This window comes from Halorubrum sp. CGM4_25_10-8A (assembly GCF_005435025.1).
GTDB classification, from domain to species: Archaea; Halobacteriota; Halobacteria; order Halobacteriales; family Haloferacaceae; genus Halorubrum; species Halorubrum ezzemoulense.
In genome coordinates this window covers 1-54,659 of record NZ_SGTX01000009.1, presented here as the reverse complement: position 1 = coordinate 54,659, position 54,659 = coordinate 1, and the positions used below count along the sequence as shown (strand labels likewise).

Below are 54,659 nucleotides of genomic sequence, written 5' to 3'. Positions count from 1 at the left end.
CCGCGCCCGCGGCGGCGAGATCGAGCGCACGACCGACGAGACCTGGATCCGCTTCGCCGACGACATGAGCGGCGGGAAGGCGGCCTTCGCCGGTGCCGGGTCCCCGCGACGGTTCAGCATGCGCGCGTACGTCGAGGGGTCGTACGCGGTGACGCTGCCGCCGCAGTTCAGCACGGAGGTGCCGATCGTCGGCCACGTGTCGCCGCGCGATCACGCGGTCGAGACGGTCGGCGACCGCGACCGGATCGTCTGGGAGGAGGTGACGAGCGGCTCGATCGTCGTCCAGTCGTACCGCGAGGGCGACCTCGTGGTGTTCGGCGTCATCCTCGTCATCGGCGCGGTCGCCGCGGTCGCCGGGACGCTCTACTTCCGGCGACAGCTGGAGGCGCTCCGCCAGCGCCGCCGCGACCTCGGACTGGGCGTCTACGAGGACGACGACGACGATGACGGCCTGCTCTAACGGGCGCGACCGGCCGCCGTCGTCGGGGCGTCAGCCCGCGCCGCGGTCCTTTTCTACCACGCGCCGCTTGAGACTGGTATGAACGCCGCCGTCGTCACCGTCGGGGACGAGCTCCTCGTCGGCGACACCGAGAACACGAACGCCACCTGGCTCTGCGACCGCCTCGACGCCCGGGGCGTCGCGGTCCGGCGGGTGACCGTCGTCCCGGACGAGGTCGCCGAGATCGCGCGCGTCGTCAACGAGTACCACGCCGAGTACGACGCGGTGATCGTCACCGGCGGCCTCGGGCCGACGCACGACGACGTGACGATGGAGGCGGTCGCGGCCGCGTTCGGGCGCGGCCTCGAAGCGAACGCGGAGGCGACCGCGTGGCTCGCCGACCGCGGGTACAGCGGCGACGACCTCGCCGCCGAGACGACGCACCTCCCGGCCGACTGCCGACCGCTGCCGAACGAGGCCGGGGTGGCGCCGGGCGCCGTCGTCGAGTCCGTCTACGTCCTTCCGGGAGTCCCGGACGAGATGAAAGCGATGTTCGATCTGGTCGAAGACGAGTTCGCGGGGACGCCGACCCACGTGCTCACGGTCGACGTCGACGAGCCGGAGAGCGATCTGCTCGACCGGTTCGCGTCGCTGCGCGAGCGGTTCGACGTGCGGGTCGGCTCGTATCCGGGCGAGGTCGTGACCGTGAAGATCACGGCCGAGAGCGAGGCGGAGGCCGAGCGCGCGGCGGCGTGGATCCGCGAGCGGACCGACGCGGTCGAGGAGCGGTCCGCCTGAGCGTGTAGGGAGGGCAGACGGTCGGCGGCCGAGGCGGGGCTACCGGTAGAGGTACGCGATCCACACGACGACGAGGGCGAGGCTCGCGAGCAGGATCGCGCCCGCGGTCGCGCTGATCGGCAGCGGCTCCGTCACGGCGGCTTCGAGGATCATATCTCGGCGTTGTTCTGGGGGCGTCTTAAGTATTGATTCTCGGACGAGAGGGGGCAGACCGACGGACGAGCACCGCGGCAGGGGTACGAAAACGGGACCGGGAGACGTGGGCGTGTGGCAGCTACCGCGGGAGGGATCCAGTCCCGATGAGACGAGCAGGTTACCGATGGCGGGCTCGTTCCACCGGCGGTGACAGCTACGAGCGGACACGTGTTGAGTGCCGTGTCCCGGTGTTGAGGGCCTTTATGTGCCGGTCCGACCGACGGTTCCGGGCGCCCGCGCGCTCCGGCCCGGACGCGTCTCGCTTAAGGGGCCGGCGCGGCGAACTATTTGTCATGCACGTGGGGATCGCGGTGAACCCGGTCGCCGGGATGGGCGGCCGCGTCGGACTGAAGGGGACCGACGGGAAGGTGACCGAGGCGGTCGAGCGCGGCGCGGAGCCGCGGGCGCCGGACCGGGCGCGGCGGATGCTGGAGCGACTGGCCGCGGTGGAACCCGACGCCGCCGTCTCCGTAGCCGCGGACCCAATGGGCGAGTCGGTCGTCCGCGGGGCGGGCTTCGACCCGGCCCGCGTCGTCGACCCGTTCGACGGCGAGCCGCCGGCGTCGACGGCGACGACCGCGGCGCACACCGCGGCGGTCGTCCGGGCGTTCGCGGGGATCGACGGAGGCGGAGGGACCGGGGCTCGGGGCGACGCGACCGCCCCCGCCGACCCCGTCGACCTCGTCCTGTTCGTCGGCGGCGACGGCACCGCGGCAGACGTCGCGGCGGCGCTGGAGGGGACCGACGTGCCGATGCTCGGCGTCCCCGCCGGCGTGAAGGTGTACTCGTCGGTGTTCGCGGTGTCGCCGGAGGACGCCGCCGAGGTCGCCGCCTCGTTCTCGCGGACCGAGCGCCGCGAGGTGATGGACATCGACGAGGACGCCTACCGCGAGGGCGAGGTCCACCCGGAGCTGCGGGGTGTCGCGCACGTGCCGGTCGCCGACGACCTCCAGTCCTCCAAGCAGACGGCGAGCGGGACCGTCGAGTCGCTGGCGGAGGGGGTCGCGGCCGACATCCGCGAGCGCGACGGCGAGGGCGTCGCGTTCGTCCTCGGCCCGGGGTCGACCGTCGGCGCGATCAAGGACGAGCTCGGCTTCGAGCCCTCCCCGATCGGCGTCGACGTCTGGCGCGACGGCGAGGTGGTGGTGCGGGACGCCACGGAGGCGGAGATCCTCGGCGCGCTCGGCGAGGAGAACGTGATCGTCGTCTCGCCGATCGGCGGGCAGGGGTTCGTCTTCGGCCGCGGCAACCCGCAGGTATCGCCGGCCGTGATCCGGCGCTGCGACCTCCGGATCGTCGCCTCGCGCGCGAAGCTCGACGACGTGCGCGCGCTCCGCGTCGACACCGACGACCCCGACCTCGACGAGGAACTGGCGGGGTGGGTTCGCGTCCGCGTCGGGAAGTTCGAGACGCGGATGATGAAGATCGTCTGAACTCCACCCGGAGGGTCGCCGAACGCCGGCCGCGCTCGACTCCGCGGAGACGGACAGCCCTTTGTCGGTGGCTGCGCCGGAGGCCGTATGGGACGCGAGAAGGAACGGATGTTGGCCGGCGAGGCGTACGACCCCTCGGCTCCCGAGCTGGTCGCCGATCGTAAGCGCGCGCGGGACCGCTGTCGCCGGTACAACGCCACCGCGCCGACGGAGGCCGACCGCCGCGACCGCCTGCTCTCCGAGCTGTTCGGAGCCGTCGAGGGCGACGCGACCGTCGTGCCGCCGTTCCGCTGCGACTACGGCTACAACGTCGGGGTCGGCGACGGCTTCTTCGCGAACTACGGCTGCGTCGTCCTAGACGTCGCGCCGGTCGCGTTCGGCAAGAACTGCCTGCTCGGGCCGGGGGTCCACGTGTACACCGCGACGCACCCGATCGACCCCGCGGAGCGCGCCGCGGGCCGCGAGTTCGGCGACCCCGTGACCGTCGGCGACGACGCCTGGATCGGGGGACGGGCGGTGATCACGCCCGGGGTCGAGATCGGGGACGGCGCGGTCGTCGCCGCGGGAGCCGTCGTCGTCGACGACGTGCCGGCGCGGACGGTGGTCGGCGGCAACCCGGCCGAGGAGATCCGAGAAATCGACGACGAGTGACCGTTACGCGGCGTCAGTCCAGCGCGTCGGCCAGCGCCGGCGCGACGCTGACGACGCTACAGCCGCGCTCGACGGTGTCGCTGCCGAGGATCCGGTCGACGCCGGCGGCGCGGAGCTTCGTCACCGCGTTGGCGGCGAGCACCGGGTGGACGCAGGCGGTCAGCACCCGCGCCGCACCGCGGTCGGTGAGGACGGCGACCGACTCGCTCATCGTCGACCCGGTCGCGATGATGTCGTCGACGACGACCACGTCGCGGTCGGCGACGCTCGCGTCGGAGGGCGACACCGCGACGGCACCGGTCTCGCGGTCGCGGTGCTTCTCGAAGTAGTCCGTCTCGCCGGCACCGTACGCGTCGCGGACGGCCGCGGCCACGTCGGTGGCGCCCTCGTCGGGCGCGAGGAAGAGCGGGTCGTCGAGGTCGGCGGGGAGCGGGTCGGCGAGGACGCCGGCCGCGTCGACCGCCTCGACAGGGACGTCGAAGAAGTCGGCGACGGTCGACTCGTGGGGGTTGACGAGGCGGACGCGGTCGGTCCCGGTCGAGATCGCCTTCGCCATCGCGCGGGCGGAGACGGGTTCTCCGTCGCCGAAGGAGTCGTCCTGGCGGGCGTACCCCATATAGGGGACAACGGTGGTCACGTCCGTCGCGCCGGCCTCGCGGACGGCGTCCTGGAGCTGGAGCAGTTCGACCCACGCCTCGTCGGAGTCGGTCGCGGCGACGATCACGGCCTCGTCGGCGTCGAAGTCGGGCACCGCGGCGAGCCCCTCCCCATCCGGGAACCGGTCGTAGGTCGGGGTCGCGAGCGCCCGGCCCGTCTCCGCGGCGAGCGCCGCCGCGAGCTGCTGCGAGCTGGACCCGGGTACGATCATGGGCGACCGTTCCGCGGACTCCGGTAAACCAGTTTCCTTACCGCGCGACGCCGCGCGCCACGCGAGCGCGACCCACACCGCCCCCACAGGGGCGGATATTTACGGGCGCGGCGGGTACGAGCGCCCAATGACTGACACCGAAGCCGGCGCGCGCGTCGGGCTCCCCTGCCCGTCGTGTTCGCCCGCCGAGCCGACCGTCCACGAGGTCCTCAGCCCGGGCGGGCAGGCCACCGTGCGCTGTACCGAGTGCGACCACACCCACAAGACCGAGATCCCCGAGGACGAGACCGTCGCCGTGACGGTCGTCGTCTCGCAGGACGGCGACTCGTTCACCACGACGATGGACGTGCCCGCCGAAGGCGACGTGGGCACCGGCGAGGAGTTCGTCGTCGACACCGACGAGGCGCTGATGCAGGTGCGGATCACGGGGATCGAACTCGGCCCCGAGAACCGCGTCGAGGAAGCGGACATCACGGACGTGGAGACGCTGTGGACCCGCGCGGTCGACAACGTCGCGGTCCCGGTCACGCTCCACCCGAAGGACGGGGACGCGGACCAGACCCGGTCGCTGCGCGTGAACGTCCCCGGCGACTACGAGTTCACCGTCGACGAGACGGTGGAGTTCGGCGAGGAGGAGTTCACCGTCGAGGGGCTCCACATCCGCGAGGACGCGCCCGAGTACCGCCACGAGAAACTCGACCACCCCGGCGACCTCGCTTACGCGAAGGACCTCAAGCGGATCTACGCCCGCGACGAGACGCTCGCCGCGTGGTCGGCCTGGTAGGAGACGATCACCGTACCGTCGGCCCGGTAGGAGGCGATCACCGTACCGTCGGCTCGGCGAGACTGATCGCCGATCGCTGAGTCGCCGACGGCCGCGACCACTCCCCGCGGCGATCCTCATACTAACATAAACAATTATGAAGGATACGCACGTTGCCTGTGACGTGCCACCCGTAGTACACGACTGACGCACGCTCGACGGCGGGGACGACGACCGGTCCCGGCGGTCCGAGCACGCGCGAGGCGACGCCGACCGAACAGCCCACCGACCGATCGGGTCCATCCGCTGACTCGGCCGCAACCGACGCTCCGGACGACCTTCCGACCGCCGCGGAGGCTGTCGCGCAGGCGGCGGGGACGTTCGACCCGTCGGACACCCGGCGGATCGCGAACGGGACCGACCGCTGGAACGAGTACGCCGGGTCGTCGCACTGACGGCGCGGCCGGATCCTTTTATTCAACGGCGCGACTACCGACGAGCGGCCGATGACGAATCACCGCTCCGAGCCGGACTCGGCACCCGGCGACGACGAGCCCTATGAGTGCCGAGGCCAGCCTTTCCGTCCGTACAGTTCGACTGGAGACGACCGCGAGTGAACCACGCTCACAGTCGCCGAGAGTGCGGCGCCGCGATGACGACGGGAGTAGCCTGACGACCGACTACGGCGGCGTCGCGTCGTCGACGGCGTCCGCGAATAGTCCGAGGAAGCCGCCGTCGTACTGTTCGTCGGCGTGATCCACGTTCCAGAGTCCCGACTCGCGGATCGCACGGCTCCGGCTGTGTCGCCCGATCCAGTCGGTCCGCCGGGGATCGACCGGCTCCCGATCGAAGTTGCTCAGGAGGGCGATAGAGTTCCGTTCGAGAACGCGCCGGTCGCTATCCGCGCCGGGTTCGTCGTCGAGGGGCACCCAGAGGAACGGCTGTTCGCGGACGAACGCGCTCACGCGCCGTTCGAGGGCGTACTCCTCGTCGCGGACCGCCGCTCGCTCGCGGTCGACGCCCGACCACCGCTCGTCCCAGTCGGGGTAGTCCTCGCGGAGGCCGTACTTCTCGATGATCGCTTCACCGACGCGCTTGCGATATACGGACGCGCGGTGAGCGCCGCCGTGAGGATGGTTTGAGCTTCCGCTGCCCGTGCCGTAGTGCTGTTTCAGTCTGTCCCAGAGGGTCGTGCTGCTCCCCGCGGACACCGCGTGCGTCCCCACGCGGGTGACGCGTGACTAGTCGGTCGAAGCGCGCGTTTCGCCCGGGGCGAGGAAGAAGTAGATGCCCCGGTCGGGCCAGTCCATGTACCCGGTACACTCCTTGAGCTTCCGCGGTCCGCCGACCCGGCGCGCGAGGTCGTCGAGCAGGTCGTAGAAGCGATCGAGGTCGGCCCGGCGAGTCATCCCTACGGCCCGATCGCCCCGGCGTCGAAAGAGTCTGATCACTCGACCCGGGTGGCTCGGCGCCCGGGGAACAGCGTCGCTCGGCCGCCGAGCGGACGAACCGTTTTCAGGTCGCCGCGCGAGTCGACCCCCATGGACCACCGCTGTCCGGACTGCGGCGTCACGATGGAGGAGGTCGAGTTCAGCATGGGCGACGCGTGGAACGCGCACGTCAGGACCGGCGAGAAACGGTCAGGGCTCCTCGGGAAGCTCGGCATGAACGAGCGCAAGGAGCTGACGACCGTGATGTGTCCGGAGTGCGGGCTTGTGCGTCACTACGCCGAGTTCGAGGAGTGACGCGGGGTCGGCGGGCGCCGCCGCGGACTCGCCCGTTCCGAAGCCGTCATGCCGCTCGCTCGTGAACGGCGGGTATGGACGAGCAATCGACCGACGAGTACACGCGGCTCGTGGCGGAGAACGGGCTCGCGCTCCTGTTCACGAACCGAGTGCGGGCGCGGGTCGTCGCGGCGCTATTTTACGCGTCCGAGCCGCTGCCGGTCGATCGGATCGCCGAGGGCGCGGGCGTCGACCGGACTGTCGTCCACGAGGCGCTCGACGGACTCGAACGGTTCGGAATCCTGGAGATCGATCGGACCGAGGGGCGCGACCCCGACCGATACGCGCTCGACGAATCGGACGATCTCACCGAGGCGCTCCGGGCGGTCGCGGAGCTCGCGACCGAGCGTTACCATCAGGAAGAGATCGACATCCCGAGCGACGACGAGTGAGGCCCTGCGGCGCCCCGGACGCGGGTCACTCGATCCGGACGGTCGTCTCGTCGTAGACGCCTTTTCCGGCGGGGTCGTCCACGGCGAGCCCGGCGCCGATCGTGTGTTCCCCGCGGTCGGCGGGCCGCCACTCCGTCTCCGAGACCTGGAAGCTCTGCTGCCACCGCCGGGTGAACCGTCGCCGCTCCCCGCGGTCGAGCGTGAACCGCGCTTCCGACTCCGGGAGCGGTTCGGACACCTGTGACGCGTCGCGGTGCCCGTCGACGTGCCACGTCCACGGGACCGGGGACCGCGTCCGAACGGTTACCGGGACCGGAAGCGGGTTCCGGAGCTCGATCGCCACCGGGATCGGCTCGCCCGCTTCGTACACGGTCGCCGGCGTGTCGACGCTGACGGAGACGGCCCAGCGGTGAAGCCGCGCCGGGAGCAGCCACCGTGCGAGCGTCGCCGCCGGGAGCGTCTTGGCGGCCCGAGGGCGGTGGCGTTCGACGGACTCGTTCGGCCGGAACGGGTCGTCGTCGGAGCGGTCGACGCCGTCCCGCCGACGTGAGCGAGGCATGCGTGGAGGTTCCCGCCGGGAGGAATAAGCGTGTCGTCGGGGCCGCTCCCGGGCGGGAGGGACGACGGACCGGGGTCAGTCGTCGCCGCTCGCGGCCGAGCCGGGGGCGGTACCGTCGTCGGGCGCCGCCCCCTCGGTCGGCCCGGCTTCGTAAGCCGGGTCGAAGAGGTGACACGCGACGCGCCCCGCGTCGGTCTGGCGGAGCACCGGTTCGTCCGTCGAGCAGGGCGTGTCGAACGTCTCGTCGAGCACCCGCTCGGCGTGCTCGAACTCTTCGTCGGCGACCAGCCGGAGCGCCTCTTGGACCACTTCCTCTGCCTCCGGGTCCGACAGCGTCGATGGGAGGTCGAGCTCCTCGCGGAGCGCCTCCATCAGCGCGCTCTCGCCGGCGTCGAACGTCTCGACGGCGATGTCCTCCTCGCGGGCGCGGTGGCGGAGCGACATGACCGCGCGCCACTCCGCCTGCTCGAACTCGTAGTCCGAGGGCGGGATGACGCGGGGACACCGCGTGTGGAACTTACAGCCGGACGGGGGATCGATCGGGGAGGGAACCGACCCCTCCAGCAGGATCCGGTCCCCCTCCCACAGCGGGTCCGGCTCCGGGATCGCCGACAGCAGCGCCTCGGTGTACGGGTGTTGCGGCGGCGCGAACAGCTCCTCTGGCGTGCCGATCTCGGCCATCTTGCCGAGGTACATGACGGCGATCTCGTCGGCGATGTGCTCGACGACGGAGAGGTCGTGCGCGATGAACAGGTACGCGATCCCAAGCTCGTCTTGGAGGTCCTCCAACAGGTTGAGGATCTGGGCCTGGACCGACACGTCGAGCGCCGAGACGGGCTCGTCGCAGACGATGAAGTCGGGGTCCACGGCGAGCGCGCGGGCGATCCCGATCCGCTGGAGCTGTCCGCCGGAGAACTCGTGCGGGTACCGGTTGGCGTGGCTCGCGTTGAGCCCGACGCGGTCGAGCAGTTCCTTGATCCGGGCGTCGCGGGAGACGCCCCCCTCGATCCCGTGGATGTCGAGCGCCTCTCCGATGATGTCGTTCACCGTCAGCCGCGGGTTGAGGCTCGACTGCGGGTTCTGGAAGATTATCTGCATCTCTTTTCGCAGATCCCGGAGCTCCCTGTCGGAGAACGTCGTGATGTCCTCGCCCTTAAAGTACACCGAGCCGGCGGTCGGCTCGCGGAGCTGGAGGATCGACCGGCCGATGCTGCTCTTCCCGCAGCCGCTCTCGCCGACCAGCCCCAGCGTCTCTCCCGCTTCGATCTCGAAGGAGACCCCGTCGACCGCCTTCACCTTCTTCTGCCGGCCGAGGAGGCGGTCGATGAAGTCGCTCTCGGACTCGTAGTACTTCTCGAGCCCCTCGACGCGGAGGAGCGGCTCGGAGCCGCTCATCGGTCGCTCACCCCCGCTGAGCTCGCCGCGTCGCCCGACCCGACCGGGTCGTCCTCGCCGCGGACGGTCACCTCGTAGTCGAGTTCGCCGGTGAGTTCGCCGGTGTGTGCGAGACACGCGGCGCTCTGCGCGTCGCTGTTGATCGGGTCCGCGGGCTCTCCCGTCTCGACGTCGACGAGCTGGGGCTCCATGCGGGTACACGACTCCTCGGCGTACGGACACCGGGGGTGGAAGTTACAGCCCGGCGGCATCTCGATCAGGTCCGGCATCCGGCCCGGGATCGTCTGGAGCCGGTCGCGCTCGTCGCCGATACGCGGGATGGAGCTCATCAGCCCGACGGTGTACGGGTGTTGCGGGTCGTAGTACACGTCCTCGACCGGCGCCATCTCCACCGGGTGGCCGGCGTACATCACCATGACCCGGTCACAGAACTCGGCGACGACGCCGAGGTCGTGGGTGATGAGCTGGATGGCGGTGTCGAACTCGGTCGCGACCTCCTCCAGCAGTTCGAGGATCTGCGCCTCGATGGTGACGTCGAGCGCGGTGGTCGGCTCGTCGGCGATGATCAGGTCGGGGTCGCACGACAGCGCGATCGCGATCACGACGCGCTGTTGCATCCCGCCGGAGAACTCGTGCGGGTAGTCGCTGTACCGCTCGGCGGCCGAGGGGATCCCGACCGACTCCAGCGTCTCGATGGCGCGCTCGCGCGCCGCTTCCTCGTCGAGCCCGATGTGGTACCGGATCGCCTCCGAGATCTGCTCGCCCACCGTGTACGACGGGTTCAGCGCGGTCCCGGCGTCCTGGAAGATCATCGCGATCTCGTTGCCGCGGAGTTCGCGCATCTCCTCTTCGTCCATCTCCAAGATGTTCTGGCCCTTGAACCGGATCTCGCCGCTCTCGATGACGCCCGGCTCGTCGATGAGGCGCATCAGCGCGAGGCTCGTGACGCTCTTCCCGGCCCCGCTCTCGCCGACGACGCCGAACCGCTCGCCGGCCTCGATCCGGTACGAGAGGTCGTTCGTCGCCTTGACGACCCCGTCGTCGGTGTAGAACCGCACGTTGAGGTCCTCGACTTCGAGCATCGCCATCAGCGGAGCCCCCCGGTGTCGGTGTCGGTCTGGTCGCCCTGCGGGTCGAACGCGTCGCGGACGCCGTCGCCGACGAGGTTGATCGCCATCACGAAGACGAAGATGGCGAGGCCCGGGAACAGCCCGGCCCACCAGCGGCCGCGGGCGATCGCGTCCTGCTCGACGTTGAGCATGACGCCCCACTCCGCGCTCGCCGGGGACAGGCCGAGCCCGATGAACCCGAGCGCCGCGGCGACGAGCACCGTGGTGCCGATGCTGAGCGTCGCCTGAACGATCACCGGCGCCATGGCGTTCGGGAGGATGTGCCGCGCGATGATCGAGCGGTCGCGGGAGCCGAGCGCCTTCGCCGCGGTGACGTACTCGTTCTCCTTCACGCTCAGGATCTCGCCGCGGATGATGCGGGCGTACGGGAGCCACCCGACGACGACCAGGGCGAGGATCATCTCCCAGTAGCCGCGACCGAGGACGGCGATGACCGCGATCGCGAGCACGATAAACGGGAACGCGTACAGCAGGTCGACGAGGCGCATGATGATCTCGTCGATCTTGCCGCCGTAGTACCCCGCGATCGAGCCGAGCGGGATCCCGACGAGGAGGGCCATGGCGACGGCGATGAAGCCGATCGAGAGGCTCCAGCGCCCGCCGTACATCACCCGCGAGAGGATGTCGCGGCCGGCCCAGTCGGCGCCGAACAGGTAGAGTCCGGTGGGCGGCCAAGTGAGGAGGTTCTCCAGGGTGGGCTCCCGGTACCCGGTGATCACGTCCTGGTTCGCGGGGTCGGCCGGCGCGAGCGAGAACGGCTGGACCGTCTCTCCGGCCAGCACCGGGAAGCTAGTCGGGAGCTGGATCGGACGGGAGAACACCGCGAGCAGCACCATGAAGACGATGGTGGCCGCGCCGAACAGCGCGAGGCGGTTCCGTTTGAACCGCATCCACGCGTACTCGAGGCGACCACGCCCCTCCTCCGACTGGAGGTCGGGCTGCCACGAGGAGAGCGGGTCCCGGGAGTCGACGCGCTCGACGTCGAAGCCGGAGACCCGTATTCGTCCGCGTTCCGTCGTCCGCTGTGAGGTTTCGCTTGACATTATCTAGTATCGGATTCTGGGATCGAGGTACGCGTAGAGCACGTCGGCGACGAAGTTCGCGAGTATCACGGCGACGCCGATCAGGAGGACGATCGCCTGGATGACCGGGAAGTCGCGGTTACCCACCCGATCGACGAGCAGCCGTCCGATACCCGGATACGAGAAGACGATCTCGACGACGACGGAGCCGCTGATGATGAACGCGACCTGGATCGCCGCCACGGTGACGACAGAGATCAGCGAGTTCCGCAGGACGTGTTTCCGGACGACCGTCCGCTCCGGGAGCCCCTTCGCGCGCGCCGTCCGGACGTAGTCTTTGTCGAGTTCCTCCACCATCGAGGACCGCATCAGTCGCATCAGCAGAGCCGTGGAACCGGTCCCGATGGTGATCGCCGGCAACAGGGTGTACACCAGCATGTCGTAGCTGAGGATCCCCTTACTGGTGGGCGGCAGGATGGGGAACAGGTCGAGCCAGCTCGCGAAGATCAAGAGCAGCAGCAGGCCGAGCAGGAAGTTCGGGATCGCGATCCCGAGCAGCGCGAACACGCGGCTGGCCTGATCGATCTTGGTGTTGCGGTAGTACGCCGCGATCACGCCGGTCGGGATCGCCGTGGCGAGCGTGACGCCGAACGCCATGATCCCCATCACGAGCGTGTACGGGAGCCGCTCCATGATCTCGTTTATCACCGGGTCGCGGGTGATGATCGACCGGCCGAAGTCGCCGGTCGCCGCGCTGGTGACCCAGTCGATGTACTGGATGTACACCGGCTGGTCGAGGCCGTACTCGGCCCGGATCTCCATCTCCGTCTGCGGATCGAGCTCCGTGAACAGCGTGATGAAGTCGATCGGGTCGCCGGGAATGGCGTGGACCATCCCGAAGGTGAGCAGGGATATCCCGAGCAGCAGCGGGATGGTTATCAGGCTGCGTTTAATGACAAATCGTTGGAGACTCATCGGGGTGAATTGAGGGCGCTATCGGATGTTTGAGACCGTTACTCCGCCGGGTACACGATCTCGTCGAGGTGCGGCTTGTACAGCGTGTTGTACCGGTTGCTCGCGTTCGGGTGCGGGCTCCACTGGTCGACAGACTCGACGTTGGCCGGGTTGAGCACGTCGATCACGTCGCCGGTCCACATGTTCGCCATCGGGACCTCCTGCGCGACGAGCTCTTGGATGTCCTGGTAGATCGGGAGTCGCTCCTCGGCGCCGAGGGTCGTCTGCCCCTCGGTGATCAGCGAGTCCATCTCCTCGTTCTCGTAGAGGTTCCAGTTGAATCCGTCGGGGACGTGCTGGCTGGAGTGGAGCAGCTGGTTGATGTGGCCGTCCGGGTCGGAGCCGCCCGTCCAGCCGATGCCGACGACGTCGGTGCTGGCCGCGGCGCCCTCGGGGTCGAGCAGGAACGGGACGAGGTCGTCGAAGGCGCGGACGTCGAGCTCCGCGTTGAAGTACTCGGTCTCGTCCATCGTCTGCTGGATGATCTCCATCCACCGCTCGCGGGTCCGGTTGACGTTGGTGATGAAGGAGACGTCGAACGGCGCCTCGATGCCCTCCTCCTCGAACGCCTCGCCGATGAGCCGGAGGCCCTCCTCCTCGTCCTGGCCGACGTACTCGTCGAGGAGGTTCTGCTCGTGCTCGGGGTCCCAGAACGCTCCGAGACCGGGGCTGATCGGGCCGGCGAGCTCCGTCGCATAGCCGCCGAAGACGGCCTCGATGACGTCGGACTTCGGGAGTAGCCGGGTCATCCCGCGGCGGAGCTTCTCGTTGGTGAACGGGCTCTGGTTGACCGGATAGGTGATGAAGTCGAACCCGACGGCGCTGCCGGTGACGACCTCGCCGGTCTGGTTCTCCCACTGGTCGAGCTCGAAGGGCGCCGCGTTGTCGATCATGTCGAGCTCGCCGGCGGCCATCGCCTCCTCCTGCGAGACCTGCTCCGGGATGACCCGGATCGTGACCCGGTCCCACGGCGCCGTGCCGGGGTAGTCGTCGCCGTCGTACCAGTAGTCGTCGTAGGGGACGAGGACGGCTCGGTCCTCAGCCGAGAACTCCTCCAGCTCCCACGGTCCGGTACCGAGGGTCTGCTCGGTGAACGAGTGGTCGTCCTGTTCCGGGCTTTCGCTGATCGCGTCGGTCTTGCTCGTGAGGATCGGGACCGCGGCGAGGTCGTTCAAGAACGGCGCGTGCGGGTCGGTCGAGGTGATTTCGACCTCGTAGTCGCCGAGTATCTCGACGTTCTCGATGAAGGAGACGTCGGCGTCGTTCGTCGTGCCGCTCGTCCGGTTGATGGAGAACTGGACGTCCTCGGCGGTGAACTCGTCGCCGTTATGGAACGTGACCCCCTCGCGGAGCTGGAACCGGAACGTGGTGTCGTCGACCTGCTCGTAGCTGGAGGCGAGTTCGCCCCGGAACTCGGAGTAGTCGAACGTCAGCGCGACCAACCGCTCGTAGGCCATGGTGCCGACGACGGAGTTGGAGGTCGCGTCCGTGATGATCGTCGGGTCGAACGTGCCCGGGTTCGCGGCCGCCGACGCGACGAACTCGTTCGTGCCGTCGCCGCCGTCGGACCCGTCGCCGCCGTCGCCGCCGACACAACCTGCGAGGCCGACGACGCTCGCACCGCCCATTGCGGCGAGAACCCGTCGGCGAGTCGCTGCCGATTTCGTCTGTCCGTTGTCAGAGTGAGACATACCAACACGTACACGTCGGTCGTTAAAAACTATTCTATTCAGTACATCAGGTCGTCATCCGTACAGTAATTGACCGATTCGGTGACAATTGGACGTATTGACATGATCGTTCACTATTGTCTGGCGAAGCGCGACCGAGCCCCGCCTTCCGGTGGCAGATCGTTCGGTCGGGAGCGAACAGACCGGATAGATCCGGATCGATGTTTATGTGCCGGGCGACCGGATCGAGAGTATGGATCCGGACTTAGACCGATTCACCTCGCGGCGGTCGACCGTGTACGGCGAGCGCGGCGTGGTGGCGACAAGCCAGCCGCTCGCGAGCCAGGCGGGGATCGAGGTGTTACGCGAGGGGGGCAACGCGTTCGACGCGGCGGTCGCGACCGCCGCCGCGCTCAACGTCGTCGAGCCGACCTCGACCGGGCTCGGCGGCGACGTGTTCGCGCTGTACCGGACCGCCGACGGCGAGGTCGGCGCGATGCGCTCCTGCGGCGGCGCGCCCGCCGACGCGACGATCGAAAGTGTGCGGGCGGCGCTCGCCGAGGACGACGACGCCGACTCCTACTACCCGGACGACGGCGGCTACGCGGTCGACGACGCCGGCGAGGCCGAGATGCCGTTCTACGGGCCGCACGCGGTCACCGTCCCGGGAACGGCCCGCGGCTGGGAGGCGACCGTCGAGAAGCTGGGTCGGCTCACGCTCGCCGACGCGCTCGCGCCGGCGATCCGGTACGCGACCGAGGGGTACCCGGTGTCCGAGGTGATCGCCTCCTACTGGGCGAGCGCCGACGCGCTGTTCACCGACGACCACGCCCGCGAGGCGTTCCTGTTCGACGGCGAGCCGCCGGCCGTCGGCCAGACGGTGACGCTCCCGCGGCTCGGCGAGTCGATGGAGACGATCGCAGAGGAGGGCGCGGACGCCGTCTACGAGGGCGAGATCGCCGAGGCGATCGCCGACGAGGTCCAGTCGCAGGGCGGGTTCATGACCGTCGACGACCTCGCCGAGTTCGAGGTCGAGTGGCCGGAGCCGGTGTCGACGACGTACAACGGCGCCGAGGTGTACGAGCTACCGCCGAACAATCAGGGGCTCATCGCGCTGGAGGCGCTCAACGTCGCCGCCGAACTGGGCGCGGGCGAGCACGACTACGACTCCCCCGAGCGCGTCCACTACTTCGCCGAGGCATTGAAGCGAGCCTTCCACGACGGCCACCGTTACATCACCGACCCGGAGTACGAGGAGATCCCCCCGCTCGCGTCGGCCGACTGGGCCGCCGAGCGCGCCGCCCGCGTCGGCGAGACCGCCTCGCACGACGTCTCCTTCGGGGTGCCGAACGCGAACGCGGAGGACGCCGACACCGTGCTGCTCACTGTCGCCGACGACGCCGGGAACGTCGTCTCCTACATCAACTCGCGGTTCGCCGGCTTCGGCTCCGGGCTCGTCGCGGGCGACACCGGCATCGCGCTCCAGAACCGCGGCGCGTCCTTCTCGCTCGACCCGGACCACCCGAACAGCCTCGAACCAGGCAAGCGCCCCTTCCACACCCTCATCCCTGGCGTGGTCCGGTTCGACGAGGACGACTGGGCGGCGTTCGGCGTGATGGGCGGGTACATGCAGCCGCAGGGCCACGTCCAGGTGATCTCGAATCTGGTCGACTACGATATGCCCCTCCAGCGCGCGCTCGACGAGCCGCGGTGGCGCTACCGCGAGGGCGGCGAACTCGCGCTCGAACCTCACTTCGACGACGACGCCGCAGCCAAACTGGTCCGGAAGGATCACGACGTGCGGACGCTCTCGCCGGTCATGTTCGGCGGCGCGCAGATCGCTCGCAACCGCGACGGGGTCCTCTCGGCCGCCACCGAACCCCGGAAGGACGGGAACGCGCAGGGGTACTGAGCCGACGGGTGGCGGCGAGGTGCGGTCGAGTCCCCGTCGCCACGGCGGCCGATCCCGGTTCGACGGGGCGTCCCGTTCGCGTTCCGTCACGCGCCCCCGACCACCTATCAGCGAGCGGGAACGACCCGCGTTTCCGGTCGCCGCCGGTCCGGCCCGAGACGCACCGTAAGCCTCCCAGACCGCGAGAGGAGCCGTCTGAATCCGGGGAGTTCGCGGGTGTGGTATTTGTGGTCGTGGATACACTTATAATGGCTCGCATGGTATTCGCTCACAGGATGAAGCGAAGAATCCAGCGACGCGACGTACTCAAGGGCGCCGGCGCGGTCGGCATCGCGGGGCTCGCCGGCTGCTCGACGGAGAGCGGCGACGGGTCCGACGGCGGCGACGGGTCCGACGGAGACGACGGCGGCGACGGGATGGACGGGGACGACGGCTCCGACGGGTCCGACGGCGGCGACCAGAGCAACGTCCCGGACGCCGTGATGGTCGTCGGGTTCCCGCAGTCCGGTATCCAGCTGTTCCGCGACTTCTACTCGGACTTCGCCGACAGCGCGCCCGACCTCGACATCATCGTCCCCGACGGGCTGATCGACAGCGACCTGCCCGGCGAGGTCGACAACGACATGAACAACGTCATCGGCACCGCGCCCTCGGCCGGCGGTCCCGGCGCGGAGTTCTTCACCGAGTCGTATCAGGAGGAGTACGGCGAGGAGCCGGGCGTGTTCACGGCGCAGGCGTACGACGCGATGGCGGTCGAGATCCTCGCGGCGACCGCCGCGGGCGAGAACAGCGGCGAGGCGATCCGCGACCGCGTCCGGACCGTCGCTAATCCCGGCGGCGACGAGTTCGGCCCCGCGGACCTCCCCGAGGCCGTCGAGACGGTCGCCGCCGGCGATCCGGTCCACTACGTGGGCGCGTCCTCGGGCGTCAACTTCGACGTCAACGGCGATATCGCCACCGCCGCGTACGACATCGTCGACTTCCAAGACGGCGAACTCGTCACCCTCGACACCGTCGAGTTCGGCAACGAACTCTCCGAGGAGGACCGGAACGCGACCGCCGCGGACCCGGTCGGCGTCGACTCGTTCACCGCGCGAATCGGCGTGTTGATGCCGGAGACGGGTGACCTCGGTCCGCTCGGCGTCCCGATCCGCGACGGCGCCCTGCTCGCGGCGACGCAGGTCAACGACGCGGGGATCAACGTCGACGTCGAGACCCGAGTTGAGGACACGCAGACGGACCCGCAGGCCGGTATCTCGGGCGCGAACGCCATCGTCAACGCGGGCTACGGCGCCGTCGTGGGCCCGGCGTCGTCGAACGTTAACCTCCAGGTCTCGGACCAGGTGTTCATCCCGAACGGCGTCGTCGGCATCTCGCCGTCCTCGACCGACCCGAACGTGACCGATCTGGAGGACAACGACTACATCTTCCGGACCGCGCCCTCCGACCTGCTTCAGGGGCCCGCGATGGCCGACCTCGCCGTCAGCGACACGGTCGGCGCGGCGAGTTCGGGGACGCTGTACCTCAACGACGCCTACGGCCAGTCGCTGGAGGAGTCGTACGTGAACGCCTTCGAGGAGCGCGACGGGACGATTACCGAGCGCGTCTCGTTCGAGCCGAACCAGGCGACGTACACCAGCCAGTGGTCGAGCGTGCTGAACCAGTAGGAACCTCGACGGAGACCCGTTCCGGTTTTTCGCACGTGAACCGCGCCGGCCGGTTCTGAGAGAGTTGAACCGCAACTGATAGCATTCAAATCTCTCTCGGTAGTTTCCTCGCTTCGCTCAGAAAATACACCGGCCGGGACTCCCGCGAGTGAAGCGAGCGGGAGTCAGGCCGGGGCACGATCGCAGGAAGTGCACCGGCCGAGATTTGAACTCGGGTTGCAACCATGGCAAGGTTGCGTGATACCACTACACTACCGGTGCGTGCTTCGCACTCGTCTCTTGTTTAGAGACTCACTTAAGTCTTTGAGATCGAGACTGCCGGGCGACGTGGACGGTGCGGTGACGCCGCGGCGGCCACCTCACCGCTCGCGCTGTCGCGCGATCTCGTCGGCGTGGGCGTCGTGAAGGTCGGCGAACGCCGCGGCCTCCGCGCGCTCCTGCGCCCCGTCGTCCCGACGGTCGCGGAGCCGGCGCTTGATCGCCGCCAGCGCGTCGGCCTCGCCCGCCGCTATCTCGTCGGCCACAGATCTGGGGTCGTCGACGACGCGCGAGACGAGCCCGGTCCGGAGGGCGGCCTCCGCGTCGAGTACCCGTCCCGAGAGCGCGACGTCGAGCGCCTCCCCTTCGCCCATCACCCGCGGCAGTCGCACCGTTCCGCCCCACGCGCCGAACAGACCGAGGGAGACCCCCGGCTCGGCGAACGTCGCCCGCGGCGTCGCGACGCGCACGTCCGCCGCCAGCGCCAGTTCGACGCCGCCGCCGCGGGCGGGACCGTCGACCCCGCAGACGACGGCCGACGGCGAGTCCTCGATCGCGGCGGCCACGCGCTGGCCCCGCCGCGCGAACGTCTCCGGGTCGTCGAGCGCCGCGACCGCGTCGAGGTCGGCGCCGGCGCAGAAGGCGTCGCCCGCGCCGCGGAGGTACGTCACCGGCGCCCGGGGGCCGGCCGCGGGCGGTTCGAAGGCCTCGCGCAAGGCGGTCAGGTCGGCGGGGCGCAGCGCGTTGCGCGCCTCGGGGCGGTCGAGCGTGACGACGCGCACGTCGCCGTCGGTTCGGGTTCGGATCACGGGACGGAATCCCGTTCGTTTCCAAAGGTCTTTGCCCTTCGCTCGTCTACCGGTTACCAATGGACGATGCCGCGCGAGCGCGTGACGCCGCGCGCGAGGCGCTCGCGGACGTCGAGCCCGAACAGCTCCGCGAGGCCCTCGACGCGCGAATCGGCGAGGCGGCGGTGACCCCCGGCGTGCTGGCGCTGGTCACCGCTCGCGCGCTCGACCCCGACGTCGAGCTCGGCGACGTGACCGATCGCGCCGCCGGCGTACAGCTCATCTACGAGGGGTTGCGGCTCACCCGTACGGTGGCCCGCGAGGAGCCGTGGGTGACCGCGCCGACCGCCGCCGACATCGACGCGGACATGGACATCCTCGCTGCCGACGTGCTCGTCTCCCGCGGCTTCTCGCTCCTGGCGTGTACCGACGCCGCCCGCCCCGCGGTCGACGTGGTGCGCGCGTTCGGCCGCGACCAGACGCTCCGCGACCGCGAGGGGACGGACGCCGAGACGGCGGTCGGGCTCGACCGCAACCTGGAGGTCGACGCGCTGGAACTCGCCGTCGTCGCCGGGACCACGGCGGTCGGCGGCGACCCGCCCGAGGAACTCCTCGCGTACGCCCGCGACCTCGCGGCCGACTGCGACGGCGAGTTCCCGCCCGCGGGCCGGGCGCTACCTGAGACGACCGCCGACCGTATCGCCGATATCTCGGATCGCGCCGTCAGCGCGACCGATCGGTGACCGGATCGGGGACGACGCCGGAACCGGTCCCGATTCCCGGACGTCGCGCCCGCGGATCGAAACCCATAAAGTCGAATCCGGTCAACGACTGAGTGCGTGCCTGGGTAGCTTAGCGGTAAAGCGCGTCCTTGGTAAGGACGAGACCCCGAGTTCAAATCTCGGCCTAGGCTCTTCCTGCGACCTCGCCGCTCATTCGCTACCTTCGGTTACGAACGTCGCCGCCCGCCGGACCAGCGCGTCGTGCGGGTCGACTTCGGATCGCCGCGCGAGCACCTGCTCGAACGCCTCGTCGAGGCCCCTGTCCGTCAGTCGCGCCATCGCCGCCGCGGCGACCGCCGGGCTGCGGGAGGCGCCGGCCGAGCAGTGAACCAGGACGCGCTGTCCGGCCTCGCGCCGCTCCACGACCGTCTCCGCGGCGGCGGCGAACGCCTCGTACTCGTTTCGCGGCCCGTCCGTCATCGGCGCGTCGACGCGAGCGACGGCGCCGGTGTCCGGGTCGTCGTACGTCAGCGACACGACGGCGTCGACGCCGCGGCGCCGGAGCAGCGACTCGTCGTCGGCGTCCGACATCGTCCCCACGAGGAGCCCGGGGGCGACCTCATCCATTTTTACACACGCCGTTGGTCGGCCGTTCGGACGCGACCGAATTAAACGCACCTCGTTCGCGGCACGGTTTATCCGACGACCGACGGCAGTCGGGAGCTCGCCGCCCGTACGCGGTTCCTTTATTTCCCGTCGCCGACCGACACGCCACATGGGCAAACACGAGCGCGGCTGGGTCGAGGCCACGGAGAAGCTGACGGCGCAGCTCGCGAACGGCGCGGAGCCGGACGCCGACCTCGAAGAGCGGGGGCGACCCGATCTCGGCGAGGCGCTCGCCGATCGGCTCCGGAGCGACTTCCCCGACCTGACCGCGGTTCGCCACGCCGGCAACTCCTACGACTCGCTGGGCGATCTGATCGTCGAGTCGCCCGACGGGGAGACGTTCGTCGAGGCCAAGTTCGTCGCGAGCGGCGGCACGCGGGCGAACCTCGGGCAGGACACGCTGACGCAGTTCGGGCTCTTCGAGGACGCGACGGCGTGGAGCGACTTCCGCGAGGAGATCGGGTTCCCCGAGGACCGCGAGGCGCTCCTTCGCGAGTTCGACGGCTACCCGGACGACGTCCGCGACTGGTCGTACAAGTCGGCGGTGTACGACCGCGCGAAACACCTCAAGAACGTCCTCGACGTCTCGCGGGGGCAGAACACGGGGTCGCGGGCGGACGAGGTCCTCGCGGACTCGGACGCGACGGAGGGAGAGCGCGAGGCGGCCCGGATCGTCAACGCGATCCTCGACCTCGACCGCGAGGAGAAACTCGCGTACTTCGACCACCTCCGCGAGGCCGAGCAGAACCCGCGCAACGTCGAGACGTTCGCGCACCTGATCGTCTGCGGCTACCACACCGCCGACGCGCTCGAAGCACACCTCGACGACGATCTTGAAGAGATCAAGCGGCTGCTCGAAGCCGACGCCTACCGCCTCTACGAGGTGAACAGGAACAGCGGGACGGTGTCGGTCGAGAACCCCTCGGAACTGCTCGCCGGGTTCGACTGGCGGGACACCCGCGTCGAGATCCCGGAAGACGGGACCTCCGTGAGCGTGGTGACGGGACCGCCGGGCGACCGGCGGCGCGTGCTGAACATCGCGTACAACTGGAAGAACAAGTTCCAAGGGATCCAGACGCCGTCGATGAACGTGTTTGTCCCGGAGGCGTGAGCCGGGGCGGTCCCGAGGCGTGAACCCGCGGTCGGCGAGACCCCGGGCCGCCTCGGCGACCCGCATCCTTTTGCGCTCGGACGCTAAGGATCATCCATGTCACGCGGCCGCCGGAAGCCGGACTGGCTGAAGTCGCGCCCGCCGTCCGGGAGTCGGTTCACGGAGATCAAGTCCACCCTCCGCGAGCACGACCTCCACACGGTCTGCGAGGAGGCGAACTGCCCGAACATGGGCGAGTGCTGGTCGGGGAGCGACGGCCCGGGCACGGCGACGTTCATGCTGATGGGCGACCGCTGCTCGCGCGGCTGTAACTTCTGCGACGTCGAGACGGGCGGGATGGAGCCGCTCGACCCGGACGAGCCCGCCAACGTCGCGGACGCGGTCGCGGAGATCGGGTTAGACTACGTCGTCCTCACGTCCGTCGACCGCGACGACCTCGCCGACGGCGGGTCGGCGCACTTCGCCGAGACGATCCGGGCGATCAAGCGCCGCGACCCCGAGATCCTCGTCGAGACGCTCATCCCGGACTTCCAGGGCGACCCGGAAGCGGTCGATCGCATCATCGACGCCGGGCCGGACGTGATCGCCCACAACGTCGAGACGGTCGAGCGCCTCCAGTGGCCGGTCCGGGACCGCCGCGCGAACTACGAGCAGTCGCTCGCCGTCCTCGATCGGGTCGACAAGAGGTCCGACATCCACACCAAGACGAGCCTCATGCTCGGCGTCGGCGAGTACGACCACGAGGTGTACCGGACGCTCGGCGACCTCCGCGAGGTCGGCGTCGACGTGGTCACCTTCGGCCAGTACCTCCAGCCCTCGCGCTCGCACCTCGACGTGTTCGAGTACGTCCACCCCGACGTCTTCGAGACGTGGCGGCGGGTCGCCGAGGAGGAGTTCGACTTCCTCTACTGCGCGTCGGGCGCGATGGTCCGGTCGTCGTACAAGGCCGGCGAGCTGTTCGTCGAGGCGCTGTTGCGCGAGGGCCGCTCGCCGGAGGCGGCGCGGCGTCGGGCGCGGGCCGCGGGCGGCGACTGAGGCCGCGTTCGGGACGCGGTGGGGGGTGACAGCTGTCAGGCGCTTTCGAGGTATCGATGTTTGTCCGAACAGCGAGTTATTTACCGCTCGGTGACCCACCCTGTGTCAGTGAGACGTACACATGGGAACAACTGACTCGTCGATCGTCGACGCGGCGCGGGCTCGGCCGGGGCTTCTCTTCGTCGTCCTCCTTGCGGGCCTGCTCCTCGTCGACCTCGCGGCGAAGCTCGCGGGTGTCGGCCTCGGCCCGATAGGAGGGTCGCTCTCCGTCGACCGGCTCGGCTCGAACCTCTGGAACGGGGTCGTGATCGGCCTCGTGATCGGGCTCGCGGGGATCGGCCTCTCGATGACGTACAGCATCCTCTCGTTCGCAAACTTCTCGCACGGTGACCTCGTCAGCGTCGGCGCGTTCTCCGGGTGGGGCGTCGCGTTCCTGATCGCCGGCCTCGGCGACATCCCGGTCCGCGCGCTCCTGACAGTCCGCGACGCCGGGAACGCCTCGCCGGGCGACATCGGCGCGCACATCCTCACGACGCCGGGCGCGATCCTCGTCGGACTGGTCGCGGCGTTCGTCGTCACGGCGCTGCTCGCGGTGGCGCTCGACCGCGCGTTCTACAAGCCGATGCGGGATCGCGACGGGATCTCCCTGCTCATCGCCTCTATCGGCGCGGCGCTCATCGTCCGTTACCTGCTCCAGTTCGGGTACGGCTCCGACCGGCGCGGCGTGACCGCCAGCGTCGACGCGTCGAACCTCGCGTTCGACCCGCTCGGGCTCTCGGTGAACGCGCACGAACTCACCATCCTCGTGGCCGCGGTCGGACTGATGCTCGCGATGCACGGCATGCTCCAGCACACGAAGCTCGGCACCGCGATGCGGGCGATGGCCGACAACAAGGACCTCGCGCTCATCACCGGCATCCCGGCCGAGCGCGTCGTCACCGCCACGTGGATCATCGGCGGCGGGCTCGCGGGGGCGTCCGGCTACCTCTACGTGCTGCTCCGCGGGACGATCCAGTTCGACTTCGGCTGGCTCCTCCTGCTCCTCATCTTCGCGGCCGTGATCCTCGGGGGGATCGGCTCGGTGTACGGCGCCATCGTCGGCGGCCTCGTCATCGGCGTCGTGTTCACCACCTCGACGATCTGGATCCCCTCCGACTTCAACCAGGCCGCCGCGTTCGCCGTGATGATCCTGATGCTGTTGTTGCGCCCAGAGGGACTGTTCGGCGGGGTGACGACCGCATGAGCGACGCCGACGCACCCGGCGGCTCCGCCTCCGGGCCGTCCGCGGGCGGGTCGGAGGCGCCCGAGAGCGCGACGGCGGCGCTGGTCGAGGCCGCCCGCGAGAGCGACCTCGGGCTCGTGGTCGGGACGCTGCTCGCGATCTACGCCGCGGCGACGCTGCTGACGTTCACCGACGGGCTCAACAGCGTCGTCGGACTCCTAGAGACGCTGACGTTCCTCGGGCTCGTCTACGCACTCACCGCGCTCGCGTTGAACCTCCAGTGGGGGTACACCGGCCTCTTCAACATCGGCGTCGCCGGGTTCATGGCCGTCGGCGTGTACACGATGGGAATGGTCGTCCGTTCGCCGGACCCCGCCTTCGGGCCGCCCGGGCTCGGACTGCCGCTCCCGGTCGGCATCGTCGCCGGAATGGGCATGGCGGCGCTGCTTGGCGGGGTCGCCGCCCTGCCGGCGCTGCGACTCAAGGCCGACTACCTCGCCATCGTGACGCTCGGCCTCTCGGAAATCGTCCGCCTGTCGCTCCAGTCGAGCGCCTTCGACAACTTCCTGCGCGACACGATCGGCGCCGGAACGGGCGGGGGTCGCGGGATGGGGATGCCGGACAACCCGGTCCGCGACCTGTTCCTCGTCGACGGGCAGGCGGGGACGCCGACCGCGTTCGGCGACCTCGTCTTCGGCGTCTTCGGGAGCGATGGCCTCGGCATCTCGCAGCCGATCCTCATCGGGTGGGGGTACATCGCCGTCCTCGCCGCCTTCCTCGTCGGCTTCTACCTCCTGCTCGAACGCCTCGGCCGCTCGCCGTTCGGCCGGACGATGAAGGCGATCCGGGAGGACGAGCTCGTCGCCGACTCGCTCGGCAAGGACGTGAACCTCGTGAAGATCAAGGTGTTCGTCATCGGCTGCGCGCTGATGGGGCTCGCTGGCATCCTCTGGTTCGGCAGCCAGGGCAACGTCTCGCCGACGCCGCAGTTCCGGCCGCTCCTCACCTTCTACGTGTTCATCGCGGTGATAATCGGCGGGTCGGGGTCGAACACCGGCTCCGTCCTCGGCGGGATCGTCTTCGCGGCGGTACTGTTCGAGGGGCCCCGCCGCGTCGGCGGGACGGTCCGGGGACTCATCGACGCGCAGACGCCGCCGTCGTTCGCCGACGCGGTCGCCTCGCTGGACCCGGTGACGTTCCTCGCGTACGCGACCGAGAACGTCGCGCCGCTCCAGTTCGTCTTCCTCGGGCTCGTGCTGGTGTTCATCATCCACCGACGGCCCGAGGGGATCCTCGGCGACCGGATCGAGACGGCCGCGGCCGTCGACCTCTCCGAGCGGCCCGCCGGAGGTGAGAGCGATGAGTAGCGACGCCCCCGACCCGAGCGACTCCGCCGAGACCGACGCGGACGCGCCCAACCCGGGAGACGTCGCCGCCACCGACCCCGTCACCGCGACGGCGGACGGAACGATCGGCGAGCCCGAGGCGAACGACAGCGAGGTGGAGGAGGCGGCGAAACACGTCCCGCCGGGGTCTCCCTCGGAGGCACCCCCGCTCCGCGTGGAGGGGTTGGTCAAGCGCTTCGGCGGCGTCACCGCCGTCGACGGCGCCTCCTTCGAGGTCGAGTCCGGCTCGCTGACCGGGCTCATCGGGCCGAACGGCGCAGGCAAGTCAACGACATTCAACTGTATCACCGGCGTCCACGAGCCGACCGGCGGGTCGGTGTACTTCGAGGGCGAGGAGATCACCGGCCTCAAACCGCACCAGATCGCGCGGGAGGGGCTGGTCCGGACGTTCCAGATCGCCCGCGAGCTCTCCGAGATGACCGTCTTGGAGAACCTCATGCTCGCGCCGCAGGGGCAGCTCGGCGAGTCCGCGATCCGCGCGGTGACGCCCGGGCTCCGCGGCGCCGTCGTCGAGGAGGAGACCGCGCTCCGCGAGCGGGCGTGGGAGACGCTGGAGTTCTTCGAGATCGATCACCTCGCGCACGAACACGCGGGGAACCTCTCCGGCGGACAGCGGAAGCTGCTGGAGATGGCCCGGGCGCTGATGACCGACCCCGAGATGGTGCTGCTCGACGAGCCGCTCGCCGGGGTCAACCCGACCTTAGAGGAGAAGCTCCTCGACCGGATCCACGACCTGCGCGCGGACGGCTACACCTTCCTACTCGTCGAGCACGACATGGACATCATCATGGAGAACTGCGAACGCGTCATCGTCATGCATCAGGGCAGCGTGCTCGCCGAGGGGACCGGCGACGAGATACGGAACGACGAGCGGGTCATCGAGGCGTACCTGGGTGAGGAGCTATGACGGCCGACGCAGCGGCGGACGACGCGGAGACGACAGCCGCCGAGACGGAAGCGAGCGAAGTCGGTGATTCGGACGCGACTGCCACCGCCGGCACCGACCACGCGATCGACGGCGACGCGATCCTACGCCTGCGCGACCTCGACGCCGGGTACGGCGACCTCCAGATCCTCTCCGACGTGGTCCTCGACGTGGCCGACGGGGAGTACGTGACCGTCGTCGGGCCGAACGGCGCCGGGAAGTCGACGGTGATGAAGACCGTCTTCGGGCTCACGACCCACATGGGCGGGACCGTCGAGTTCGAGGGGGAGCCGATCCACGGGCTGGCGCCCGAACAGATCATCCGCGAGGGGGTCGGCTTCGTCCCGCAGAACGACAACGTCTTTCCCGGACTCAGCGTCCGCGAGAACCTCGAAATGGGCGCGTACATCCTCGACGAGGTGCCTGAAGACCAGATCGAGACGATCTACGACCGCTTCCCGATCCTCAGGGAGCGCAGCGAGCAGAAGGCCGGAACCCTCTCCGGCGGGCAACGGCAGATGGTCGCGATGGGACGAGCGCTCATGCTCGACCCCGACCTCCTGCTGCTCGACGAGCCCTCGGCCGGCCTCGCCCCGGACCTCGTCTCCGACATGTTCGACCGGATCGACAGGATCAACGATGGGGGGACGGCGGTGCTGATGGTCGAGCAGAACGCGAAAGAGGCGCTGCGCCGCTGCGACCGCGGGTACGTGCTGGTGAACGGCGAGAACCGCTACACCGACCGCGGCGACGTACTGCTCGCGGACGAGGGCGTGCGACAGGACTTCCTGGGCGGGTAGCCGTCCGCCGCGTCGCACTCGTGTCAGGGGTCGGCGGCGACCCAAGGGCAGGGGGCCGGTGCCGACGCGGACGGACCCCGTCCGTTTAACAGCGCGTGCGTCGTCTGTTCTCGTATATGGTCGAAGCTCTTCTTCTCGTCGGCGTCGCGGTGGCGGCGTTCGTCGGATACAACATCGGCGGGGCGACGACGGGACCGGCGTTCGGGCCCGCGGTCGGCGCGGACGTGCTATCGAAGGCCGGCGCGGCGGGGCTGATGTCGGTGTTCTTCTTCGTCGGGGCGGGGACACTGGGCCAGCGCGTCGTCACGACGCTCGGCGAGGACCTCGTCACCGGGGCGAACGTGTTTACGCTGGAGACGAGCATCATCGTCCTCTTTTTCATCGGCGGCGCGCTGTTCGTCGGCAACTTCGCCGGCGTTCCGGCGTCGACGTCGATGACGGCGGTCGGCTCCATCGCCGGGCTGGGGATCGCGACGAACACCCTCGACTGGGCGGTGATGGGCGAGATCGCGATCTGGTGGCTCGTCGCGCCGATCATCGGGTTCTGGGTCTCGGGCGTCGTCGGCCGCTACTTCTACTCGGCGATCGACCGCTGGGTGGCGATCGAAAGCACGGAGGGTGCGCTGTTCGAGTTCGACCGGTCGGGGCCGATACCGCGCCCGACCCTCGGCCCGAACACGACCCGACGCGAGCTGACGGGAGGAGTCGTCGTCATCGCGATCGGCTGCCTGATGGCGTTCTCCTCGGGCACCTCGAACATCGCGAACGCCATCGCGCCGCTGGTCGCGCTGGACGGCGTGGAGATGACGCCGATGATCCTCCTCGGCAGCGCCGCCGTCGCGGTCGGCGCGTTCACCATCGCCCGACGGACGCTCGACACGCTCGGCAACGACATCACCGACCTCCCGCTGACGGCCGCCATCGTCGTCGCGGTCGTCTCCTCCGGGATCGTGATCAGCCTCTCCGCGGTCGGCATTCCGGCGTCGTTCGTCATCATCGCGACCATGTCGATCGTCGGGCTCGGCTGGGGGCGCGCGACCCGCACGGTGACCGTCCGACAGGGGATCAAAGGCGAGAAGGAACCGACGGTCTCCGTCGGGGCGCTGACGGCCGACGAGATGCCGGCGATCGGGGAGGGCGACGCGAGCGACGTCCCCTCGGCGTCGGACCTGTTCAACCCGGGAACGAGCGCGCGCGTCGTGCTGATGCAGAACGTCGTGCCGATCCTCTCGACGGTGGGCGCGCTGGTGACGTTCACCGCGCTCTTCGCGTTCGTCTGGTAGCGGAACTCGACGGCCGCGGTTCGAGCGCGTCAGCGGCCGAACCGGCGCTGTCGGTCCTGGAAGTCCAAGACCGCGCGGAGATACTCCCGCCTGCGGAAGTCGCGCCAGTTCACGTCGGTGAAGTAGAGCTCGGCGTACACGGACTGCCAGATTGCGAAGTCGGAGAGCCGCTCGGCGCCCGTCTTGATGACCAAGTCGGGCTCTTCGGGGAATAGCAGCCGCTCCGAGACGTCGGCCTCGTCGATGGCGTCCGGCGTGATCTCGCCGGCCGCGACGTCGTTCGCCAGTTCGCGGACGGCGCCGGCGAACTCCGCCTTACCGCCGAGGCCGACCAGTATCCGGACCGGCGCGTCGGCGTCGCCCGCGGCGGAGTCGCCGCCGAGGTCGCTTCCCGCTTCCCCCGGCGCGTCGGCGTCTGGGCCGCGGACCACCGTCTCCGCGGGGACATCGAGCCGGCGGAGCTCGCGGATCAGCGTCGGAGCCACGGCCCCGTCGAGGACGGAGACGGAGACAGTGACGCGCTCCGCACCGTACTCGAACGCCCAGCCGATGGCCGACGACAGCGTGTCGAACGCGCCGTCGGCGAGGAGGTCCCGCTCCGTGAGGACGAGGGCGACGTGCGCCGGCGGCTCGGCGTCGTGGAGACGGTGGCGCGTCGCGAGATACGTGTCGTAGAGACCCACGTCAGGGGGATCCGGTCGCGCGTATAAATGGTTTCCCGACGACGAGGGGTTTAATTCGCTGACGCCCCTATCGGAGTCGATGGCAGACGCCTACCGCGGGGTGTTCGGCGCGATCCCGTACGCGTTCCGCGCGACCGAGTCCTGGACGATGCGGGCGTACGCCGCGCTCGGCGCGCTGGCGGCCGGGTTCGTCGCGCTCGTCGTCACTCTCGCCCTGGTCGTCTGGATGGGCGAGACCGTGTCGGCGCAAGGGGGGACGTTCCTGTTCTCGCGGTCGCTGTTCGTGGTCGCCGGGCTCGGCGCCGTCGGCCCGCTGCTCGCGCCGATACTGTTCGTCGCCCGGCGCCACCGCCGCGGCGACCGGGTCGCGGCCACGTACGACCGGTGGATGGGAGTCGCCGGCTTCCTGTTCCTGCTCTCGTTGTACCTCGGAATGGTCATCTCGGCGCCCGAGGGGCTCCGAGACCCGAGCGGCTCCGTCCTCGTCAACGCGCTGTACGCGCTCCCGCAGCTGGCGGGGTTCGTCCCGCCCGTCGCGGCCGCGCTCGCCGTCTTCGCGACGCACTTTCGACTCCGCGGCGGGACTGACGACGGCGCGGCCGTCGACGGCGACGCGTCGGGCGACGCCGGCGGGCCGGCGTGAAACGACGGCCCGCGGCCGCGGCTCGAAAGCCGGAAGTCGTCAGAGCGACTAGCCGAACGCAATGACCGACGAGAAGGAGAGCACGTTCCTCGTCACGCACGTCGAGAGCGACTCGGCGGTGCTGAAAGATGTCCACGACGGACAGGTTCACACGCTGAGCTCGAACCCCGGCCTCGACGTCGACGACGCCGTCGAGGCGACCGTCGCCCCCGACCCGCCGATGGAGGTCACCTATCAGGTGGTCGAGGTCGACGCGCGCCGCGCGCTCTCGATAGAGGAGAGCCCGGAGCCGCCGACCGTTCACGAGCGCGAACTCGCCGCGGAGACCCCGACGGGAGAGCTCGCCCGGCAAGAGCGCGCGGGCGTCGGCGAGGTCCACGTGCTGACCCCGCCGGAGTCGGAGACGGAGGCAGCGGTCACGGACGTGATCGACGACCGGGAGGGGACGCTCTCGCGCGCCGCCCGACTGGGCGTGAACCGCGTCGAGATCCGATCGGAGCCGGGCGTCGTCGCCGTGCGGTACCTCCCGTAACGCGGGGGGTTACAGCCTCGGTCGCCGCCGTCGGCCCACCAGATAAGAAGGCTTATTCGCGCCCGCAGAGGAAGCGGTATTTATGGTAGCGATCGAGGTGCCGGAAGTCAACTACACCGACTACTCGAACCGGCAGCTCGCGGCGGTGCCGCTCGCGTTTCTGGTCCTCGCGCTGGCGATCATCGGCGGCTGGGTCGTCGCCACCGGTGCGCCCGCGAACCTGGGACTGGAGTTCACCGGCGGCGTCGAGCTGCGAGTCGCGGACGACGCGAGCGGCGACGTCGAACAGCAGATCCAAACGGCCTTCGAGCGGGAGCCCGACTCGGTCCGAACGATCCCCGGCGACGACGTCGTCGTCGTCACGTTCCAGGCGTCACAGGACGATCCGGAGGGGCTCGCGAACGACCTCCAAGACCAGGCGGAGGCGGCGGGACTGACCACGACCGCGGTCGATCAGGTGTCGCCGAGCTTCGCGAGCGACACCGCGCGGACCGCCATCATCGGCGTGGCGATCGCGTTCCTCGGGATGAGCGTCCTCGTGTTCGCGCTGTTCCGGACGTTCGTCCCCTCGCTGGCGGTCGTCGCGTCCGCGTTCTCCGACCTCGTCATCCCGATCGCGGCGATGAACCTCCTCGGCATCCAGATGACGCTCGGAACGATCGCGGCGCTGCTGATGATCATCGGGTACAGCGTCGACTCGGACATCCTGTTGAACGACTCCGTGCTGCGACGGACCGGCGAGTTCTACGAGTCCGTGAGCCGCGCGATGCGGACCGGGGTGACGATGACGCTCACTTCCATCGCCGCGATGGTCGTGATGGCGATCGGCGCCTCGGTGTTCGGGGTGGGGCTGCTCCGTGACATCGGGATCATCCTCGCGGTCGGGCTCTGCGCCGACCTGATGAACACGTACCTGATGAACGTCTCGCTGCTTCGCTGGTACAAGTTCGAGGGGGTGGCGCGGTAATGCTCGAACCGATCAAGAAGAACTGGCGAATCCTGCTGCTCGTCGTCGTCGTGATCGGGTCGTCCGTGGCGCTCTTCGCTCCCGGGTTCGGGCCGGAGCCGGCGCCCGGGGAGAACGTCAGCGAGGCCCAGCAGGGGGTCACGAACCTCCAGTACGGCCTCGATCTGGCGGGCGGGACGCGGGTCCGCGCGCCGCTTTCGGGATACACCGCGACGGATGTCGCGTTCGGCGGTGACACGCCCGAGAGCGTCGCGGACGCGGTCGCGGCCGAACTGGACAACGCCTCCGTCCGAAACGTCGGCGTCGTTCCGGAAGAGGGCGCGGTCGAGGTGACGAAGCCGTCCGTGACGGAGTCCCAGTTCCGCGCGGCGATGGACGCCGCGGGCTACGAGTACGCGGAGGTTCGGTCGGGTGTCACGCAGGAGACGCGCGACGAGACGATGAACGTCATCCAGGGGAAGATCAACGAGGCGGGCCTCTCGGGCGGCAGCGTCCAACAGATCCAGTCGATCACCGGGGAGTACTTCATCCTCGTCGAGGTGCCGGGGCAGGGCCGGCAAGAAGTGATCGACCTCCTCGAGGAGCGCGGGACCGTCCGGATCGACATCGCGTACCCGGACGGAAACGGCACCGCGGTTCAGGAGGGAACGCTGACCCAAGGCGACTTCGAGACGATCGGGACCGCGGCCCAGAGCGACCGCGGTACCGGAGCGTACGTCCCGGTCACAGTGCGCAACACCGCCGAGAGCGGCCAGTCGCCGGCGCACTCCTTCCAAGACGCTGTGGCGCAACGCGGCTTCGCCGACGCGTACCAGACGGGGGCGGACCGGTGCGGATACAACGAGGAGACCGGTGAGATAGAGAACTCGAACCCGTGTCTCCTGCTCGTCGTCGACGGCGAGGTCGTCAACTCCTTCGGGATGGACCCGGGCCTCGCGGACAGCATGGCGGCCGGCTCGTGGGCCGACACCGGGAACTTCCGGCTCACGACGGGCGAGTTCGCCGAGGCGCAGACCATTTCGCTGAACCTCCGCGCCGGCGCGCTCCCGGCCGACCTCGACATCAGCGGGGAGGGGACTTCCTCGTCCATCTCGGCCTCGCAGGGTGAGAACTTCCGGACGTACTCGCTGGTCATCGGCGTGCTCTCGGTGTTGGCGGTCGCCGGGATGGTGTTCCTCCGCTACCGCGAACCGCGCGTCGCGCTCCCGATGATCGTCACGGCGCTGACGGAGGTGTACGCCCTGCTCGGGTTCGCGGCGCTGCTCGGCTACCCGCTCGAACTCGCGGTGATCGCCGGCTTCATCGCGGTCGTCGGGACCGGTGTCGACGACCTCGTCATCATCGCCGACGAGGTGATGAGCGAGGGCGACGTGAACTCGAAGAAAGTGTTCGACTCCCGGTTCCGGCGGGCGTTCTGGGTGATCGGCGCGGCCGCGGCCACGACCATCATCGCGATGTCGCCGCTGATGGTGCTGTCGCTCGGCGACCTCTCCGGGTTCGCCATCTTCACCGTCCTCGGCGTGCTGGTCGGTGTGCTGATCACCCGGCCAGCGTACGGCGACATCCTGCGCCGCCTGCTGACGGTCAAATAAGCCGACCGACCGCGCGTCGGCGACCCCTAATTCTCGACCGGATGTGACGTTCGATCGGTTTCCGATCGCTCACAGCGACGGTTTTCGAGATCACCGTTTCGACTCGCCTCTCGTTATGCCTTTGGCAAGAACAGAAAACGCATCCGACAAACTATTAATTTAGACCGGTCAAAAGCGTCTATGCCGACCGACGCCGTCGAAGATTATCTCAAGTCGATCTATCGGATCGAGTCGCGGGTGGGACCGCCCGTCTCGACCTCGCAGATCGCGGACTCGCTCGACAAGACCCCCGCGACGGTGACAAGCATGGTGGAAACGCTCGCCGACCGCGGCCTGCTCTCCCGCGAGAAGTACACGGGCGTCGAGCTCACGCCCGCGGGCGAGGTCGCCGCGCTGGAGGTCGTCCGCCGACACCGCCTCATCGAGGCGTTCCTCGCAGAGCAGCTGGACTACGAGGCGACCGAGGTCCACGACGAGGCTGACGCGCTCGAACACCACGTCAGCGAGGAGTTCACGCGTCGGGTCGAGCGCGTCCTCGACTACCCCGCCGCCGACCCGCACGGTGACCCGATCCCGCCGGCCGACCTCTCGACGCCGGAGGACGCCGGGACGACGCTCGTCGCGGCGCTGGATCCGGGTGAACGGGGAACGGTCGCCCGCGTCAGCGACCGCGACCCCGACGTGCTGGAGTTCCTCGTCGACGCCGAGATAACGCCCGGAACGACCGTCGAGGTCGTCGATATCACCTCCTTCGGGCTGGTCACCGTCCGGACGAGCGACGGGGACGAACACGGGTTGCCGGAGGCGGTCGCGGACCGCGTGTACGTCCGGCGCGCCGCGGAGTCGACCGCCGCGACCGACGGTCAGGAGGCGGGCGACGCATGACCGGCTACGTCGAGATCGTCGCGATCGCGTTCGTGACGCAGCTCGCGGTGCTGCCGGGCGAGAAGGTACAGCTGATGATCGCCGGGCTCTCCACGCGGTACGATCCCAAGGTCGTCGTCGCGGCCGCCGGCTCGGCGTTCGCCGGGTGGACCGCCGTGGAGATCGCGTTCGGGCAGGCACTCCAGTCGGCGCTCCCGCCGGTCGTGTTGGACGCGATCACCGCGGTGTTGTTCTTCGTCTTCGCGGTCCTGCTGTACCGGTCCGCGCCGTCGCGCGGGACGACCCCGGAAGCGGAGCGCACCGACGGCGGCTTGGCCGCGTTCGACGACCTCTCGCTCCCGGGGCGGCTCGACAGGTACTCTGGGTCGCTCGGCGGCTTCTTCCCCATCTTCCTGCTCACCGCGACCGGCGAGTTCGGCGACAAGACGCAGCTCGTCACCATCGGCCTGGCGGTCCAGTACGGCGCGACTTCGGCCATCTGGGCCGGCGAGATGCTCGCGATCATCCCGGTGAGCCTCGCGAACGCCTACTTCTTCCACACGTTCGCCGGCCGGGTCGACATGCGGCTCGCGCACTTCGGCTCCGCGCTGCTGTTCGCCTTCTTCGGCGCGGACACGGTGCTGGCGATCGCGACCGGCTTCTCGGTGTGGGAGACGATCGTCGGGACGCTCGGCGGGGTCATCGCCGGGCTGTTCTGAGGGCTGAGCGCCGAGCGGCTCCGGCCCGCTTTCAGAACTCGTCTAACGCCGACTGCTCGGCGGCCGCCAGCGCGTCCTCACAGGTCGCCCACGACTCGCGCGCACAGTCGGGTAGCGCCTCGTGGTCGCCGACGTACGCGGCGAGGAAGGCTCGCGTGGCCGGGTCGCTCGGGTAGCCGCTCCCGATGTCGTAGTCGGGATACGCGGCGTCGAGGTCGGCCATCGCGGCGTCGCGGACCACCTTGGCGACGACGCTCGCCGCGCCGACGACGGGGTCGTCCTCGTCGGCGCCGTGGGCGGCCGTCACGTCGACCGCGGGGTGGGCCCCATCGTCGCCGCGGGCTCCGTCCGCACCGTCGCCCTCGACGAACTCGCCGAGCCGCCGCGCGAACCGCTCCTCGCTGGTGTCGCCCGCGTCGGCGACGACGCGGACCGGTTCGGCGACGCCAGCGGGGAGGTCGGCGAGGGTGTCCCGGACCGCCAGCGCCTGACCGCGGACGGTGAGGGTGTTCATGTCGGTGTCGGGGCGGTCGATCTCGTCGGGGTCAACGCGGGCGACGCCGACGGCGACGGCCGGGTCGCCCCGGAGGGCCGCCGCTATCTCCTCGCGTCTGGCCGGCGCGACCCGCTTCGAGTCGTCCACGCCGGCGGGGAGGTCCGCCGGGTCGGCGGCGACCGCCGCCGCGACCATCGGTCCGAGCGCGGGTCCCTTGCCGGCTTCGTCGACGCCGAGGTACACGCGTCGCTGGTGGGCGTGCGGGCTGAAATACCTTCAGAAAGGCCGCGTTCAGTCGAGCAGGACCGCGTTGACCTGGCCGGTCTGGCCGGGGCGGGAGGTGACGCGTGCGCGGCCGGCGGATGTCTCGATGACGGCGCCCTTCGTGACGATGTTCCGGCGGGCGTAGTTGACGTTCGCGGGGTTGTCGACGACGTTCTCGATCTCGGCCTCGCTGACCTCGCCGTCGTCGGCGACCTGCGCGACGTTCGTCGAGAGGGCGCGGACCTTCTTCTCCGTGCCGCGGGAGTCGATGTACTGGAGTCGGGTCTCGCCGACGGTCGTCTCGGCGGGCTCGCGGCCGAGCTGGTGGCGCTTCTTGTTCGAGGCGTGCTTGAGTCGGCCGCCGGTCCGCTTGCGCGTGGAGCGTCCCTGATCTTTCATACGGATACGAACAGCCAGCGAATACTTGAACCGTTCGACTCGTCGCGCCGAGACCGGCGGCGCGAGCGGGAGCAGCGGCGCGAGCCCGCTCGAATCCGCGGCGCGGGCCGAGTCAGCGCCGCGAGCCGAGCGGGCGAACCGACCCGGCTCTACGCGAACGCGCGCTCGAACGCGCGGACTCCCTCGTCGGTGCCGACGACGACGAGCTCGTCGCCCCGCTCGACCCGCGTCTCCGGGCCCACGTCGGTGACGAGCTCGTCGCCCCGCTCGATCGCGATGACGGTACAGCCGGTGGTCTCGCGGACGGCGGCCTGTCCGACCGTCCGGCCGACCAGCGCGGACGCCTCGGTCCTGACGACCTCGACGTGGGTGTCCAGCGAGAGCACGTCCCGGTCCGCGAGCACGGCCGACGCCGACATCCGCCCGGTCACCGTCGAGAGCGAGAGCACGTAGTCGGCCCCGGCGCGGTGCATCTTCGGCACGCTCTCGGCGTCCTCGACCCGTGCGAGCAGCTCCACGTTCGGCGCCAGGTCGCGCACCACGAGCGTCGCGAACTCGGCCGTCGTGTCGTCGGGGAGCGCGAGGACGACCGTCCGCGCGTCCGCGACGCCGGCGTCCCGCAGCGTGTCCGGCTCCGTCGCGTCCCCGACCACGTCGATCGCCTCGGCGCCGTCGCGGTCGACGACCGTCACCGGCAGGTCGGCCGATTCGAGCGCGTTCGCGACGGTCTTCCCGACCTGCCCGTGTCCGATGACGACCGTCTCGCCCGCGCCGAACCGGCGGGCTGCCGAGTTCGTCAGGTCCACGAGCCGCTCCACCTGTCCCTCGGTCCCGGAGACGAGCAGAACTGTCCCCGCAGACAGCGTCGCGTCCGGCGGCGGCGCCGCCTCGAACGCGCCGTTGAACCACGCACCGATCACGTCGACGCCGGTGCGCTCGCCGATCCGACTCCCGGCGAGCGTCGATCCGGCGAGGCCGCTCCCGTGGTGGATCGACACCTCCGCGATCCGCAGGTCGCCGACCGCGACCGCCTCGTCGAGGTCGGTCCGCACCGCCGTCGTCACCTTCGAGGCGAGGCTCTCGCCGAGCAGCGACCGCGGGGAGAGCACCTCGTCGGCGCCGGCGAGCCGGTGGTACCGCTCTCGGCTCGGGTCCTCGACGACGCTTATCGCGCGGACGTCGGTCGAGAGTTCCTTCGCGGCGAGGACAATGCTCGCGTCGACCCGGTCCGAGAGGTCGGTGACGAGGGCGCGGGCGTCGCCGAGGCGGGCGCTCTCGAGCCCCGCCGTCGTCTCCGGGTCGGCGCGGATCACCATGTGACCCGCCTCGTACAGCGCCAGCGCCCGGTCCGGGTCGGGTTCGACGACGACGTAGGTGACCCCCTCCGAGTCGAACTCGTCCAGGAGCGCGTCGGAGCGCGTGGTGTCGGAGGCGACCACGACGTGGCCGCTCAGGTCCGCGTCCAGCGACCGGGGGACGGTCGTCGAGAACGCGGACTCGAGGAGCGGCGTGGCGACGACCGGCAGCGCCCCGATGAGAAGCACCATGCCGACCAGGTCCATCACGGCGATGAACGCGTGCATCTCCTGGGTCTGCCACGACGAGGCGTCGCCACCGAACCCGGTCGTCGTGAACATCTCGATCGCGAATTGGAACGACTCGATCAGGGTGCGCGGGTCGTTCTCGTACACCCGCATCCCCCACCGGTAGGAAACGGTGGTGGAGACGAGCACGACGGCCACGAACGCGATGTACCCGCCGACTCGACGCTTCCACGTGTCCATGGTATCGCCGTACGGCGGCGCCACACAAAAGAGGGAGGAGTGGCGGCCGCGAGCCCCGCCGCCTCGGCGGAAATTCAATGGTTTAAGTCCCGGGGGCCGAACCGTCACGCATGGTGCGGGACCCGTCGCGAGAGCCGGAGCCGCCGTCGGTCGACGAGGTGCTCGACGCGCTGGCCGACGACGCGGCCCGTCGGATCGTCGCGGCGCTCACCGAGCCGAAGACCGCGAGCGAACTCTCCGAAGAGTGCGACATCCCCCTGTCGACGACCTACCGGAAACTGGAGATGCTCACCGACGCCTCCCTGCTGTCGGAGTCGACCGACATCCGGCGGGACGGACAGCACACGACGCGGTACTCGGTGTCGTTCGACGCCGTCACCGTCTCGGTCGGCGACGGCGACGAGGGCGACGCGGGCAGCCGCGAGTTCGACGTGGAGTTCTCTCGGCCGGAGCGGACCCGAGACGAGCGACTGGCCGACCTGTGGTCGGAGCTACGAGAGGAAACATGACTCCCTACATCGACCTGACGATCATCGTCGCAAAGACCGCCATCCTAGTGCTCGGTGGCAGTATCACCTACTACGCGCTCCGCGCGTACGACCGGACCGGCGACCGGTCGCTGCGCGAACTCGGCGTCGGCTTCGGCATCGTCACTGTCGGGGCGCTGTTGGGCGGCGTCTCCCACCAGATTATCGGCGCCGACCTCGCGGTCGGCATCGCCGTCGACGGCCTCCTCACGGCGATCGGGTTCGCGGTCATCGTCTACTCGCTGTACTTAGAGTGAGCCGCGGCCGCGTCCTCGACCAGGCCGGGCTCCGGTCGGTTTCGACGCGCGACGAACGGTACCCTTTTGCGGCGTTCGGTCGTCCGTTCAGGCCATGAGCGACGCACGCGAGGAGCTCTCCCGCCGGATCGCCGGCGAGATAACGCTGAGCGACGACCCGGGCGCGACGCTCCGGAAGTGGCGGACCGACTTCGACGTCTCGCAGACGGAGCTGGCCGACCAGCTCGGCGTCTCCTCGTCGGTCGTCTCCGACTACGAGAGCGGCCGGCGCGAGAGCCCCGGGATCGGCGTCGTCCGGCGGACCGTCGAAGGACTCCTCGATATCGACGAGCGCCGCGGCGGCGGCCGCCTCCGACAGCACGCTCGGGTGCTCTCGGCCGGGTTCGAGAGCGACATCGTCCACGACCTCCGCGAGTACTCGACGGCGGTCCCCCTGGCGGACTTCTACGACGCGATGGGCGCGACGGAGGTCGTCCGCGGCGACCACGACCACGTGAACGGCCACACCGTCATCGACTCGATCCAGGCGATCACGCGGCTCTCCAGCGAGGAGTTCTACCGGCTGTACGGCCAGTCGACGAACCGCGCGCTCGTGTTCACCCGGGTGACGCGCGGCGAGTCGCCGCTCGTCGCGCTGCGGGTCGTGAGCCCGACGCCGAACGCCGTCGTGCTCCACGGGATCGAGGACGGCGACCTCTGGGACCACGCCGCCGACCTCGCCCGGGTCGACGGCGTGTCGCTGGCCACGTCGAACCGCGACCTCGACGACTGTCTGGCCGACCTCCAAGCGCTGTGACGGCGTCGCGACCGCTTCGGCGGTAGAGACACCGGCGCCGGAACCGCGAGCCTGAAACCGCCGGCGCTCGTCGGACCGGGCATGAGCGAGGACTACGCCGAGCGGCTCCGCGCGAACCGCCGGGAGAAGGACGAGTTCTTCGACGACCACCCGCAGTCGCCGATCCCCCCGGAACACCGGGACGAGTTCGACGGGCTCGACTACTTTCCCCCGAACCCGGACTACCGCGTCGAGGCGACCGTCACCGTCCACGACGACCCCGAGCCGGTCGAGATGGAGACGACCGCGAGCAACCCGGTCCGGTACCTCCGGATCGTCACCTTCGCGCTCGAGATTAACGGGACGGAGCACACGCTCGCGGGCTACCGCCAGGAGGGCGACGACGGCGCCGTCTTCGTCCCCTTCCGCGACAAGACGACCGGCCAGCAGACGTACCACCAGGGTCGGTACATGGAGCTGGCACCCGAGCGCGAGCTCGCCGACGGCGACGCGGTCACGATCGATTTTAACCTCGCGTACAACCCCTTCTGCGCGTACAGCGAGACGTTCTCCTGTCCGCTGCCGCCGGAAGAGAACTGGCTGGAGGTCGTCGTCCCCGCGGGCGAGCGGGCCCCGGACCTCGACTGATCGGCGAGGCGATCGGAAGTACAATCGGTGACGCGGTCGACTGTGCGGCCGCTACGTAGCGCGAAAAAGCGGAAAATCGAACGTCGGGACGTGCCGGAAGCAGTCCGCCGGGGCCGGTCTACTCGAGCGTCTCGCTCGTGACGAGCGTGTCGTCTTCGAGGTAGTGCTCGAGGTGGTGGCCGTGTTCCTCGACGTCTTCGAGGATGTCACGGAGCTGCTCTTCGGTGTTGTAGTCGCCGAGGTTGTTGGCGAGCTGGATGTGCTCGCGGAGCTGCTCGGTGATGTCGCCGAACATCTCGAGGTCGTGCTCCAGCGACGTCCGGATGTCGTAGGCGTCGGCGTCCTCGGGGGTCACCGGTGCGTGCTCCTCGTAGTTCGCGCCGCCCGAGAGCGGCACGCCGCCGAGCGCCTGCGCGCGCTCCGCGAGGACGTCGGCGCCCTCTTCGAGGTCCTCCGCGACTTCGCCGAGGTACTCGTGGATGCCGAGGAACTCGGCGCCCTCGACGAGCCAGTGGTGCTTCTTGACCTGGTGGTAGAGGACGTACGTCGCCGCGAGGTCGCTGTTGAGCGCGTCGACGAGCTGTTCTGCCTTCTCCTCGGGGACGCGGAGCGCTTCGCTCTCGTGAACGTCGCCGTATCGCTGACGTGACTGCTTCTGGGTGCTCATTTCAACTATACATACGCGCGCGACCTACTTAATAGTTCCTACTGAGAAAACTACTTTTTCGAAACTGGAAAGAATAGTTTCAGATGTCGTCGACAGCCCCCACCAGATCGCGCTGCGCGGAGAGCGTGTCTCGGTCGAGGGTCGCGGTCAGCGTCGCCGGTTCCCGGCCGAGCTCGGCGGCGACCGCGCCGTCGGGGCGGACGACGAGGGAGTTGCCCGCGTAGGTCGCCGCCTCCGCCGGACGCGCGCCGCCCGCGGTTCCCGTGCGCCCCGCGCCGACGGTCCACCTGACCCCGTCGAGCGCGCGCGCTCGGACGAGGAGCCGCCAGTTCGCGACGTGGTCGGCGGGCCACGCGCCGACGACGACGAGGGCGTCGACCGCGCGCTCAGCGAACCACGCACTCTCCGCGACGAAGTTGAGGTCGTAGCAGGTCAGCAGTCCGGTCGGTCCGGCGGGCGTCTCGACGATCACGCGGTCGCCGCCGGGCTCGACCCACTCCGCCTCGTCGTCCCACAGGTGTCGCTTGCGGTAGGCGGAGAACTCTCCGCCGCCGTCCTCGGAGGACCCTCCCGGCGGGACGTACGCGGTCGCGTTGTATACGGCGTCGCCGTCTCGTTCGGCGTACCCCGCGACCACGGCCGAGCCGGCGGTCTCGGCGACGGATTCGAGCCGTGCGCGCGCCACGTCCCGGGACAGCGCGGCCTCCCGGAGCCGTTCGTCGGCCACGAACCCCGTGAGCGCGTACTCGGGAAACACGGCGAGGTCGACGCCGCTCGGCAGGTCGGCGGCCCGATCTCGAAGTCGGTCCGCGTTCGCGTCGACAGCGAGGTCCTCGACCGGGACCTGCGGGACGGCAACGGTCGGATCGTCGGAGGAGCGATCGGTCACGCGGCGGACTTCGACGCGGCGGCCAATAACGTTCGGCCTCTCCGTCCGGCCGCAAGGACGATACGCCCGCGGCGACGACCGGCGGGCATGACCTTCGGCGACCTGTTCGAGCGCGCGGCCGCGCTCGGCGGCGACCTCGACGAGGCGGACGTGCGACGAGCGCTCGACGCCGTGCGCTCGACGGCGGACGGGAACGGTGGCGATTCCGGGGGCGACGGCGACTCCGGCGGTGAGGGGAACGAGGTGACCGACCCCCTCGATCCCAGCCCAGCCCGCGTCGTCGCCGGTGCGGACGCGCTCGCGGCTGATCTCCTCCTCGGCGGCGACGCCCGTGAGGCGCTCGACGCGCTCCGGTCGCACGCGTGGACGACGCTCGTCGCCAGCGACCCACTCCTCGACGACGCCGAGGCGGTGATCGCGTCCCTCGCGGAGCTGGAGCTAGCGGCAGACTGGCGCGACGCGGTCGAGGCGTGGCGCGAACCGGTCGCGCAGCCCTCGGGCGATCATCCCGCGCTGGCGTCCGCCTACCGCGGCGGCGCGATGCAGGTGATAAGCCTCGACCCCTCGCTGACCGGGCCGGGGGCAGCGGCCGGGCTACGCGACAGACTCCCCGTGAGCGTCCGGGAGTCGCGCGCGTTCGCGACGGTGTTCGACCCGGCGAAGCTGTATCCGGACGCGGTCGGCGGGGAGTACCCCGGCCCCGACCGCGACCCGCGGACGATGGCGCCGGCCCGCACCGACGGGGACCAGCACCGATAAACCGCCGCCGCCCGGACCGGGGATATGACCGACTCGGACGGTGCGGGCGACCGCGCCGAGGGCGAGAGCGGCGGCAGCGAGGGCGGAGGCGCTAGCGGCGAGGGTGGTCCCGAGGACGCGCCGGAGCTCCCCGCCGACCGCGACGCGGTCCGCGACGCGCTCGTCGACTGGTACGAGGCCGACCACCGCGCGTTCCCGTGGCGCCGCACAGAGGACCCCTACGAGATCCTCGTCAGCGAGGTGATGAGCCAGCAGACCCAGCTCGACCGGGTCGTCCCCGCGTGGGAGGACTTCCTCGATGAGTGGCCGACGACCGCCGACCTAGCCGCCGCCGATCGAGCCGACGTGGTCGCCTTCTGGTCCGACCACTCGCTGGGGTACAACAACCGCGCGAAGTACCTCCACGAGGCGGCCGGACAGGTCGAGGACGACCACGACGGGACGTTTCCCGAGGACCCAGACGGACTGAGCGAGCTGATGGGCGTCGGACCCTACACCGCCAACGCGGTGGCGTCGTTCGCGTTCAACAACGGCGACGCCGTCGTCGATACCAACGTGAGGCGGGTGCTGTATCGGGCATTCGACGTCTCGGACGACGACGACGCGTTCGAGCGGGTCGCGTCCGCGCTCATGCCGGCGGGCGAGTCGCGGGTGTGGAACAACGCGGTCATGGAACTGGGCGGCGTCGCCTGCGGGAAGAGCCCCAGCTGCGACGAGGCGGGGTGCCCGTGGCGCGAGTGGTGCCACGCCTACCAGACTGGCGATTTCACCGCGCCCGACGTGCCCGAACAGCCCAGCTTCGAGGGGAGCCGGCGGCAGTTCCGCGGTCGGATCGTCCGGCTCCTCGGCGAGCGCGACGTAATAAGCCTCGATACCCTCGGACACCGTATTCGCGTCGATTACTCGCCAGATGGCGAACACGGACGCGAGTGGCTTCGAGGGCTCCTTTCGGATTTGGCAGATGATGGATTAGTCGAGATCGAAGACTCCGGGGATGAGACGAGCGTCCGGCTCCGAGGGTAACACCCGTTCGTACTCTGCTCACAGATTTACCCGGCAGTGATAGTGCTCTTGATACGGAGAATCGAGGAGAAAGCCTCGCGCTTTAGCGCGGGGATGAATCCGACACTACCCGTCACAGTTCACCGGTCGATGGCACGGCTGGATATTCCACGCTGAGCAAATACATAGGTTCAAGCAAGTTGGTCTACATAGGTTACGTATAGCGAAACAGGTCGTTACCCGTACCTATACTGCTTCCATACGGAACCAGTCGCGGGTACGAGACGATCTTGATTCGCTCGGGTTCGCAGCCAGTAAGCTCTGGAACGTCGGACGGTGGACGTGTAACCGGATTTGGGACGAAATCGGTCACATCCCGAACCACACCGAACTCACCGCGTACCTCAAAACCCACGAATGCTATGGTGACCTGCATTCGCAGTCAAGTCAGCGAGTCCTTCAAGAACTCGCTGAAGCGTTCAACGGCTGGTACGGTAAACGACAAAACGGAGATACACGAGCGAACCCGCCCGGCTACCGCAAACACGGCGACGAACACCCGCGTTCCACGGTCACATTCAAGCAGAGAGGCCTCAAACTCGACACTCAGTACGACCGTGTTCGACTCTCAAAAGGATCGAACCTGAAGGAGTACTGGTCGGACTTCGTCCTGTGTACGTACCAGACTCGCCCCGATATTGACCTCTCTGCCGTGGAGAACGTCCAACAAGTCAAGATTGTGTGGACCGGCGACGAGTGGGAACTACACTTCGTCTGTAAGGTCGAAATGGACGTGGCTGAAGCCCCCGGTGAGAAGACGGTCGGTGTTGACCTCGGTATCAACAACTTCGCCGCGCTCGCGTATGAAGACGGTCACAGCGAGTTGTACCCGCTGAACTGCTTGAAACAGGACGACTACTACTTCAGCAAGCGAATCACCCGGTGTGACGATTCGCATTCTGCGCAAGCCACGCGGCTGAACCAGAAGAAGTCGGCCCGTCGGACCCACTACTTCCACACCCTCTCGAAGCATATCGTCCAGCGGTGTGTTGACGAGGAAATTGGAACAATCGTGGTGGGCGATCTCTCCGGCGTCCGTGAGGATGAGGAGAACGGCGAGTCAAAGGACTGGGAGAAACACGGCAATCTTGACCTACACTCATGGGCGTTCGACCGGTTCACCGATCTCCTCGAATACAAAGCCGAGATGGAAGGCATCACGGTTGAGCAAGTGTCTGAGCGGGATACCTCGAAGTCGTGCTCGTGCTGTGGCCGGAAGTATGACGCGAACCGTGTTGAACGCGGACTGTACGTCTGCGATGAGTGCGGTACAGTGGCCAATGCGGATGTGAACGGTGCTGAGAACATTCGGCAGAAAGTATCTCCGAGTTCACCGAATCTCTCGGTGGATAGGAGTAACGGCTGGTTGACACAGCCATCGACGTTCTTGTTTGACAAGGAACCTGGTGCGTTCGCACCTCAAGAACAGGTAACGTCGTAAACCACAATATCCCAACCCAGCGGTGCGGTACCGTGGGAATCCTCGCGCTTCAGCGCGGGGAGGATGTCAAGAAGGGAGAACCCGCGGAGCGTACCCGCGCTCTCAATTGAGGGGCTCTGTTGAAATCCTCTAAATCTGATATAAACGGCGTGCTGAATAGAGGGCGCAAGTCGGTCACGACAGCTTCTCAGTCGATCCTCTCTCCACAGAATGTACGTAGCCAAACGACACGACCAATCAACTGGACTAGCGTGCTGACTTCGAGTTTTAATCGTCGGGATGTGTTGCACCGGTGGATTGTCTTCTGTGTGTCGACTGCCGCACACACTACTGTTGACCGTCTCGGAACCGGTTTCGAAGACGTGATCCAACAACAAACGCGACGAGCAGTGCGGAGCTGATTCCAATAGCCAATCCGGCCGCGTCACCGAACAACGCACTGCCAGCGATCAGGGTCACGACGAAAACGACCGCCGCAATGAGCACGACCAGCCACCCACTCAGCTCCATAATAGCCCGCCCTTTTAGGCCTGCTACGAGTTCTTTGAGGAGACTCATATCTATCACTCAAAAAGTCACTGTAACAAGTTTTTTTGCTCGCGTCGCAAAGCGGTCTAGAGTTTCGAGTGGTGGTTGCGTAGACTACTCGGGCTGCTATCTCTAACGCTCTCAAATCACGTACACTTGGTGCACGCCATTCTAACGCAGTATTTTCAGTTGTACGAAGTGCTGTCGAGACGCTCAGCGGCAAACTCTAGAGGACTTTGCGACGCGACCAATCGATTGCTGAATCTAACCTCTATATTCAGCACGACCGCAAAAACATATCAACCTCTAAGGATTTCAACAGAGCCAATTGAGGGAAATAGATACTAATAATTACAGCTACACACGACGCTGACGGGTGGGAGGAAATGACGGCTGACTGTGTGATTCACGATGCGTTCGTTCTCACGGTGGACGAGCGAAATCGACTCTACGAGCGAGGAACGGTGCTCATCGAGGATGGCCGGATCACCGACGTGCGGTCATCTCGGGACGATGACGCGGAGTTAGCGGCCGACTTGGTCATCGACGGCGAAGGCAAACTCGTGATGCCAGGTCTCGTCAACGCGCACACCCATCTCGAACTGACGCCGCTGCTTGGCGCGTTCAGCGACCTCGACCTCATGGAAATGATGAGTGGGATGACCGCCATATTCGGCCACATCGCCGAGGGCGAGTACGACTACTTCGCCCGGGCGGGGTACGAACTCGCCGCACTGAACTTCCTCAGTGGTGGGGTCACGACCGTCAACTCGATGGACGTCCGTCCCGGCGGCGGCGCAGAAACGTTCGGCGAGGCGGGCCTGCGCGGATTCTTCGGGATGGCGCTCTCCGACCTCTTCTGGGACGTTTCCGTCGAAGAGCAGTTCGACCGCGCCCGCGAGTTCATCGATGAGTACCACGGCGCGTACGACGGCCGCATCCGGGCGACTATCAACCCCCACGACGACTGGTCATGTACCCGCGAACTGTGGGAACACACCGCCGAACTCGCTGACGAGTATCCCGACCTGCTCGTCCACACGCACCTGCTCGAACTGGAGGCGAGCAACACGATGGCGCGGTCGAATGGCGCCGAGGATTCGCTCGCCCTTCTCGATGACGTTGGCCTCTTGGACGACCGACTTGTAGCCGCGCACTTCCGGCTCGCCGACGACGAAGACATCCAACGGACTGCCGAAGCAGACGCGTCGGTCGCACACTGCCCGTCGATTTTCTGTTACTGGAACACGGGCGGCGACGTACAGTGGACGCCGGTGCCGGAACTCCGCGCCGCGGGCGTTGATGTCGGCCTGGGTATCGACGACCACTACTGGCACGACTCCTACAGTCTGTTCGGCGAGGCGAGGCAAGCCCGGCTCGCAGCAAACCTCAAGCGCTCGACCGGCCAGTACGACTCGATGGAGCTCGTACGAATGCTCACCATCGAAGGAGCAGAGGCACTCGGGGTCGGCGACGAGATCGGGAGCCTCGAACCCGGCAAGCGCGCCGACGTCATTCTGCTGGACGTCGAGAAGCCGAAATTCACCCCGCTGACCAACATCCCGGCGCAGGTGACTAACAACGCAGCGCCGGCTGATGTGGAGACGGTTATCGTGGACGGCGACGTACTGATGAAAGCCGGTGACGTGAAGACCATGGAAACTGATGCGGTGCGCGACCGCGTCGAGGCCGCGGTAGACCGTTTCGAGTCGGAGACGGAGTGGGAGCTAGGCATCGGTGAGAGTGAGCCACCGAGTACGATGAACGTCGCCCGCGACCTGCCAAAGCGCGGCCCCAGCCAGTTGCTCGGACGACTCGCGTTCCAGTCGCTCAGAGATAGATTGCCACTCTGATACGGACATTCGGGGAATGTTCGGCAACAGCCACTCTCAGTTGCTACCGATATTTGAGCTATTTTATGTGTAATAAATTGCCGCAATCACCGCGCGTTCGACGTCTCGGACGACGACGACGCGTTCGAGCGGGTCGCCTCCCGGCCCATGCCCGCGGGCGAGTCCCGGGTGCGGAACAACGCGATCATGGAGTTCGGCGGCGTCGCCTAGGGCAAGAAGCCCCGCTGCGACGAGGCCGGCTGCTCGTGTCGCGAGTGCTGTCACGCCTCCCGGACCTGGGACTTCACCGCGCCCGAACAGCCCGGCTTCGAGGGGAACCGCCGGCAGTTCCGCGGTCGGATCGTGCGCCTGCTCGGCGAGCACGACGAGATGGCGCCGGACGCGCTCGGCAACCGGATTCGGGTGGACTACGCGCCGGGCGGCGAACACGGCTGTGAGTGGTTCCGCGGGCTCGTCGACGACCTCGCGGACGACGCGCTGGTCCAAGCCGACGGGGGCGCCGTCGTCGTGTCGCTCCGTCGCTGAGACGCGTCGCGGCCGGCCCCGACCCGCCCCGCGAACCGTCACCCGTTTATTACGGGAGCCGGAAGGGAGAGACATGAGCGAGACCGTCGATTCGGACCTGTACACCCGCGCGAAGGCCCTCTTAGAGCCCGGCGACATCGAGCTGGTGGGCTGTATCGTCCACACGAATCTCGAGGGTGAGGAGGACCTAGAGATGCACGAGCTGACGGTCGCCGCCAACGAGGTCATCGCCGAGCACGCGGGCAAAGGCGAGACGTACATCGAGGCCGGCAACGACGACACGGACTTCTCGTCGAACCAGTTCCAAGGACTGACGCTCGACGACGAGGCGTTCGTCTGGGAGTGCCAGCAGCTCCTCCGCGACGGCACGTTCGACATCGTGTTCTACTACGAGGCGACCGTCGATCAGGAGGCGCTCGCGGGCGACCTCGTCGAGCTCGACGGCGTCGATCGCGTGACGCAGGTGCCCTGACGGGCGTCGACCCGACCGCCCGATCCCGATGAGCGACACCGTCCTGATCCCCGGCGGTCGCGACGTGCGCGCGACTCTTGATACGGCCGCGAGCGACGCCTCGGCCGACGCGCCGTCCGCGGATGCGGTCGTCGTCGCTTGCCCGCCGCATCCCCAGCAGCGCGGCCACCGAGGCGACGAGCGGCTGGTGGCCGTCTCCGACGCCGTGACCGACCGCGGCGTCGACTGCCTCCGCTTCGACTACGGCGACTGGGACGAGGGGTACGGCGAGACCACCGACGCGGACCGGGCGGTCGGCTGGGCGCGCGAGCGCTACGACCGCGTCGGGCTGTTCGGCTTCTCGTTCGGCGGCACGGTCGCGCTCGTCGCGGCCGCGTCGCGGCCCGAGCTGACGGGCGTCTGCGCGCTCGCGCCGACCGCCCGCCTGAACCCCGACACCGACGCGGTCGACGCGCTCGGAGAGATAGTCGACCGGGGCGTCCCGGTTCGCGTCCTGTACGCGACGCGGGACTCGACGGCGGACTGGGAGCCGGTGGTCGAACGTGCGACGGAACTGGGCGTCGAGACGGTCGCGTTCGAGTCCGACCACTTCTTCGTCGGGCGGAGCGGAAAGGTCGGCGAGGCGGTCGCGGCGTTCCTCGGGCCGCGGCTTCGCGACGGGTCGTAGCCGCGCTCGGAGCGGTTACTCGCTGCCGACCTTCGTCGTCACCCGGAACGTCTCCGGCGGGTTGACGATCCCGGCGACTGTCCCCATCGAGTGGACGACGGTAATGAGCGGCGCCAGCGGCACCGCGAGCGCCCAGCGGCGGTGGTCGTCGCCGTAGTACCGGACGCCGAGCAGGAACCAGCCCAGCGTACAGAGCGCCAGCCCCATCGACGCGGCGAAGAACAGCCCGCTGTGCGCGATGGTCACGCCCAGAAGCGACAACGGGACGACGAGCAGGGTGACGATCGGCGAGAGCGCCCACGCGTAGTTGCGGACCCTAGTCAACAGCTCGTAGCGCAGTGGGAGCATCGTCGACGCCCGGACGTTCCCGGCCGCCCAGCGGCGGCGCTGCTGGAGGATCTCGTACAGCGAGGGCGGCGCCTCGTTGCGGCAGACCGCGTCCGAGAGCGCGAACGTCACGTCGAGCTCGCGGAAGGCCGCCCAGACGAACGCGGTGTCCTCGACGAGCGTCTCACGGTCCCACGTGGTTTCGTCCTCCACCTCGCTGCGGACCGCGATGCCGCCGCCCCACGCGAACAGGGGAATCGAGAGGCGCGCGAACGCGCGCTGTTCGATCTGGACGCCCATCCGGTACATGTCCGCCAAGTAGCTGAGGTTCGACCCCGTGAGCCGGGGCTTCTCGCGGAGCTGAACGATGTCGGCGTCCGGGAGCCCGTCGAGCGACTCGACAACGCTGTCCTCGTCGAGGTAGAGGACGAACGCCTTCCCGCAGTCGAGCGACTGCCGTGCCCACTCCTGCGCGCGGCCCTTCCGGACCGCGTCGCACGTGAACGCCTCCGGGACGGCGTGGACCGTCGCGCCGGTCACGTCGACGGGCGACTCCGCGATCACGTGAACGTCGTCGAGCCCCTCCGGCAGGGAGTCGACGGTCTCCTGAACGACCTCGGCGGCGTCGACGGTCATGATGCGGACTTGGATCTCGTCGAGGCCGTACTCGTTCGGCGGCGTCTCGTGGCCCGCACCCACGACCGCCGCGAACACGAACCAGACGAGCGCGGTCGCGCCGAAGAGGAGCGTCACGCCCCAGAGCGCGAGCCCGAACAGCGACCCGAGTCCGCCGTCGGCGACGGCGGTGGTGACCGCCGCCTGCCCGGGAGCGCCGCCCGGGCCGGCGACGACGGTCGGTGCGAACAGCGTCGCGAGGCCGCCGACGACGAGCGCCAGCGTCACCGCGATCAGTGCGATGCGTTCGGTGTTCATCGTGGCCCCACCTCCCGCCCCGTGCCCTATGAACCGTCCAAACGCTACAGCGGGATTCGGCCGCGTTTCGGCCGAATTTACGCGTCAATTCCGTCCAACTCGAATAAATCGCCAGAACGCAGTGCTATGGTGTGTGTTAGTTGGTGACGCGTTATTGAAACGCACGAACTGCCGGTGCGCGCCGGCTCACGCCGCCCCGTCGTCGCGCGCGCACCGCAGGTCATCGATCAGTTCGGCCGCCATCCGCTGGCCGCGGGCCGGGTCGTACCCCTCCATCCGCAGGTGCGCCAGCGGGGCCACGTACGGGTTCCGCTCCCAGTGCGCCCACACCTCGGTGGCGCCGTCGGGCGCGGGGAACAGCCGGACGTGGACCTGCCAGTCGCCGGTGAGGCCCTCGGGCCGGTGGACGAAGCTACCGACCTCGTGGACGGCCTCCCCGTCGCGGTCGTACGCGTGGAAGTAGGCCCGGATGAGCTCGGAGAAGCCCTGCTCGGGGAGCTGCTCGCGGGTCTCAGCGGGGGTCGTCTGGAGCGTTCCGGCGTACTCGTCGGCCGGCGGCGGCAGCACTCGGACGTGATCGGGGGCGCCGTCGTCGGGCAGCAGCGCGAGCAGCTTCCCGACCGCGAGCCTGACGCGCCAGAAGCCGACGGCGCGGCCGACGAGGAAGACCGCGGGCGCGGCGAGCGAAAGGGCGGCGAGCGCGCGGACGAGCCGAGTCCGTCGACCTCCCGGCGGCATCGCGGTCAGTTGTATCCCCGCCAGCGGCGGCCACACTCCTTACACTTGAAAAAGCGCGTCGGCGGCTCGTCGGCGGCGCCGGTCTGTTTGATCGTGTACCACGCCTCGCCGTGGCCGCACTCGTCACAGACAACGTCGGTCGCGGTGGGCTTCCCCTCGAAGTTCGCGCCCTCCTCCGTCTCGATCACCTCGTCGCCGGTCTGTTCGGTGGTCGACTCGAACTCGGCGGCGAGCGCCTCGTCGCGTTCGGTCGTCGCGCCGCAGCCGTCGTTCTGACACACCATCTCCCCGTCGCGAGAGACCATCATCGAGCCGCAGTCGTCACAGAACTGCATATACGAGTATCGCATGGGGGCGAGCGGTTTAGGTTCGGGGGGTACGGTCGAATACGCCGCGTGGGGTGAGGCACGTGTCCCGGGGTCTCGGTGTCGTCGAGTGATCGACGGCGTATACCCCCAAAACCCCAGCTGCTCGATTATAAATAAACACCGTCGTGTCGTCGGTGAGTACCTCCAAAGCTCCAGCCGCGAGGGCGCCGCACGTTCGCTTCGGTCCTCAGTCGTTCGCTTCGCTCTCTCCTTGCGGTCCTTGCGTCACCTGCGGCGCCCTCGCGTGCCCCTTTGAGTCCCACCCCACACAGCACCGCGCCGCACCTCACGCCTCCCCGCCCTCGTCGGTCGCCGTCGCTTTGCTCGGCGACCGACTCCCTCGCACGCGCTGGCTCGCGGCCGCCGGTGGCGGCCGCTCGCAGGCGCGCGCCGCAGCAGTTTCATATATAACTGGCGCGTCCGCTCAGCGGCCTAGTCGCTCACTCGGACTCGCTCCCAGGCGAGGTGGATCGCGATCCCGACGAGGAAGGCGACGCCGAGGTTCGTCGCCAGCGCGAGGAGACCGATACCGACGGAGAGCGCACGGTTCCCCGAGTCGGTGACGTTGCGCGCGAGGGAGACGGCGACGATCGCGAGGAGCGCGCCGAGCATCGCGAGCGGGAACGCCGCGATCAGCGCGGGCGTGGCGAAGAGCGCGGCGACGAGGTAGCCGCCCCCGAGGACGAGGTTCGCGCCGCCGGTGCGCGCGCCGAACGCGTGCTTTCCGGCGACCCCGTCGCAACCGTGACACATCGGGACCCCGCCGAGCGGCACCGCGATCAGGTTCGTCACCCCCATGCTCGTCGACAGCTCGTCGGGCGTGATGTCGGCGTCGAGCAGGTCGGAGAAGAGGAGCGCGGTCGCTAGCGCGGCGTTGCCGATCGTCATCGCCAGCTGCGCGACCACGCCGTCAACGGTGGCGCGCGTGAGCGCCGCGCCGAACGCCGGCGTCGGCGGTGCGCCCGGCAGCCGCGGCGAGGGGACGCCGGCGACGACGAGCGCGGCCGCGACGCCGACGAGGGCGACGGCCAGCGCACTCGCTTTCCCGTGCCCCGTGAGCGCGAACACGGCGGCGATCGCGACGCCGACGAGCGCCACGAGCGGGTCGTCGGCCGCGAGTCGGAGCCCCGTCTCCAAGAGGACGAGGCCGACCGCGAACTGGACGCCGCGGATGACCGGCTCGCCGATCCACCGCTCGACGTACCCGAGCGTCCCCGAGAGGCCGATCGCGAGGAGGACGGCGCCGAGGATAACCCCCGCGAGCGCGAGTTCGGCGTAGGTGAGTGCGCCCGCTATCGCGAGCGCGGCCAGCGCCTTCATCGGCTCGACCGAGATCGGTAGCCCGTACCGGACGCCCCAGACGATCTGGAACGCGCCGAACGCGGCGAGCGCGTGCGGCAGCGAGACGTCCGTCAACAGCGCCAGCGCGACGACGAGCGGGATCACCGTAATCGAATCCCCTATCGCGCCGGTGACCTCCCCGGACCCGAAATCGACGGGGCGGTCCGACTTCGAGAGGGATCCTATCACGTGACGCGCCACTTCCGGGCGAACGCGCTTGAACGTGTTCAGAAATCGGTCGGGAGTACGCAGGCGACCCGAAGGAACTGGTTCCGGTTACTCGCCGTCGAAGGCGGGGTCGTCCGCGTCGATCATCGGGCAGTTGCGGACCCGGAACTGAGAGAAGTCGACCGACTCGACGATCTCGGTCCCCTCGTGCGCACACGCCGTCTCGGGCGGCGCCGTGAAGTGCGGGCACCGCTGGCAGTAGCTCCGCTTGTCGACGACGTGCTCGTCGCCGGCCCTCCCGGCGTCCGATGTCGGGCCCGGCGAGCGCGTCGCCGCGCCGCCCACCTCCCCGTCGGCGCCGAGGTCGTCGAACGCCGTCGCGTCGGTCCCGACCGACGCCTCCTCGTCGAGCGCCTCCCAGACGTCCTCCTCGCCGACTTCGCCGGTCCCCATCGACTCGAACGGGTCCTCGTCGGCCGCCGTGCCGTCGGTGTCCAGATCGGCGAACGGGTCGTCCGCCGGCGCGCGCGGCTCCGGGTCCTCGCGTGGCGCGCCGCCGGTCGCGTCGCCGTCCGACCCGGTCACGGGGCCCGCACTTCCCTCGGTCCCGCCGCCGAGCGCCGCGAAGGGATCGTCGGTCTCGTCTCCGTCAGGCGCGCCGAAGGCCTCGTCGGCCTCGTCTCTGTCGGGCGCGTCGAACGCTTCGTCGACCTCGTCGGTCGGCTCGTCGTCGAAGAGTCCGCCGCCGAAGGGGTCGCCTTCCGGTGCGGCGTCGCCGTCCGATCGGTCGTCGGCGCCGTCAGACCGGTCGCCGTCCGATCGGTCGTCGTCGCTCATCGGTACTCTCCGTCGGGTCCGCCGTCGCTCGCGGCGGTTCCCGTTCGGTCCGTCCCGTCGCCGTCCGCGACGTCGCCGTCGATGGCGGGCTTGTCCGCGACGAGGAGCTTCGAGGTCCCGAGGAAGCCGGCGTTCGGCTCCAAGTCCTCGAACCGGCGGCCGCAGTGGGGGCACTCGGGCGCCGACAACAGTCCCAGTTCCACGCCGCCGCCGCAGTGGCCGCAGTCCGCGGTCCGCACGCCGTGGCGGTTCGCCGTCCGCGTCAGGGCGTCCACGCGCTCTCGGTCGGCGCGGTCGCGCTCGGCCGCGTCGAGCCGGCGCTTGAGCTTCACGACCGCGTTCGCGACCCGCGAGAGCTTCTCGTCGATCTCGGTCAGGTCGTCCGCGGAGATCCCCGCGAGGTCCGACTCGACGCCGTCGAGGCGGTCGTCGACGCTGTCGACCCGCTCTTCGACCGCATCGAAGCGGTCTTCCGCCCCACCGAGCCGCTCGTCGAAGGCGTCGAGGCGGTCGCCGACGGCATTCAGGTCATCGAGCCGGGCGTCGACGGCGTCCAGTCGGTCGTCGACGGCGTCCAGCCGGTCGTCGAGGTCGTCGACCCGATCCGAGGACGGCGCGTCGGCGGCGGCCGCGTCGAGGCGGTCGAGCCGGGCGGCGACCTCCTCCAGTTCGTCGGCGAGGTCGTCGACCCGCGATTCGGCCTCGTCCGCGTCGGCGAGCCCGGGGGCCGACGATTGCGCGTCCTCGGCGGCTTCGCCCGAGTCGAGCGCCTCCACCTCGCGGTAGAGGTCGACGAACCGCTCCCGGAGGTCCGCAACCTTCTCGTCGAGCTCCTCGTCGAGGTCGTCGAGGCGCGCTTCGATCGCCGCCACCTCGTCGGAGTCGGGGACATCGATCCCCTCGGACTCCGCGAGCGCGACGAGCGCGCGCTTGAGGAGCTCCTCGCGGCTCACGCCGGCGTCCTCGGCGGCGGCGTCGAGGGCGGCCGTCGCCGGGTCGAGGTCGCTCATCGCGGGTCCTCCGTCATCTACGTGACATTGAGCGGCGAGGCTTAAGTAACCTGTCGCGGCGTTCTCCAGATCGATACTCGGCGGGCGCCACTCGATCGGGAGACGGGCGGAGGGTCGGGTCGAACTGCGCCCGCTACCGGATCTTGCGAACGTCGCTGATGTCGAACCCGCCCTCGTGGATCTCCGTCTCGAAGCGGACGATGTTCTCGGCCTCCAGCCGCGAGAGGACGCCGCGGAACTCGCGGACGAACATGGTTCGGGCGCGCTGCGAGCCGCCGCTCTCCCACGAGAACTGGAGTGTCCCGCCCGCGGCGTCCATCAGGGTGCCGAACTCGCGGTCGCGGAGCGCGTCGGTGTTCACCAACACGAGGACCAGGGCGTCCCACTCGTAGGCGGCCTTCTTCAGCCCCTTCATCACCATCGCCACGTCGCTCCAGTCGGTGTCGTCGGAGACCATCGAGACGAGGTCGGTGACGGAGTCGATACAGACGAGGCTCCCCCGGCCGTGTTCCGAGAGGTAGTCGCCGAACGCGGTGAGGACGTCCTCGTACTCGCCGCGGTCGCCGAGCTCCGTGATCGACGCCGTCTCCGTCTCGTACCAGTCGCGCGGCACCGGCGACAGCTGGAAGTACTCCGGCGAGAGGTCGCGGAAGGCGATCTCGTCGACGGCCGTGTCGACGATCTCGTCGGCCATCGTGTACGCCATCTCCCGGGTGATCGCGTCGGTGTCGGCGGTGAAGGAGATGTAGTGGACCGAGTCGGGGAGCGCGGCGTCGGCGTCGATGTCGCCGTAGTACAGGTCGAACAGCTCCTCGTCGGTGCGCGCCAAGGCGTTCATCGCGGCGCTCGTGTACGCGAACTCCCGGGCGCCGGCGCCCGCCTCGCCCGCGAGCAGCACGACGCTCCCGGCGGGTGCGCCGCCCCCGAGAATCGAGTCGAGGCGCGCGATCCCGAACGGAACACTGGACATGGCTTACGCCCCGTCGCCGCGGGGCTTAGTGTTACCCCTCCCAGCC

General features: G+C 69.1%; 58 protein-coding genes, 2 tRNA genes and 1 pseudogene (1 of these 61 running past the window's edge). 35 read left to right on the top strand and 26 right to left on the bottom strand.

Annotated features, from left to right (window positions below):
• From EXE52_RS10930 to EXE52_RS10915, 4 genes are all read left to right on the top strand, one after another.
• On the top strand, nucleotides 1-460 hold the 3' portion of the coding sequence (locus EXE52_RS10930; protein ID WP_086215454.1) for a DUF5803 family protein. It extends 323 nt beyond the left edge of the window; only the last 460 of its 783 coding nucleotides appear in the window; its start codon lies beyond the left edge, outside the window; it ends in the stop codon at nucleotides 458-460.
• A 78-nt stretch (nucleotides 461-538) separates the two neighbouring features.
• Nucleotides 539-1,237 (top strand): molybdopterin-binding protein, encoded by a 699-nt coding sequence (locus tag EXE52_RS10925; protein ID WP_089308168.1) that lies wholly within the window; start codon nucleotides 539-541, stop codon nucleotides 1,235-1,237.
• A gap of 488 nt (nucleotides 1,238-1,725) precedes the next feature.
• Nucleotides 1,726-2,865 (top strand): ATP-NAD kinase family protein, encoded by a 1,140-nt coding sequence (locus EXE52_RS10920; RefSeq protein ID WP_089308169.1) that lies wholly within the window; start codon nucleotides 1,726-1,728, stop codon nucleotides 2,863-2,865.
• Nucleotides 2,866-2,952: 87 nt separating this feature from the next.
• Nucleotides 2,953-3,516: a maltose acetyltransferase domain-containing protein gene (locus tag EXE52_RS10915; protein ID WP_049931649.1), complete on the top strand. Its 564-nt coding sequence runs from the start codon at nucleotides 2,953-2,955 to the stop codon at nucleotides 3,514-3,516.
• Nucleotides 3,517-3,529: 13 nt separating this feature from the next.
• Here EXE52_RS10915 and prs read toward each other — a convergent pair whose 3' ends face one another.
• On the bottom strand, nucleotides 3,530-4,384 hold the full coding sequence (gene prs / locus EXE52_RS10910; RefSeq protein ID WP_049931651.1) for a ribose-phosphate diphosphokinase: 855 nt from the start codon (nucleotides 4,382-4,384) through the stop codon (nucleotides 3,530-3,532).
• Between the two features lie 127 nt (nucleotides 4,385-4,511).
• On the opposite strand from prs, the gene EXE52_RS10905 reads away from it, so the two are divergent.
• The gene (locus EXE52_RS10905; RefSeq protein ID WP_089308170.1) at nucleotides 4,512-5,168 is read left to right on the top strand and encodes an HVO_0476 family zinc finger protein; all 657 of its coding nucleotides are present in this window, start codon (nucleotides 4,512-4,514) and stop codon (nucleotides 5,166-5,168) included.
• A 659-nt stretch (nucleotides 5,169-5,827) separates the two neighbouring features.
• Here EXE52_RS10905 and EXE52_RS10900 read toward each other — a convergent pair.
• The gene (locus EXE52_RS10900) at nucleotides 5,828-6,358 is read right to left on the bottom strand and encodes a hypothetical protein (protein ID WP_241988245.1); all 531 of its coding nucleotides are present in this window, start codon (nucleotides 6,356-6,358) and stop codon (nucleotides 5,828-5,830) included.
• 30 nt (nucleotides 6,359-6,388) lie between these two features.
• A complete protein-coding gene (locus tag EXE52_RS18750; RefSeq protein ID WP_241988244.1) occupies nucleotides 6,389-6,556 on the bottom strand; it encodes a hypothetical protein in 168 nt (55 codons plus the stop codon).
• Between the two features lie 132 nt (nucleotides 6,557-6,688).
• Here EXE52_RS18750 and EXE52_RS10895 point away from each other — a divergent pair, with 132 nt between their 5' ends.
• Nucleotides 6,689-6,892 carry a hypothetical protein gene (locus tag EXE52_RS10895; RefSeq protein WP_049931656.1) on the top strand — a complete coding sequence of 68 codons (204 nt, stop codon included), beginning with the start codon at nucleotides 6,689-6,691 and terminating at the stop codon, nucleotides 6,890-6,892.
• Between the two features lie 74 nt (nucleotides 6,893-6,966).
• Nucleotides 6,967-7,323, top strand: a complete 357-nt coding sequence (locus EXE52_RS10890) for a GntR family transcriptional regulator (RefSeq protein ID WP_049931657.1) — start codon at nucleotides 6,967-6,969, stop codon at nucleotides 7,321-7,323.
• Nucleotides 7,324-7,348: 25 nt separating this feature from the next.
• Here the strand turns inward: EXE52_RS10890 and EXE52_RS10885 are convergent, their stop codons facing one another.
• From EXE52_RS10885 to EXE52_RS10860, 6 genes are all read right to left on the bottom strand, one after another.
• Nucleotides 7,349-7,882 (bottom strand): hypothetical protein, encoded by a 534-nt coding sequence (locus tag EXE52_RS10885; RefSeq protein WP_049931658.1) that lies wholly within the window; start codon nucleotides 7,880-7,882, stop codon nucleotides 7,349-7,351.
• A 75-nt stretch (nucleotides 7,883-7,957) separates the two neighbouring features.
• Complete coding sequence (locus EXE52_RS10880) at nucleotides 7,958-9,277, bottom strand: ABC transporter ATP-binding protein (RefSeq protein WP_089308171.1); 1,320 nt, start codon at nucleotides 9,275-9,277, stop codon at nucleotides 7,958-7,960.
• Nucleotides 9,274-10,365, bottom strand: coding sequence for an ABC transporter ATP-binding protein (locus tag EXE52_RS10875; RefSeq protein WP_049931659.1), 1,092 nt, complete (start codon nucleotides 10,363-10,365; stop codon nucleotides 9,274-9,276). The genes EXE52_RS10880 and EXE52_RS10875 overlap by 4 nt, the downstream gene beginning before the upstream one ends.
• Nucleotides 10,365-11,450, bottom strand: a complete 1,086-nt coding sequence (locus EXE52_RS10870) for an ABC transporter permease (RefSeq protein WP_049931660.1) — start codon at nucleotides 11,448-11,450, stop codon at nucleotides 10,365-10,367. The genes EXE52_RS10875 and EXE52_RS10870 overlap by 1 nt, the downstream gene beginning before the upstream one ends.
• Nucleotides 11,451-11,453: 3 nt before the next feature.
• Nucleotides 11,454-12,404, bottom strand: a complete 951-nt coding sequence (locus EXE52_RS10865) for an ABC transporter permease (RefSeq protein ID WP_049931661.1) — start codon at nucleotides 12,402-12,404, stop codon at nucleotides 11,454-11,456.
• Between the two features lie 38 nt (nucleotides 12,405-12,442).
• Entirely contained in the window at nucleotides 12,443-14,134 is a 1,692-nt protein-coding gene (locus tag EXE52_RS10860) for an ABC transporter substrate-binding protein (protein WP_089308172.1), read from the bottom strand.
• A gap of 232 nt (nucleotides 14,135-14,366) precedes the next feature.
• Here EXE52_RS10860 and EXE52_RS10855 point away from each other — a divergent pair, with 232 nt between their 5' ends.
• On the top strand, nucleotides 14,367-16,025 hold the full coding sequence (locus tag EXE52_RS10855; RefSeq protein WP_089308173.1) for a gamma-glutamyltransferase family protein: 1,659 nt from the start codon (nucleotides 14,367-14,369) through the stop codon (nucleotides 16,023-16,025).
• 275 nt (nucleotides 16,026-16,300) lie between these two features.
• The gene (locus tag EXE52_RS10850) at nucleotides 16,301-17,692 is read left to right on the top strand and encodes an ABC transporter substrate-binding protein (protein ID WP_089308174.1); all 1,392 of its coding nucleotides are present in this window, start codon (nucleotides 16,301-16,303) and stop codon (nucleotides 17,690-17,692) included.
• Nucleotides 17,693-17,882: 190 nt separating this feature from the next.
• On the opposite strand, the gene EXE52_RS10845 is transcribed toward EXE52_RS10850, so the two are convergent.
• A tRNA-Gly gene (locus EXE52_RS10845) sits at nucleotides 17,883-17,953 on the bottom strand.
• 98 nt (nucleotides 17,954-18,051) lie between these two features.
• Nucleotides 18,052-18,759: an enoyl-CoA hydratase/isomerase family protein gene (locus tag EXE52_RS10840; protein WP_089308175.1), complete on the bottom strand. Its 708-nt coding sequence runs from the start codon at nucleotides 18,757-18,759 to the stop codon at nucleotides 18,052-18,054.
• 59 nt (nucleotides 18,760-18,818) lie between these two features.
• Here EXE52_RS10840 and EXE52_RS10835 point away from each other — a divergent pair, with 59 nt between their 5' ends.
• Both EXE52_RS10835 and EXE52_RS10830 read left to right on the top strand, forming a co-directional pair.
• Entirely contained in the window at nucleotides 18,819-19,481 is a 663-nt protein-coding gene (locus EXE52_RS10835) for a hypothetical protein (protein ID WP_049931667.1), read from the top strand.
• Between the two features lie 98 nt (nucleotides 19,482-19,579).
• Nucleotides 19,580-19,651 (top strand) — tRNA-Thr (locus EXE52_RS10830).
• A 19-nt stretch (nucleotides 19,652-19,670) separates the two neighbouring features.
• Here EXE52_RS10830 and EXE52_RS10825 read toward each other — a convergent pair.
• Entirely contained in the window at nucleotides 19,671-20,087 is a 417-nt protein-coding gene (locus EXE52_RS10825; RefSeq protein WP_089308176.1) for a dual specificity protein phosphatase, read from the bottom strand.
• Between the two features lie 148 nt (nucleotides 20,088-20,235).
• Between EXE52_RS10825 and EXE52_RS10820 the strand changes: the two genes are divergently transcribed.
• From EXE52_RS10820 to EXE52_RS10790, 7 genes are all read left to right on the top strand, one after another.
• Nucleotides 20,236-21,237, top strand: a complete 1,002-nt coding sequence (locus EXE52_RS10820) for a hypothetical protein (RefSeq protein ID WP_089308177.1) — start codon at nucleotides 20,236-20,238, stop codon at nucleotides 21,235-21,237.
• Between the two features lie 96 nt (nucleotides 21,238-21,333).
• Nucleotides 21,334-22,272: a lipoyl synthase gene (gene lipA, locus EXE52_RS10815; RefSeq protein ID WP_089308178.1), complete on the top strand. Its 939-nt coding sequence runs from the start codon at nucleotides 21,334-21,336 to the stop codon at nucleotides 22,270-22,272.
• Between the two features lie 121 nt (nucleotides 22,273-22,393).
• Nucleotides 22,394-23,515, top strand: a complete 1,122-nt coding sequence (locus EXE52_RS10810; RefSeq protein ID WP_049931671.1) for a branched-chain amino acid ABC transporter permease — start codon at nucleotides 22,394-22,396, stop codon at nucleotides 23,513-23,515.
• Nucleotides 23,512-24,861 (top strand): branched-chain amino acid ABC transporter permease, encoded by a 1,350-nt coding sequence (locus EXE52_RS10805; RefSeq protein ID WP_049931673.1) that lies wholly within the window; start codon nucleotides 23,512-23,514, stop codon nucleotides 24,859-24,861. The genes EXE52_RS10810 and EXE52_RS10805 overlap by 4 nt, the downstream gene beginning before the upstream one ends.
• Complete coding sequence (locus EXE52_RS10800) at nucleotides 24,854-25,807, top strand: ABC transporter ATP-binding protein (protein ID WP_089308179.1); 954 nt, start codon at nucleotides 24,854-24,856, stop codon at nucleotides 25,805-25,807. Before EXE52_RS10805 ends, EXE52_RS10800 begins: the two co-directional genes overlap by 8 nt.
• Nucleotides 25,804-26,625 carry an ABC transporter ATP-binding protein gene (locus tag EXE52_RS10795; RefSeq protein WP_176450659.1) on the top strand — a complete coding sequence of 274 codons (822 nt, stop codon included), beginning with the start codon at nucleotides 25,804-25,806 and terminating at the stop codon, nucleotides 26,623-26,625. The genes EXE52_RS10800 and EXE52_RS10795 overlap by 4 nt, the downstream gene beginning before the upstream one ends.
• Before the next feature lie 116 nt (nucleotides 26,626-26,741).
• A complete protein-coding gene (locus EXE52_RS10790; RefSeq protein WP_049931675.1) occupies nucleotides 26,742-27,908 on the top strand; it encodes an inorganic phosphate transporter in 1,167 nt (388 codons plus the stop codon).
• A gap of 29 nt (nucleotides 27,909-27,937) precedes the next feature.
• Here the strand turns inward: EXE52_RS10790 and EXE52_RS10785 are convergent, their stop codons facing one another.
• Complete coding sequence (locus tag EXE52_RS10785; RefSeq protein ID WP_089308180.1) at nucleotides 27,938-28,591, bottom strand: undecaprenyl diphosphate synthase family protein; 654 nt, start codon at nucleotides 28,589-28,591, stop codon at nucleotides 27,938-27,940.
• A gap of 79 nt (nucleotides 28,592-28,670) precedes the next feature.
• Between EXE52_RS10785 and EXE52_RS10780 the strand changes: the two genes are divergently transcribed.
• The 6 genes from EXE52_RS10780 to EXE52_RS10755 all read left to right on the top strand — a co-directional run bounded on the left by EXE52_RS10780 (nucleotide 28,671) and on the right by EXE52_RS10755 (nucleotide 33,908).
• Complete coding sequence (locus EXE52_RS10780; RefSeq protein WP_049931677.1) at nucleotides 28,671-29,234, top strand: hypothetical protein; 564 nt, start codon at nucleotides 28,671-28,673, stop codon at nucleotides 29,232-29,234.
• A gap of 61 nt (nucleotides 29,235-29,295) precedes the next feature.
• Nucleotides 29,296-29,766 (top strand): DUF5812 family protein, encoded by a 471-nt coding sequence (locus tag EXE52_RS10775; protein WP_089308181.1) that lies wholly within the window; start codon nucleotides 29,296-29,298, stop codon nucleotides 29,764-29,766.
• Between the two features lie 82 nt (nucleotides 29,767-29,848).
• Nucleotides 29,849-30,733, top strand: a complete 885-nt coding sequence (gene secF, locus EXE52_RS10770) for a protein translocase subunit SecF (protein ID WP_049931679.1) — start codon at nucleotides 29,849-29,851, stop codon at nucleotides 30,731-30,733.
• A complete protein-coding gene (locus EXE52_RS10765) occupies nucleotides 30,733-32,325 on the top strand; it encodes a preprotein translocase subunit SecD (protein ID WP_049931680.1) in 1,593 nt (530 codons plus the stop codon). Before secF ends, EXE52_RS10765 begins: the two co-directional genes overlap by 1 nt.
• Before the next feature lie 180 nt (nucleotides 32,326-32,505).
• On the top strand, nucleotides 32,506-33,210 hold the full coding sequence (locus EXE52_RS10760; protein ID WP_049931681.1) for a metal-dependent transcriptional regulator: 705 nt from the start codon (nucleotides 32,506-32,508) through the stop codon (nucleotides 33,208-33,210).
• Nucleotides 33,207-33,908, top strand: coding sequence for a TMEM165/GDT1 family protein (locus EXE52_RS10755; RefSeq protein WP_049931682.1), 702 nt, complete (start codon nucleotides 33,207-33,209; stop codon nucleotides 33,906-33,908). Before EXE52_RS10760 ends, EXE52_RS10755 begins: the two co-directional genes overlap by 4 nt.
• 31 nt (nucleotides 33,909-33,939) lie before the next feature.
• On the opposite strand, the gene rnhB is transcribed toward EXE52_RS10755, so the two are convergent.
• From rnhB to EXE52_RS10740, 3 genes are all read right to left on the bottom strand, one after another.
• Nucleotides 33,940-34,647, bottom strand: a complete 708-nt coding sequence (gene rnhB, locus EXE52_RS10750) for a ribonuclease HII (RefSeq protein ID WP_089308182.1) — start codon at nucleotides 34,645-34,647, stop codon at nucleotides 33,940-33,942.
• A gap of 48 nt (nucleotides 34,648-34,695) precedes the next feature.
• Entirely contained in the window at nucleotides 34,696-35,067 is a 372-nt protein-coding gene (locus EXE52_RS10745; RefSeq protein ID WP_049931684.1) for a 30S ribosomal protein S8e, read from the bottom strand.
• Between the two features lie 149 nt (nucleotides 35,068-35,216).
• Nucleotides 35,217-36,851 (bottom strand): TrkA family potassium uptake protein, encoded by a 1,635-nt coding sequence (locus EXE52_RS10740; RefSeq protein WP_049931685.1) that lies wholly within the window; start codon nucleotides 36,849-36,851, stop codon nucleotides 35,217-35,219.
• A 110-nt stretch (nucleotides 36,852-36,961) separates the two neighbouring features.
• On the opposite strand from EXE52_RS10740, the gene EXE52_RS10735 reads away from it, so the two are divergent.
• The 4 genes from EXE52_RS10735 (at nucleotide 36,962) to EXE52_RS10720 (ending at nucleotide 39,058) form a co-directional block, all read left to right on the top strand.
• Nucleotides 36,962-37,360: a helix-turn-helix domain-containing protein gene (locus EXE52_RS10735; protein WP_049931686.1), complete on the top strand. Its 399-nt coding sequence runs from the start codon at nucleotides 36,962-36,964 to the stop codon at nucleotides 37,358-37,360.
• Nucleotides 37,357-37,635, top strand: a complete 279-nt coding sequence (locus EXE52_RS10730) for a hypothetical protein (RefSeq protein WP_049931688.1) — start codon at nucleotides 37,357-37,359, stop codon at nucleotides 37,633-37,635. Before EXE52_RS10735 ends, EXE52_RS10730 begins: the two co-directional genes overlap by 4 nt.
• A gap of 94 nt (nucleotides 37,636-37,729) precedes the next feature.
• Complete coding sequence (locus EXE52_RS10725; RefSeq protein WP_049931690.1) at nucleotides 37,730-38,431, top strand: helix-turn-helix domain-containing protein; 702 nt, start codon at nucleotides 37,730-37,732, stop codon at nucleotides 38,429-38,431.
• Between the two features lie 81 nt (nucleotides 38,432-38,512).
• Nucleotides 38,513-39,058, top strand: a complete 546-nt coding sequence (locus EXE52_RS10720; RefSeq protein ID WP_086215622.1) for a DUF1684 domain-containing protein — start codon at nucleotides 38,513-38,515, stop codon at nucleotides 39,056-39,058.
• Between the two features lie 118 nt (nucleotides 39,059-39,176).
• On the opposite strand, the gene dpsA is transcribed toward EXE52_RS10720, so the two are convergent.
• Both dpsA and EXE52_RS10710 read right to left on the bottom strand, forming a co-directional pair.
• On the bottom strand, nucleotides 39,177-39,725 hold the full coding sequence (dpsA, locus tag EXE52_RS10715; RefSeq protein ID WP_086215623.1) for a DNA starvation/stationary phase protection protein DpsA: 549 nt from the start codon (nucleotides 39,723-39,725) through the stop codon (nucleotides 39,177-39,179).
• Nucleotides 39,726-39,804: 79 nt separating this feature from the next.
• Nucleotides 39,805-40,614: a carbon-nitrogen hydrolase family protein gene (locus EXE52_RS10710; protein ID WP_089308183.1), complete on the bottom strand. Its 810-nt coding sequence runs from the start codon at nucleotides 40,612-40,614 to the stop codon at nucleotides 39,805-39,807.
• Between the two features lie 87 nt (nucleotides 40,615-40,701).
• Between EXE52_RS10710 and EXE52_RS10705 the strand changes: the two genes are divergently transcribed.
• From EXE52_RS10705 to EXE52_RS10695, 3 genes are all read left to right on the top strand, one after another.
• The gene (locus tag EXE52_RS10705) at nucleotides 40,702-41,373 is read left to right on the top strand and encodes a hypothetical protein (protein ID WP_089308184.1); all 672 of its coding nucleotides are present in this window, start codon (nucleotides 40,702-40,704) and stop codon (nucleotides 41,371-41,373) included.
• A 24-nt stretch (nucleotides 41,374-41,397) separates the two neighbouring features.
• Entirely contained in the window at nucleotides 41,398-42,396 is a 999-nt protein-coding gene (locus EXE52_RS10700; protein ID WP_089308185.1) for an A/G-specific adenine glycosylase, read from the top strand.
• A gap of 199 nt (nucleotides 42,397-42,595) precedes the next feature.
• A complete protein-coding gene (locus EXE52_RS10695; protein ID WP_137703722.1) occupies nucleotides 42,596-43,876 on the top strand; it encodes an RNA-guided endonuclease TnpB family protein in 1,281 nt (426 codons plus the stop codon).
• A gap of 327 nt (nucleotides 43,877-44,203) precedes the next feature.
• On the opposite strand, the gene EXE52_RS10690 is transcribed toward EXE52_RS10695, so the two are convergent.
• The gene (locus EXE52_RS10690; protein WP_089308186.1) at nucleotides 44,204-44,434 is read right to left on the bottom strand and encodes a hypothetical protein; all 231 of its coding nucleotides are present in this window, start codon (nucleotides 44,432-44,434) and stop codon (nucleotides 44,204-44,206) included.
• 356 nt (nucleotides 44,435-44,790) lie between these two features.
• Between EXE52_RS10690 and EXE52_RS10685 the strand changes: the two genes are divergently transcribed.
• From EXE52_RS10685 to EXE52_RS10670, 4 genes and pseudogenes are all read left to right on the top strand, one after another.
• Nucleotides 44,791-46,257, top strand: a complete 1,467-nt coding sequence (locus EXE52_RS10685; RefSeq protein WP_049930668.1) for an amidohydrolase family protein — start codon at nucleotides 44,791-44,793, stop codon at nucleotides 46,255-46,257.
• 87 nt (nucleotides 46,258-46,344) lie between these two features.
• Nucleotides 46,345-46,782: pseudogene (locus EXE52_RS10680) on the top strand (A/G-specific adenine glycosylase); the annotation flags it as partial.
• A 73-nt stretch (nucleotides 46,783-46,855) separates the two neighbouring features.
• The gene (locus tag EXE52_RS10675; RefSeq protein WP_049930667.1) at nucleotides 46,856-47,254 is read left to right on the top strand and encodes a DUF5778 family protein; all 399 of its coding nucleotides are present in this window, start codon (nucleotides 46,856-46,858) and stop codon (nucleotides 47,252-47,254) included.
• Nucleotides 47,255-47,282: 28 nt separating this feature from the next.
• Complete coding sequence (locus EXE52_RS10670; protein WP_049930665.1) at nucleotides 47,283-47,921, top strand: CocE/NonD family hydrolase; 639 nt, start codon at nucleotides 47,283-47,285, stop codon at nucleotides 47,919-47,921.
• Between the two features lie 15 nt (nucleotides 47,922-47,936).
• Here the strand turns inward: EXE52_RS10670 and EXE52_RS10665 are convergent, their stop codons facing one another.
• The 7 genes from EXE52_RS10665 to EXE52_RS10635 all read right to left on the bottom strand — a co-directional run bounded on the left by EXE52_RS10665 (nucleotide 47,937) and on the right by EXE52_RS10635 (nucleotide 54,613).
• Nucleotides 47,937-49,181 (bottom strand): glycosyltransferase family 2 protein, encoded by a 1,245-nt coding sequence (locus EXE52_RS10665; protein ID WP_049930663.1) that lies wholly within the window; start codon nucleotides 49,179-49,181, stop codon nucleotides 47,937-47,939.
• Between the two features lie 186 nt (nucleotides 49,182-49,367).
• Nucleotides 49,368-49,919 carry a hypothetical protein gene (locus tag EXE52_RS10660; RefSeq protein ID WP_086215639.1) on the bottom strand — a complete coding sequence of 184 codons (552 nt, stop codon included), beginning with the start codon at nucleotides 49,917-49,919 and terminating at the stop codon, nucleotides 49,368-49,370.
• Nucleotides 49,920-49,924: 5 nt separating this feature from the next.
• Nucleotides 49,925-50,254, bottom strand: a complete 330-nt coding sequence (locus tag EXE52_RS10655; RefSeq protein WP_049930661.1) for a transcription factor S — start codon at nucleotides 50,252-50,254, stop codon at nucleotides 49,925-49,927.
• Between the two features lie 465 nt (nucleotides 50,255-50,719).
• Nucleotides 50,720-51,817: a putative sulfate/molybdate transporter gene (locus EXE52_RS10650; RefSeq protein ID WP_089308187.1), complete on the bottom strand. Its 1,098-nt coding sequence runs from the start codon at nucleotides 51,815-51,817 to the stop codon at nucleotides 50,720-50,722.
• A gap of 87 nt (nucleotides 51,818-51,904) precedes the next feature.
• Nucleotides 51,905-52,633: a hypothetical protein gene (locus EXE52_RS10645; RefSeq protein ID WP_086215628.1), complete on the bottom strand. Its 729-nt coding sequence runs from the start codon at nucleotides 52,631-52,633 to the stop codon at nucleotides 51,905-51,907.
• A complete protein-coding gene (locus EXE52_RS10640; RefSeq protein ID WP_089308188.1) occupies nucleotides 52,630-53,643 on the bottom strand; it encodes a hypothetical protein in 1,014 nt (337 codons plus the stop codon). Before EXE52_RS10640 ends, EXE52_RS10645 begins: the two co-directional genes overlap by 4 nt.
• Nucleotides 53,644-53,776: 133 nt before the next feature.
• Complete coding sequence (locus tag EXE52_RS10635; protein WP_086215630.1) at nucleotides 53,777-54,613, bottom strand: HTR-like protein; 837 nt, start codon at nucleotides 54,611-54,613, stop codon at nucleotides 53,777-53,779.
• Between the last annotated feature and the right edge of the window lie 46 nt (nucleotides 54,614-54,659).

Coding starts and splice junctions, on each gene's coding strand:
- EXE52_RS10925 (WP_089308168.1), top strand. CDS start 539: ATGAACGCCGCCGTCGTCACCGTCGGGGACGAGCTCCTCGTCGGCGAC.
- EXE52_RS10920 (WP_089308169.1), top strand. CDS start 1,726: ATGCACGTGGGGATCGCGGTGAACCCGGTCGCCGGGATGGGCGGCCGC.
- EXE52_RS10915 (WP_049931649.1), top strand. CDS start 2,953: ATGGGACGCGAGAAGGAACGGATGTTGGCCGGCGAGGCGTACGACCCC.
- prs (WP_049931651.1), bottom strand. CDS start 4,384: ATGATCGTACCCGGGTCCAGCTCGCAGCAGCTCGCGGCGGCGCTCGCC.
- EXE52_RS10905 (WP_089308170.1), top strand. CDS start 4,512: ATGACTGACACCGAAGCCGGCGCGCGCGTCGGGCTCCCCTGCCCGTCG.
- EXE52_RS18750 (WP_241988244.1), bottom strand. CDS start 6,556: ATGACTCGCCGGGCCGACCTCGATCGCTTCTACGACCTGCTCGACGAC.
- EXE52_RS10895 (WP_049931656.1), top strand. CDS start 6,689: ATGGACCACCGCTGTCCGGACTGCGGCGTCACGATGGAGGAGGTCGAG.
- EXE52_RS10890 (WP_049931657.1), top strand. CDS start 6,967: ATGGACGAGCAATCGACCGACGAGTACACGCGGCTCGTGGCGGAGAAC.
- EXE52_RS10885 (WP_049931658.1), bottom strand. CDS start 7,882: ATGCCTCGCTCACGTCGGCGGGACGGCGTCGACCGCTCCGACGACGAC.
- EXE52_RS10880 (WP_089308171.1), bottom strand. CDS start 9,277: ATGAGCGGCTCCGAGCCGCTCCTCCGCGTCGAGGGGCTCGAGAAGTAC.
- EXE52_RS10875 (WP_049931659.1), bottom strand. CDS start 10,365: ATGGCGATGCTCGAAGTCGAGGACCTCAACGTGCGGTTCTACACCGAC.
- EXE52_RS10870 (WP_049931660.1), bottom strand. CDS start 11,450: ATGTCAAGCGAAACCTCACAGCGGACGACGGAACGCGGACGAATACGG.
- EXE52_RS10865 (WP_049931661.1), bottom strand. CDS start 12,404: ATGAGTCTCCAACGATTTGTCATTAAACGCAGCCTGATAACCATCCCG.
- EXE52_RS10860 (WP_089308172.1), bottom strand. CDS start 14,134: ATGTCTCACTCTGACAACGGACAGACGAAATCGGCAGCGACTCGCCGA.
- EXE52_RS10855 (WP_089308173.1), top strand. CDS start 14,367: ATGGATCCGGACTTAGACCGATTCACCTCGCGGCGGTCGACCGTGTAC.
- EXE52_RS10850 (WP_089308174.1), top strand. CDS start 16,301: ATGAAGCGAAGAATCCAGCGACGCGACGTACTCAAGGGCGCCGGCGCG.
- EXE52_RS10835 (WP_049931667.1), top strand. CDS start 18,819: ATGGACGATGCCGCGCGAGCGCGTGACGCCGCGCGCGAGGCGCTCGCG.
- EXE52_RS10825 (WP_089308176.1), bottom strand. CDS start 20,087: ATGGATGAGGTCGCCCCCGGGCTCCTCGTGGGGACGATGTCGGACGCC.
- EXE52_RS10820 (WP_089308177.1), top strand. CDS start 20,236: ATGGGCAAACACGAGCGCGGCTGGGTCGAGGCCACGGAGAAGCTGACG.
- lipA (WP_089308178.1), top strand. CDS start 21,334: ATGTCACGCGGCCGCCGGAAGCCGGACTGGCTGAAGTCGCGCCCGCCG.
- EXE52_RS10810 (WP_049931671.1), top strand. CDS start 22,394: ATGGGAACAACTGACTCGTCGATCGTCGACGCGGCGCGGGCTCGGCCG.
- EXE52_RS10805 (WP_049931673.1), top strand. CDS start 23,512: ATGAGCGACGCCGACGCACCCGGCGGCTCCGCCTCCGGGCCGTCCGCG.
- EXE52_RS10800 (WP_089308179.1), top strand. CDS start 24,854: ATGAGTAGCGACGCCCCCGACCCGAGCGACTCCGCCGAGACCGACGCG.
- EXE52_RS10795 (WP_176450659.1), top strand. CDS start 25,804: ATGACGGCCGACGCAGCGGCGGACGACGCGGAGACGACAGCCGCCGAG.
- EXE52_RS10790 (WP_049931675.1), top strand. CDS start 26,742: ATGGTCGAAGCTCTTCTTCTCGTCGGCGTCGCGGTGGCGGCGTTCGTC.
- EXE52_RS10780 (WP_049931677.1), top strand. CDS start 28,671: ATGGCAGACGCCTACCGCGGGGTGTTCGGCGCGATCCCGTACGCGTTC.
- EXE52_RS10775 (WP_089308181.1), top strand. CDS start 29,296: ATGACCGACGAGAAGGAGAGCACGTTCCTCGTCACGCACGTCGAGAGC.
- secF (WP_049931679.1), top strand. CDS start 29,849: ATGGTAGCGATCGAGGTGCCGGAAGTCAACTACACCGACTACTCGAAC.
- EXE52_RS10765 (WP_049931680.1), top strand. CDS start 30,733: ATGCTCGAACCGATCAAGAAGAACTGGCGAATCCTGCTGCTCGTCGTC.
- EXE52_RS10760 (WP_049931681.1), top strand. CDS start 32,506: ATGCCGACCGACGCCGTCGAAGATTATCTCAAGTCGATCTATCGGATC.
- EXE52_RS10755 (WP_049931682.1), top strand. CDS start 33,207: ATGACCGGCTACGTCGAGATCGTCGCGATCGCGTTCGTGACGCAGCTC.
- EXE52_RS10745 (WP_049931684.1), bottom strand. CDS start 35,067: ATGAAAGATCAGGGACGCTCCACGCGCAAGCGGACCGGCGGCCGACTC.
- EXE52_RS10740 (WP_049931685.1), bottom strand. CDS start 36,851: ATGGACACGTGGAAGCGTCGAGTCGGCGGGTACATCGCGTTCGTGGCC.
- EXE52_RS10735 (WP_049931686.1), top strand. CDS start 36,962: ATGGTGCGGGACCCGTCGCGAGAGCCGGAGCCGCCGTCGGTCGACGAG.
- EXE52_RS10730 (WP_049931688.1), top strand. CDS start 37,357: ATGACTCCCTACATCGACCTGACGATCATCGTCGCAAAGACCGCCATC.
- EXE52_RS10725 (WP_049931690.1), top strand. CDS start 37,730: ATGAGCGACGCACGCGAGGAGCTCTCCCGCCGGATCGCCGGCGAGATA.
- EXE52_RS10720 (WP_086215622.1), top strand. CDS start 38,513: ATGAGCGAGGACTACGCCGAGCGGCTCCGCGCGAACCGCCGGGAGAAG.
- dpsA (WP_086215623.1), bottom strand. CDS start 39,725: ATGAGCACCCAGAAGCAGTCACGTCAGCGATACGGCGACGTTCACGAG.
- EXE52_RS10705 (WP_089308184.1), top strand. CDS start 40,702: ATGACCTTCGGCGACCTGTTCGAGCGCGCGGCCGCGCTCGGCGGCGAC.
- EXE52_RS10700 (WP_089308185.1), top strand. CDS start 41,398: ATGACCGACTCGGACGGTGCGGGCGACCGCGCCGAGGGCGAGAGCGGC.
- EXE52_RS10690 (WP_089308186.1), bottom strand. CDS start 44,434: ATGAGTCTCCTCAAAGAACTCGTAGCAGGCCTAAAAGGGCGGGCTATT.
- EXE52_RS10685 (WP_049930668.1), top strand. CDS start 44,791: ATGACGGCTGACTGTGTGATTCACGATGCGTTCGTTCTCACGGTGGAC.
- EXE52_RS10675 (WP_049930667.1), top strand. CDS start 46,856: ATGAGCGAGACCGTCGATTCGGACCTGTACACCCGCGCGAAGGCCCTC.
- EXE52_RS10670 (WP_049930665.1), top strand. CDS start 47,283: ATGAGCGACACCGTCCTGATCCCCGGCGGTCGCGACGTGCGCGCGACT.
- EXE52_RS10665 (WP_049930663.1), bottom strand. CDS start 49,181: ATGAACACCGAACGCATCGCACTGATCGCGGTGACGCTGGCGCTCGTC.
- EXE52_RS10660 (WP_086215639.1), bottom strand. CDS start 49,919: ATGCCGCCGGGAGGTCGACGGACTCGGCTCGTCCGCGCGCTCGCCGCC.
- EXE52_RS10655 (WP_049930661.1), bottom strand. CDS start 50,254: ATGCAGTTCTGTGACGACTGCGGCTCGATGATGGTCTCTCGCGACGGG.
- EXE52_RS10645 (WP_086215628.1), bottom strand. CDS start 52,633: ATGAGCGACGACGACCGATCGGACGGCGACCGGTCTGACGGCGCCGAC.
- EXE52_RS10640 (WP_089308188.1), bottom strand. CDS start 53,643: ATGAGCGACCTCGACCCGGCGACGGCCGCCCTCGACGCCGCCGCCGAG.
- EXE52_RS10635 (WP_086215630.1), bottom strand. CDS start 54,613: ATGTCCAGTGTTCCGTTCGGGATCGCGCGCCTCGACTCGATTCTCGGG.